The sequence below is a fragment of the Dactylosporangium sp. CS-047395 genome (genome assembly GCF_050942185.1).
Lineage (GTDB): Bacteria > Actinomycetota > Actinomycetes > Mycobacteriales > Micromonosporaceae > Dactylosporangium.
This window is the reverse complement of sequence record NZ_CP192015.1, coordinates 1,424,862-1,480,918: the sequence shown is the minus strand read 5'-3', so window position 1 is coordinate 1,480,918 and position 56,057 is coordinate 1,424,862. Positions and strand designations below refer to the sequence as shown.

The 56,057-nt window shown below is 71.9% G+C and carries 57 protein-coding genes (2 of these 57 cut by a window edge); 21 read left to right on the top strand and 36 right to left on the bottom strand.

Annotated features, from left to right (window positions below; all coding sequences use genetic code 11):
• The 7 genes from ACQP00_RS06885 to ACQP00_RS06855 form a co-directional block, all read right to left on the bottom strand.
• Positions 1-150 carry the start of an Asp23/Gls24 family envelope stress response protein gene (locus ACQP00_RS06885; protein WP_433215981.1) on the bottom strand. 525 nt of this gene lie to the left of the window's left edge, so the window shows 150 of its 675 coding nt (coding positions 1-150); the start codon lies at positions 148-150; its stop codon lies off the left edge, out of view.
• A gap of 157 nt (positions 151-307) precedes the next feature.
• Complete coding sequence (locus tag ACQP00_RS06880) at positions 308-961, bottom strand: ATP-binding cassette domain-containing protein (RefSeq protein ID WP_433215978.1); 654 nt, start codon at positions 959-961, stop codon at positions 308-310.
• Complete coding sequence (locus ACQP00_RS06875; protein WP_433215975.1) at positions 958-1,812, bottom strand: ABC transporter ATP-binding protein; 855 nt, start codon at positions 1,810-1,812, stop codon at positions 958-960. Before ACQP00_RS06875 ends, ACQP00_RS06880 begins: the two co-directional genes overlap by 4 nt.
• On the bottom strand, positions 1,809-2,102 hold the full coding sequence (locus ACQP00_RS06870) for a hypothetical protein (RefSeq protein ID WP_433215972.1): 294 nt from the start codon (positions 2,100-2,102) through the stop codon (positions 1,809-1,811). Before ACQP00_RS06870 ends, ACQP00_RS06875 begins: the two co-directional genes overlap by 4 nt.
• The gene (locus tag ACQP00_RS06865; protein ID WP_433215969.1) at positions 2,099-5,143 is read right to left on the bottom strand and encodes an FtsX-like permease family protein; all 3,045 of its coding nucleotides are present in this window, start codon (positions 5,141-5,143) and stop codon (positions 2,099-2,101) included. The genes ACQP00_RS06870 and ACQP00_RS06865 overlap by 4 nt, the downstream gene beginning before the upstream one ends.
• A 45-nt stretch (positions 5,144-5,188) precedes the next feature.
• Positions 5,189-6,151, bottom strand: a complete 963-nt coding sequence (meaB, locus tag ACQP00_RS06860; RefSeq protein ID WP_433215966.1) for a methylmalonyl Co-A mutase-associated GTPase MeaB — start codon at positions 6,149-6,151, stop codon at positions 5,189-5,191.
• A gap of 38 nt (positions 6,152-6,189) precedes the next feature.
• Entirely contained in the window at positions 6,190-7,377 is a 1,188-nt protein-coding gene (locus ACQP00_RS06855) for an acetyl-CoA C-acetyltransferase (protein WP_433215963.1), read from the bottom strand.
• Positions 7,378-7,451: 74 nt separating this feature from the next.
• On the opposite strand from ACQP00_RS06855, the gene mce reads away from it, so the two are divergent.
• From mce to ACQP00_RS06825, 6 genes are all read left to right on the top strand, one after another.
• Positions 7,452-7,919, top strand: coding sequence for a methylmalonyl-CoA epimerase (gene mce, locus ACQP00_RS06850; RefSeq protein WP_433215960.1), 468 nt, complete (start codon positions 7,452-7,454; stop codon positions 7,917-7,919).
• A gap of 125 nt (positions 7,920-8,044) precedes the next feature.
• The gene (gene ccrA, locus ACQP00_RS06845) at positions 8,045-9,394 is read left to right on the top strand and encodes a crotonyl-CoA carboxylase/reductase (RefSeq protein ID WP_433215957.1); all 1,350 of its coding nucleotides are present in this window, start codon (positions 8,045-8,047) and stop codon (positions 9,392-9,394) included.
• A gap of 186 nt (positions 9,395-9,580) precedes the next feature.
• Positions 9,581-10,822: a cell division protein DivIVA gene (locus tag ACQP00_RS06840; protein WP_433215954.1), complete on the top strand. Its 1,242-nt coding sequence runs from the start codon at positions 9,581-9,583 to the stop codon at positions 10,820-10,822.
• A gap of 128 nt (positions 10,823-10,950) precedes the next feature.
• Complete coding sequence (locus ACQP00_RS06835) at positions 10,951-12,753, top strand: hypothetical protein (protein ID WP_433215951.1); 1,803 nt, start codon at positions 10,951-10,953, stop codon at positions 12,751-12,753.
• Positions 12,754-12,866: 113 nt separating this feature from the next.
• Positions 12,867-14,060, top strand: a complete 1,194-nt coding sequence (locus tag ACQP00_RS06830) for a methyltransferase domain-containing protein (protein WP_433215948.1) — start codon at positions 12,867-12,869, stop codon at positions 14,058-14,060.
• 10 nt (positions 14,061-14,070) lie between these two features.
• Positions 14,071-14,910: a glycosyltransferase gene (locus ACQP00_RS06825; RefSeq protein ID WP_433215945.1), complete on the top strand. Its 840-nt coding sequence runs from the start codon at positions 14,071-14,073 to the stop codon at positions 14,908-14,910.
• A gap of 350 nt (positions 14,911-15,260) precedes the next feature.
• Here ACQP00_RS06825 and ACQP00_RS06820 read toward each other — a convergent pair whose 3' ends face one another.
• Positions 15,261-16,751 (bottom strand): sugar transferase, encoded by a 1,491-nt coding sequence (locus ACQP00_RS06820; protein WP_433215943.1) that lies wholly within the window; start codon positions 16,749-16,751, stop codon positions 15,261-15,263.
• 787 nt (positions 16,752-17,538) lie between these two features.
• Between ACQP00_RS06820 and ACQP00_RS06815 the strand changes: the two genes are divergently transcribed.
• On the top strand, positions 17,539-18,513 hold the full coding sequence (locus tag ACQP00_RS06815) for a glycosyltransferase family 2 protein (RefSeq protein WP_433215940.1): 975 nt from the start codon (positions 17,539-17,541) through the stop codon (positions 18,511-18,513).
• A 285-nt stretch (positions 18,514-18,798) separates the two neighbouring features.
• On the opposite strand, the gene ACQP00_RS06810 is transcribed toward ACQP00_RS06815, so the two are convergent.
• The 8 genes from ACQP00_RS06810 to ACQP00_RS06775 all read right to left on the bottom strand — a co-directional run bounded on the left by ACQP00_RS06810 (position 18,799) and on the right by ACQP00_RS06775 (position 26,136).
• Positions 18,799-19,065 (bottom strand): hypothetical protein, encoded by a 267-nt coding sequence (locus ACQP00_RS06810; RefSeq protein WP_433066310.1) that lies wholly within the window; start codon positions 19,063-19,065, stop codon positions 18,799-18,801.
• Between the two features lie 87 nt (positions 19,066-19,152).
• The gene (locus tag ACQP00_RS06805; RefSeq protein WP_433215938.1) at positions 19,153-21,021 is read right to left on the bottom strand and encodes a 3-hydroxyacyl-CoA dehydrogenase family protein; all 1,869 of its coding nucleotides are present in this window, start codon (positions 21,019-21,021) and stop codon (positions 19,153-19,155) included.
• A 440-nt stretch (positions 21,022-21,461) separates the two neighbouring features.
• Positions 21,462-22,682, bottom strand: coding sequence for an RNA polymerase sigma factor (locus ACQP00_RS06800; protein ID WP_433215935.1), 1,221 nt, complete (start codon positions 22,680-22,682; stop codon positions 21,462-21,464).
• Positions 22,679-23,011 carry a YciI family protein gene (locus ACQP00_RS06795; protein ID WP_433215932.1) on the bottom strand — a complete coding sequence of 111 codons (333 nt, stop codon included), beginning with the start codon at positions 23,009-23,011 and terminating at the stop codon, positions 22,679-22,681. The genes ACQP00_RS06800 and ACQP00_RS06795 overlap by 4 nt, the downstream gene beginning before the upstream one ends.
• A 226-nt stretch (positions 23,012-23,237) precedes the next feature.
• Positions 23,238-24,008: a maleylpyruvate isomerase family mycothiol-dependent enzyme gene (locus ACQP00_RS06790; RefSeq protein ID WP_433215929.1), complete on the bottom strand. Its 771-nt coding sequence runs from the start codon at positions 24,006-24,008 to the stop codon at positions 23,238-23,240.
• 137 nt (positions 24,009-24,145) lie between these two features.
• Positions 24,146-24,646, bottom strand: coding sequence for a DUF456 domain-containing protein (locus ACQP00_RS06785; RefSeq protein ID WP_433215926.1), 501 nt, complete (start codon positions 24,644-24,646; stop codon positions 24,146-24,148).
• Between the two features lie 40 nt (positions 24,647-24,686).
• Complete coding sequence (locus ACQP00_RS06780; protein WP_433215923.1) at positions 24,687-25,586, bottom strand: alpha/beta fold hydrolase; 900 nt, start codon at positions 25,584-25,586, stop codon at positions 24,687-24,689.
• Positions 25,587-25,731: 145 nt separating this feature from the next.
• On the bottom strand, positions 25,732-26,136 hold the full coding sequence (locus ACQP00_RS06775) for a DUF7144 family membrane protein (RefSeq protein ID WP_433215920.1): 405 nt from the start codon (positions 26,134-26,136) through the stop codon (positions 25,732-25,734).
• Between the two features lie 100 nt (positions 26,137-26,236).
• On the opposite strand from ACQP00_RS06775, the gene ACQP00_RS06770 reads away from it, so the two are divergent.
• From ACQP00_RS06770 to ACQP00_RS06760, 3 genes are all read left to right on the top strand, one after another.
• The gene (locus ACQP00_RS06770) at positions 26,237-26,593 is read left to right on the top strand and encodes a DoxX family protein (protein ID WP_433215917.1); all 357 of its coding nucleotides are present in this window, start codon (positions 26,237-26,239) and stop codon (positions 26,591-26,593) included.
• A 67-nt stretch (positions 26,594-26,660) separates the two neighbouring features.
• Complete coding sequence (locus tag ACQP00_RS06765; RefSeq protein WP_433215914.1) at positions 26,661-27,164, top strand: MarR family winged helix-turn-helix transcriptional regulator; 504 nt, start codon at positions 26,661-26,663, stop codon at positions 27,162-27,164.
• Between the two features lie 30 nt (positions 27,165-27,194).
• Positions 27,195-27,896: an SDR family NAD(P)-dependent oxidoreductase gene (locus ACQP00_RS06760; RefSeq protein WP_433215911.1), complete on the top strand. Its 702-nt coding sequence runs from the start codon at positions 27,195-27,197 to the stop codon at positions 27,894-27,896.
• Positions 27,897-27,904: 8 nt separating this feature from the next.
• On the opposite strand, the gene ACQP00_RS06755 is transcribed toward ACQP00_RS06760, so the two are convergent.
• Positions 27,905-28,729: an alpha/beta hydrolase gene (locus ACQP00_RS06755; protein WP_433215908.1), complete on the bottom strand. Its 825-nt coding sequence runs from the start codon at positions 28,727-28,729 to the stop codon at positions 27,905-27,907.
• A gap of 122 nt (positions 28,730-28,851) precedes the next feature.
• On the opposite strand from ACQP00_RS06755, the gene ACQP00_RS06750 reads away from it, so the two are divergent.
• Positions 28,852-30,357 carry an aldehyde dehydrogenase family protein gene (locus ACQP00_RS06750; RefSeq protein ID WP_433215905.1) on the top strand — a complete coding sequence of 502 codons (1,506 nt, stop codon included), beginning with the start codon at positions 28,852-28,854 and terminating at the stop codon, positions 30,355-30,357.
• 8 nt (positions 30,358-30,365) lie between these two features.
• Here ACQP00_RS06750 and ACQP00_RS06745 read toward each other — a convergent pair whose 3' ends face one another.
• Positions 30,366-30,998, bottom strand: coding sequence for a DUF4126 domain-containing protein (locus tag ACQP00_RS06745; RefSeq protein ID WP_433215902.1), 633 nt, complete (start codon positions 30,996-30,998; stop codon positions 30,366-30,368).
• A gap of 59 nt (positions 30,999-31,057) precedes the next feature.
• Here ACQP00_RS06745 and nucS point away from each other — a divergent pair, with 59 nt between their 5' ends.
• Positions 31,058-31,717, top strand: a complete 660-nt coding sequence (nucS, locus tag ACQP00_RS06740; protein WP_433057222.1) for an endonuclease NucS — start codon at positions 31,058-31,060, stop codon at positions 31,715-31,717.
• Here the strand turns inward: nucS and ACQP00_RS06735 are convergent.
• A complete protein-coding gene (locus tag ACQP00_RS06735; protein WP_433215899.1) occupies positions 31,714-33,687 on the bottom strand; it encodes a protein meaA in 1,974 nt (657 codons plus the stop codon). The genes nucS and ACQP00_RS06735 overlap by 4 nt on opposite strands.
• Before the next feature lie 62 nt (positions 33,688-33,749).
• Here ACQP00_RS06735 and ACQP00_RS06730 point away from each other — a divergent pair, with 62 nt between their 5' ends.
• From ACQP00_RS06730 to ACQP00_RS06715, 4 genes are read left to right on the top strand one after another with little or no spacing between them, the layout of a single operon-like run.
• Positions 33,750-34,598 carry an ABC transporter ATP-binding protein gene (locus ACQP00_RS06730; protein ID WP_433215896.1) on the top strand — a complete coding sequence of 283 codons (849 nt, stop codon included), beginning with the start codon at positions 33,750-33,752 and terminating at the stop codon, positions 34,596-34,598.
• Positions 34,595-35,380, top strand: coding sequence for an ABC transporter permease (locus ACQP00_RS06725; protein WP_433215893.1), 786 nt, complete (start codon positions 34,595-34,597; stop codon positions 35,378-35,380). The genes ACQP00_RS06730 and ACQP00_RS06725 overlap by 4 nt, the downstream gene beginning before the upstream one ends.
• A 43-nt stretch (positions 35,381-35,423) precedes the next feature.
• Positions 35,424-37,562, top strand: coding sequence for an ATP-binding protein (locus tag ACQP00_RS06720; protein WP_433215890.1), 2,139 nt, complete (start codon positions 35,424-35,426; stop codon positions 37,560-37,562).
• Between the two features lie 41 nt (positions 37,563-37,603).
• Complete coding sequence (locus ACQP00_RS06715; protein WP_433215887.1) at positions 37,604-37,903, top strand: hypothetical protein; 300 nt, start codon at positions 37,604-37,606, stop codon at positions 37,901-37,903.
• A 271-nt stretch (positions 37,904-38,174) separates the two neighbouring features.
• Here ACQP00_RS06715 and murA read toward each other — a convergent pair whose 3' ends face one another.
• Positions 38,175-39,458, bottom strand: coding sequence for a UDP-N-acetylglucosamine 1-carboxyvinyltransferase (murA, locus tag ACQP00_RS06710; RefSeq protein ID WP_433215884.1), 1,284 nt, complete (start codon positions 39,456-39,458; stop codon positions 38,175-38,177).
• Between the two features lie 28 nt (positions 39,459-39,486).
• Here murA and ACQP00_RS06705 point away from each other — a divergent pair, with 28 nt between their 5' ends.
• Positions 39,487-40,059, top strand: a complete 573-nt coding sequence (locus ACQP00_RS06705) for a cob(I)yrinic acid a,c-diamide adenosyltransferase (protein ID WP_433215881.1) — start codon at positions 39,487-39,489, stop codon at positions 40,057-40,059.
• A gap of 6 nt (positions 40,060-40,065) precedes the next feature.
• Here ACQP00_RS06705 and ACQP00_RS06700 read toward each other — a convergent pair whose 3' ends face one another.
• The 10 genes from ACQP00_RS06700 to ACQP00_RS06655 form a co-directional block, all read right to left on the bottom strand.
• Positions 40,066-40,521 carry a DUF2550 domain-containing protein gene (locus ACQP00_RS06700; protein WP_433215878.1) on the bottom strand — a complete coding sequence of 152 codons (456 nt, stop codon included), beginning with the start codon at positions 40,519-40,521 and terminating at the stop codon, positions 40,066-40,068.
• A gap of 16 nt (positions 40,522-40,537) precedes the next feature.
• On the bottom strand, positions 40,538-40,819 hold the full coding sequence (locus tag ACQP00_RS06695) for a F0F1 ATP synthase subunit epsilon (protein ID WP_433057202.1): 282 nt from the start codon (positions 40,817-40,819) through the stop codon (positions 40,538-40,540).
• 262 nt (positions 40,820-41,081) lie between these two features.
• Positions 41,082-42,515, bottom strand: coding sequence for a F0F1 ATP synthase subunit beta (gene atpD / locus ACQP00_RS06690; protein WP_433215875.1), 1,434 nt, complete (start codon positions 42,513-42,515; stop codon positions 41,082-41,084).
• Positions 42,515-43,441, bottom strand: coding sequence for a F0F1 ATP synthase subunit gamma (locus tag ACQP00_RS06685; protein WP_433215872.1), 927 nt, complete (start codon positions 43,439-43,441; stop codon positions 42,515-42,517). The genes atpD and ACQP00_RS06685 overlap by 1 nt, the downstream gene beginning before the upstream one ends.
• Before the next feature lie 3 nt (positions 43,442-43,444).
• The gene (atpA, locus tag ACQP00_RS06680; protein WP_433215869.1) at positions 43,445-45,082 is read right to left on the bottom strand and encodes a F0F1 ATP synthase subunit alpha; all 1,638 of its coding nucleotides are present in this window, start codon (positions 45,080-45,082) and stop codon (positions 43,445-43,447) included.
• Positions 45,083-45,120: 38 nt separating this feature from the next.
• Entirely contained in the window at positions 45,121-45,942 is an 822-nt protein-coding gene (locus ACQP00_RS06675; protein ID WP_433215866.1) for a F0F1 ATP synthase subunit delta, read from the bottom strand.
• Complete coding sequence (locus ACQP00_RS06670) at positions 45,939-46,487, bottom strand: F0F1 ATP synthase subunit B (RefSeq protein ID WP_433215864.1); 549 nt, start codon at positions 46,485-46,487, stop codon at positions 45,939-45,941. The genes ACQP00_RS06675 and ACQP00_RS06670 overlap by 4 nt, the downstream gene beginning before the upstream one ends.
• 30 nt (positions 46,488-46,517) lie before the next feature.
• Positions 46,518-46,745, bottom strand: a complete 228-nt coding sequence (gene atpE / locus ACQP00_RS06665; RefSeq protein WP_433057190.1) for an ATP synthase F0 subunit C — start codon at positions 46,743-46,745, stop codon at positions 46,518-46,520.
• A gap of 115 nt (positions 46,746-46,860) precedes the next feature.
• Positions 46,861-47,637, bottom strand: coding sequence for a F0F1 ATP synthase subunit A (atpB, locus tag ACQP00_RS06660; protein ID WP_433215861.1), 777 nt, complete (start codon positions 47,635-47,637; stop codon positions 46,861-46,863).
• 37 nt (positions 47,638-47,674) lie between these two features.
• A complete protein-coding gene (locus tag ACQP00_RS06655; protein WP_433057188.1) occupies positions 47,675-47,890 on the bottom strand; it encodes an AtpZ/AtpI family protein in 216 nt (71 codons plus the stop codon).
• 226 nt (positions 47,891-48,116) lie between these two features.
• Between ACQP00_RS06655 and ACQP00_RS06650 the strand changes: the two genes are divergently transcribed.
• The gene (locus ACQP00_RS06650; protein WP_433215858.1) at positions 48,117-48,560 is read left to right on the top strand and encodes a hypothetical protein; all 444 of its coding nucleotides are present in this window, start codon (positions 48,117-48,119) and stop codon (positions 48,558-48,560) included.
• Here the strand turns inward: ACQP00_RS06650 and ACQP00_RS06645 are convergent, their stop codons facing one another.
• Both ACQP00_RS06645 and glyA read right to left on the bottom strand, forming a co-directional pair.
• Positions 48,561-48,953 carry a hypothetical protein gene (locus tag ACQP00_RS06645; RefSeq protein WP_433215855.1) on the bottom strand — a complete coding sequence of 131 codons (393 nt, stop codon included), beginning with the start codon at positions 48,951-48,953 and terminating at the stop codon, positions 48,561-48,563. It lies immediately after the preceding gene.
• Positions 48,950-50,200 (bottom strand): serine hydroxymethyltransferase, encoded by a 1,251-nt coding sequence (gene glyA / locus ACQP00_RS06640; protein ID WP_433215852.1) that lies wholly within the window; start codon positions 50,198-50,200, stop codon positions 48,950-48,952. The genes ACQP00_RS06645 and glyA overlap by 4 nt, the downstream gene beginning before the upstream one ends.
• 43 nt (positions 50,201-50,243) lie before the next feature.
• On the opposite strand from glyA, the gene ACQP00_RS06635 reads away from it, so the two are divergent.
• Complete coding sequence (locus tag ACQP00_RS06635; RefSeq protein WP_433215849.1) at positions 50,244-51,731, top strand: SDR family oxidoreductase; 1,488 nt, start codon at positions 50,244-50,246, stop codon at positions 51,729-51,731.
• Here ACQP00_RS06635 and ACQP00_RS06630 read toward each other — a convergent pair.
• Positions 51,688-52,263, bottom strand: coding sequence for a phosphotyrosine protein phosphatase (locus tag ACQP00_RS06630; protein ID WP_433215846.1), 576 nt, complete (start codon positions 52,261-52,263; stop codon positions 51,688-51,690). The genes ACQP00_RS06635 and ACQP00_RS06630 overlap by 44 nt on opposite strands.
• Entirely contained in the window at positions 52,263-52,901 is a 639-nt protein-coding gene (locus tag ACQP00_RS06625) for an L-threonylcarbamoyladenylate synthase (protein WP_433215843.1), read from the bottom strand. Before ACQP00_RS06625 ends, ACQP00_RS06630 begins: the two co-directional genes overlap by 1 nt.
• A 160-nt stretch (positions 52,902-53,061) precedes the next feature.
• On the opposite strand from ACQP00_RS06625, the gene ACQP00_RS06620 reads away from it, so the two are divergent.
• The gene (locus ACQP00_RS06620) at positions 53,062-54,138 is read left to right on the top strand and encodes a GNAT family N-acetyltransferase (protein WP_433215840.1); all 1,077 of its coding nucleotides are present in this window, start codon (positions 53,062-53,064) and stop codon (positions 54,136-54,138) included.
• Positions 54,139-54,152: 14 nt separating this feature from the next.
• The gene (locus ACQP00_RS06615; RefSeq protein ID WP_433215838.1) at positions 54,153-55,151 is read left to right on the top strand and encodes a glycosyltransferase; all 999 of its coding nucleotides are present in this window, start codon (positions 54,153-54,155) and stop codon (positions 55,149-55,151) included.
• On the opposite strand, the gene ACQP00_RS06610 is transcribed toward ACQP00_RS06615, so the two are convergent.
• Both ACQP00_RS06610 and ACQP00_RS06605 read right to left on the bottom strand, forming a co-directional pair.
• Positions 55,135-55,818, bottom strand: coding sequence for a polysaccharide deacetylase family protein (locus tag ACQP00_RS06610; protein ID WP_433215835.1), 684 nt, complete (start codon positions 55,816-55,818; stop codon positions 55,135-55,137). The two genes, ACQP00_RS06615 and ACQP00_RS06610, sit on opposite strands and share 17 nt — an antisense overlap.
• Positions 55,811-56,057, bottom strand: the final stretch of a protein-coding gene (locus ACQP00_RS06605; protein WP_433215832.1) for a glycosyltransferase family 4 protein. Its footprint extends 869 nt past the window's final position; only the last 247 of its 1,116 coding nucleotides appear in the window; its start codon lies off the right edge, out of view; its stop codon occupies positions 55,811-55,813. The genes ACQP00_RS06610 and ACQP00_RS06605 overlap by 8 nt, the downstream gene beginning before the upstream one ends.

Sequence of the window (56,057 nt, the reverse complement as noted above, 5' to 3'; positions counted from 1 at the left end):
GTCGAAGCGCGACTGCTCCTGCACGGGCGCCCCGGCCTGGGCCGGCACGACCGCCCCCGACGCCGGCTCAACGGTCGACAGCGCGTCGCCGGTCATGTCGGGATCGTCAATGTCGGTCCGAGCGGGAAACCCCGCCGTGGTCTCGCTCATGTCGCTCTCCCCATCGTCCCCAGGTCTGAAAACGAGGCGAGCGTACTCGCGCTCCGCCACGCCGGGCAGGGGCCAGCTTCGTATTTGACTTCGGACAAACGAGAGCGCGGCCGGGCCATGGGGGCCCGGCCGCGCTGCGGTGCTTCGTCGCCGGACCTCAGCCGCGGACCAGCTGGGCCGCGCCGTCGGAGAGGTGCAGCTCCCGGTCGCAGGCCGCGGCCGCCTCCGGGTCGTGGGTGGCGAAGACGACCGCCGCGCCGCGACGCGCCTCCTCCTGCAGCAGCTCCATCACCTTCTGCCGGTTGGTGGCGTCCAGCTCGCTGGTGACCTCGTCGGCGAGCAGCACGTCGCCGTGCAGGGCGATGCCCCGCGCGATGGCCGTGCGCTGCTGCTGGCCGCCGGAGAGCTCCTCGACGAGCTGGTCGGCCTGGCCCGCGAGGCCGAGCCGCTCCAGCGACGAGACCGTCGCGCGCCGCGCGTCCGCGGGGGCCGAGCCGCCCGCGATCATGGCGACCTGGATGTTCTCCTGGGCGGTCAGGATCGCGGCGAGGCCGTTGTCCTGCGGGATCAGCACCACGCGCTCGGACACGGCGTGGTCGCGGTCGCGCAGTGGCGTCGCGTCGACGCTCACGACCCCCTCGGCCGGGCGGAGCAGCCCCGCCATCGCCCACAGCAGCGTCGTCTTGCCCGCGCCCGACGGCCCGGTCACGGCCAGGATCTGACCCGGCGAGACCACAACGGACACGTCGCGCAGGACCGGGTGGTCCCGCTCGTACGCGACCGTGACCCCCTCGACCGTCAGCGTCTTCACTGCACACCCTCCACGTTGGCTCGAGCGGGGACCAGCAGCACCGTGCCGTCGGGCTGGGGCTCGACGCCCACCAGCGTTCCCGGCGGCAGCATGCGCAGCACGTCCTGCGGCAGATGCACGGTACCGTCGCGACCCACGACCGCGTAGTCCTCTCCGCGCCGGCCTTCCGCCCCGACCCGGCCGTCGCGGATGGTGACCGTCCGGCCCATGCGGCGCCCAACGTCCGGGTCGTGGGTCACGACCACCACGGTCGTGCCCGCCCGGCGGACGGCGTCGAGGGCCGTGAGGACCTCGTCGCGCGCCCGGGTGTCGAGCTGGCTGGTCGGCTCGTCCGCGAGCAGCAGGCCCGGCCGTCCGGCCAGCCCCACGGCGAGCGCCAACCGCTGGCGCTCACCAGGAGAGAGTCGCTGCGGGCGCTGCCGGTTGCGTCCGCGTCCGGTCAGGCCGACCATCGTGAGCACCTCGCGCGGGTCGGGCAGCCCGCGACGCCGGTCGGCGGCCACCCCGCGCTGGGCGAAGCGGACGTTCTGCTCGGCCGTCAGGTACGGCAGCAGGTTCCGCGACGCCCCCTGCAACACGACCCCGACGTCGGCCGCGCGCATCGCCTGCAGCTCGGCCGGCGTGGCCCGCACCAGGTCGTGCTCGCCCACCGTGAGCCGCCCGGCCGACGGCGGCAGGAGCCCGGCCAGCAGCGACAGCAGCGTGGACTTGCCCGACCCCGAGGGGCCGAGCAGCGCCACCGACTCGCCGGCCGAAATGTCCAGATCCACCCCGGACAGCGCGACGACGTCGTAGCCCTCCAGCCGGTAGATGTAGACGAGCCCCCGGCACATGACCCCGAGCCCGCTCACCAGGCACCGCCCTCGACTCGCAGCAACGCCACGCCGCCCACCAACCACGGCACGGTCACAAAGCCAAACAGACGCGGCGCGGCCACACGACCTCGACCGAACAGACGCGGTCGCGCGGTCACAAGGCCAAACAGACGCGGCGCGGTCACAAGCCCGAACCGACGCGACGCGGCCGCACGACCACGATCGAACAGGCGCGGTCGCGCGGTCGCACGGCCACACAACCGCGGCGAGGTCGCGCGGCCGCGCGGGCGTGGCGCCGGCGCGGCGGTCACGAGCAGGCCGCTCACTGGGCACCGTCCTTGAGTCGCAGCGGAGTAGCGCGGCCGAGCAGGCGAAGCACCAGCGCGACAGTCACCAGCAGCCCCGCCACCGTCAGCCCGAGGGCGATCGGCAGCGCCCCCAACGCGGGCTCGTACGAGAACGACCCGGCCGGTTCGCCGACCGTCACCAGCGGCACCCCCGGCAGCATGACCAGCGCGCCGACCACGCCGGCGGCCAGGCCGACCACGAGGGGCAGGCCGAGCAGCGCGCGGTACTCCCGGAAGACCGCCCGCCGCAGCTGGCCCGAGCGCACCCCGGCGACCCGCAGCGCGGCGAGCTCGTAGAGGCGCGCGCGGACGCCGACGTAGGCGGTCAGCAGGACGACCCCGAGTGCGAGGACGATCGCCGCGGCCCCGGCCAGCAGGTACAGCCACAGCCCGAGCGCGGGCGCGCGGCGGGCCAGCCGGCCGGTGTAGCCGTCGATCGACTCGGTCGCGAGGACCTGCACGCCCTGGGCGCCGAGCCGGGCCGCGAGGTCCGCGGGGGCGCCGGCGCCGGCCCACACCTCGTAGCGCAGGTTGCCGTTGTCGGCCAGGCTCGACGTGCGCTCGGCCAGGCGCGTGGCGTAGTCGAGGTCGAACATCACCGCGCGGTGCCCGGCCCGCGGCAGGCTGTCGGTGCGGGCCGCGACGGTGAACGGCTGCGGCTGGTCGCTGAACCCGGGCAGGCTGAACGCGGCCGCGCGGGCGTCGTCGGTCGGCGCGCCCCCGGCGAGCACCGCGGGCAGCGTGTCCGGGGTGTCCACGTGCTCGACCACCGCGTCCGCGGGGTCGCTGCCGGAGACGTCGACGCCGAGCGCCGCGCCCGCGCGCACGGTCACCGTGCCGCCGGCCGTGGAGGGCCGGGCCTGCCAGCGTCCGGCGAGGTCGAAGCCGGGCGCGAGCGGGCCGCCGTCGGTGGTGAGCGAGCGTACGGCCACGGTGACCGCGAACGCCTCGCTGCCCCCGGCCGCGCGCCCGATCGCCAGGCCGATGAGCCGGCAGTCGCCGGTGCAGCCCGGGAGCGTCGCATGGTAGCTGCGGGTGCCCTTGGCCAGCGCGCCGAGCGTGACGGTGCGCGGCGGCTGCCCCGGGTTGGCCACGATCGCGGCCAGCCGCAGCGCGGGCCGGGCCGGCGGCGCGTCGGCGGTCACCTCGGCGGTGAGCTCCTTGCCCAGCCGCAGCGGCTCGGCCGCGGCCGGGTGCAGCCGCGCGGCCAGCCCGCCGACCTGCTCGCGGGTCTGCCCGCGCCACACGGCGACGTCGGCCAGCCGGTCGGCCTGCACGCCGAGCAGCTCGATGGGGGCGTTGTCGAAGCGCTGGCTGGCCCGGACCACGGCCATGGAGTGCTTGCCGGGGTCGGCCTTGGCCACCGCCACCTCCAGCGCGTCGGGGTGCGCGGCGTTGACCGTGTAGACCCGCTGGGCCCCGACGGCGTCCTCGGCGACGTCGCCACGCGCCCGCGCGGCCACGTCCCAGGCGGTCGCGGCGAAGGACAGCAGCGCGACGGCCACGGTGAGCACCACGACGAGCCGCTGCCCGCCCGGGCGCCGGGACAGCTGGGCCGCGGAGAGCAACGGCACGATCCGGCCGCGGCGGCGCGCGAGGCGCAACCGCGCGGCCGACCACAGCCCGAGCAGCCGGGCCGCGGCGATGCCGAGCACCAGGGCCAGCAGCGGCGGGGCGAGCAGGGCCAGCGGCGACGCGCGGTCGCCCACGGCGGCCACGAGGCTGGCCGCGGCGAGGGCGACGACGACGCCCTCGGCCAGCCCGGCCCGCCAGCCGCGGCGCTCGGGCACGCGGCGCAGCAGGGCCAGCACCGGGCGTCCGAGCGTGGCGCGGGCGGCGAGCAGCGCGGCGACGACGCTCGCGGCCAGGGCGATCCCGGCCGCGGCGAACACCGGCCAGCGCACCTCCGCGTCCACGCCCGGGGCCAGCAGCGCGTTCGCGGCCAGTTCGACAAGGCCCAGGCCGGCGACCAGGCCGACGGGCACGGCGGCCGCGGTGAGCAGCAGCACCTCCCCGAGGCCGAAGCGCGCCGCCCGGGACGCCGGATATCCACGCAGCTTGGCCAGCGCGATCTCCGGCCCGCGCTCCTCGGTCAGGCTCGCGACCAGCAGAAAGAGCACAAACCAACACAACAGCAGCAGCGGTACCGCGATGACGGGCGCCGTCCGCGCGATGGCCGTCTGGTCGGTGTCGATGTCGGCGAGCACCGCGGGCAGCGTGGTGGTGACCTCGAGCTCGCGGCCGCGCAGCTTGTCGCTCAGCGTGCGCAGGCTCTCCCGCAGGCCGGCCACGTCGTCCAGGCGGACCCGCTCGGCGCGCAGCGGGTACTCCAGCCGGGTCGACAACGTGGCCGAGGGCTCGGCGCGCAGGTCGTCCTCGGTCAGGCTGAACAGCGTGTCGGCGCGCTCCCCGTCGCCGTCGGAGCCGGCGCTGAAGTAGGCGGTGCGGCCCCAGTAGGCGGCGTCGGCGTCCTTCGGGGAGTACAAACCGGAGATCTTGAAGCTTTTGTCTTTGCCGGCACCCGGGGGTCCGAGGTGCACGCTGATCGAATCGCCCGGCTTGAGGTGGTGCGCGTCGGCGGTGCGCTTGCTGACCGCGACCTCGCCCGGGTTGTCCGGGCAGGCGCCGTCGATCGTGAGCTGCGCGCAGACGTCCTGGCGGTAGGCGAGCTTGGCGCCCGCCTCGGCGTAGGTGACCTCCGTGTCGATGGCCGCGACCGGGCGGTCGAGGCGCTGGTCGAGCCGGGTGTCCTGGTCGAGCGCGGCGTTCACGGCCAGCCGGATCTCGGCCAGGTCCAGGTACGCGGCGCTGTCTTTCGTGCCCTTCGCCCCGACGGTGAGCCCGGTCGCGTCGGTGGACGCGGCGGACAGGCCGTCGGTGAGGACGGACTGCTGCGCGGCTCGGCTGTACGCGGGCGTGAGGACGGCCGCCGTGGTCGCCGTGACGGCGAGGAGAAAGACCACGAACGACCGGCCCGCCCGGTACCTGATGCCGCGCAACATGACGGTCCAGGCCGTCACGTGTGCCCCCAAGTGCTGATCTAGCGGGTGGTTGACCCGCAGACACTAGCCGAGCTGGGCCAGGAGTGCGTCGGCCGCGGCGTAGGGGTCCGTGCGGCCCTCGGCCACGTCCCGGGCCAGGGTCCCGAGGGCGTCGCCGCGGCGCAGGTCCTTCATCCGCGCCCGCAGGGTGCCCAGCGCGATCGCCTCGACCTCGGCCTCCGCGCGGCGGACGCGGCGGGCGGCCAGCTCGCCGGAGTCGTGCAGGTACGCACGGTGCGCGTCGATCGCCTCGACCAGCTCGTCGATGCCCTCGCCACGCGCGGCCACGCAGCGCACGACGCGCGGGCGCCACTGACCGGGTGCCCGCTCGCCGAGGCCGATCATGCCCTGGATGTCGCGGTACGTCGCGTCCGCGCCGTCGCGGTCGGCCTTGTTCACCACGAACACGTCGGCGATCTCCAGCACGCCCGCCTTGGCCGCCTGCACCGAGTCGCCCATGCCGGGGGCCAGCAGCACCACGGTGGTGTCGGCCAGCCCGGCGATCTCCACCTCGGCCTGGCCGACGCCGACGGTCTCGACCACGACCGGGTCGCAGCCGGCCCCGTCGAGCACCCGCGCGGCCTGCGGCGTGGCCGCGGACAGCCCGCCGAGGTGGCCGCGGCTGGACATGGAGCGGATGTACACGCCGGCGTCGGTCGCGTGGTCCTGCATCCGCACGCGGTCGCCGAGGATGGCGCCGCCGGTGAACGGGCTGGACGGGTCGACCGCGAGCACGCCGACGCGGCGCCCGGCCTTGCGGAACGCCGCGACGAGCTCGTTGGTGGTGGTGGACTTGCCGACGCCGGGCGAGCCGGTCAGCCCGATGACCGCGGCCCGGCCGGTGTGCGGCGCGAGGGCCGCCGCGATCCGCGGCAGCGCCTCGTCACCGTCCTCGACCAGGCTGATCAGGCGCGCCACGGCCCGCGGGTCGCCCTCCCGGGCCGCACCGACGAGCACCGGCACGTCACGGGACCGGCGGAGGGTCACCGCTCTGACGCCCGCTTCGTCCTCGGAGCGGCCGGGGTTCACCGCTTGGGCACGCGCAGCAGGAGCGCGTCGCCCTGGCCGCCGCCGCCGCACAGGGCCGCCGCGCCCAGGCCGCCGCCGCGCCGGCGCAGCTCCAGTGCCAGCGTCAGGGCGAGCCGGGCGCCGCTCATGCCGATCGGGTGGCCGAGCGCGATCGCACCGCCGTTGACGTTCACGATGGCCGGGTCGATGCCCAGGTCGGCGGTGGACTGCACGCCGACCGCGGCGAAGGCCTCGTTGATCTCGACCAGGTCGAGGTCGGCGGTGCTCAGCCCGGCCTTGCCCAGCGCGTGCTTGATGGCGTTGGACGGCTGGCTGGTCAGCGAGTTGTCCGGGCCGGCCACGTTGCCGTGCGCGCCGATCTCGGCCAGCCACTCCAGGCCCAGCTCCTCGGCCTTGGCCTTGCTCATCACGACCACGGCGCAGGCCCCGTCCGAGATCGGCGAGGAGGTCGCGGCGGTGATGGTGCCGTCCTTGGTGAACGCCGGGCGCAGCTTGGCCAGGCTTTCCACGGTGGTCTCGGGCCGGATCTGCTCGTCGTCGGTCACCACCAGCGGATCACCCTTGCGCTGCGGGATCTCGACCGGGACGATCTCCTCCGCGAAATGCCCGTTCTTCTGCGCGGCGGCCGCCTTCTGGTGGCTCGCGGCGCCGAACGCGTCCTGGGCCTCGCGGCTGATGCCGAGCCGGGTCACGTGGCGCTCGGTCGACTCGCCCATCGACACCTGGTCGTACGCGTCGGTCAGCCCGTCCAGCGCCATGTGGTCCTTGATCGTCACGTCTCCGTACTTGTACCCCTGCCGCTGCCCCATGAGCAGGTGCGGGGCGTTGGTCATCGACTCCATGCCGCCGGCCACCACGATGTCGAACTCGCCGGCCCGGATGAGCTGGTCGGCCAGCGCGATGGCGTCCAGGCCGGACAGGCACACCTTGTTGATCGTCAGCGCCGGCACGCTCATCGGGATGCCGGCCCCGATCGCGGCCTGGCGGGCCGGGATCTGCCCGGCGCCGGCCTGCAGGACCTGACCCATGATCACGTACTGCACCTGCTCCGGCGCCACCCCGGAGCGCTCCAGCGCCGCCCGGATCGCGACCTCGCCCAGCTTGGTGGCCGGGAAGTCCTTGAGCGCGCCGAGCAGGCGCCCCATCGGCGTCCGCGCGCCGTTGACGATCACCGACTGAGTCATCGCAGCTGGCCTCCGTGGAAAGATTCACACCGCGTCGTCGCGACCTGAACGTTGGATCAGTTCAGACTATCGCCATGGAGACCTCGGCTCAGAAGTTGGATATATCACCCATCGGCATCCAGCGGATCGATCACGTCGGCATCGCCGTCGCCGACCTCGACGAGGCCATCGCGTTCTACGCCCGGGTCTTCGGCATGCGCTGCGTGCACGAGGAGACCAACGAGGAGCAGGGCGTGCGCGAGGCGATGCTCTCGGTCGGCCCGACCCCCGACGGCGGCTGCCTGCAGCTGCTCGCCCCGCTCTCGCCCGAGTCGACGATCGCCAAGTTCCTGGACCGCAGCGGGCCAGGCATGCAGCAGCTGGCCTACACGGTGACGGACGTCGATGCCGCGTGCGCGTCCTTGCGCGAGCGCGGGGTGCGGCTGCTGTACGACGAGCCACGGCGCGGTACCGCCGGATCCCGGATCAATTTCGTGCACCCGAAGGACGCCGGGGGCGTGCTCGTGGAGCTGGTCGAACCCGCTAGTGCAGTTTTTCACTAGCCCGTTCCCGACCAAGCTACCGGTCAGTAACCTCCGGCCTCAGGGATCGAGGTGTGTTGGCGGTCCCCATGGTCGCCGGCGCCTCCGCGCGGCGACCCTGTCCCCGGAGGTTAGGAGCGCCAGCGATGCAGCACATCCTCGACGCGATCATGCAGGCCGAAGGGGCCGCCGACCCCGCGGCCGAACTGCGGGCGATCGCCGGGCTGCCCGTGCCCGACAGCTACCGGGGCGTGGTGGTGCGCGCCGACGAGGCGGGCATGTTCGAGGGGCTGGAGGCGCGGGAGAAGGACCCCCGCAAGTCCCTGCACGTCCAGGAGGTGCCCACCCCCGAGGTCGGGCCCGGCGAGGCGCTCATCGCCGTGATGGGCAGCGCGGTCAACTACAACACCGTGTGGACGTCGATCTTCGAGCCGGTCTCGACCTTCGGGTTCCTTCGCCGGTACGGGAAGTTGAACGCCCTCGCCGCCCGCCACGACCTGCCCTATCACGTGGTCGGCTCCGACGCCGCGGGCGTGGTGCTCAAGGTCGGGCCCGGGGTGAGCAAGTGGCGCCCCGGTGACGAGGTCGTCGCGCACTGTCTCAGCGTCGAGCTCGAGGACGCCGACGGCCACGACGACACCATGCTCGACCCGCAGCAGCGGATCTGGGGCTTCGAGACCAACTACGGCGGCCTGGCCGAGCTCGCCCTGGTCAAGGCCAACCAGCTCATGCCCAAGCCGGCCCACCTGTCCTGGGAGGAGGCGGCCTGCCCGGGGCTGGTCAACTCGACCGCGTACCGCCAGCTCGTCTCCCACCACGGCGCGCAGATGAAGCAGGGCGACACGGTGCTCATCTGGGGGGCCTCGGGCGGGCTGGGCTCCTACGCGGTGCAGATGGCGCTCAACGGCGGCGCCACCCCGGTGTGCGTCGTGTCCAGCCCGCAGAAGGCGGAGCTGTGCCGGGCCATGGGCGCCGAGCTCGTGATCGACCGGTCCGGCTACCGGTTCTGGCGCGACGAGCACACCCAGGAGGTCGAGGAGTGGAAGCGGTTCGGGGCCGAGATCCGCGCGCTCACCGGCGGCGAGGACCCCGACATCGTCTTCGAGCACCCGGGCCGCGAGACGTTCGGCGTGAGCGTCTTCGTCGCGCGCCGCGGCGGCACGATCGTCACGTGCGCTTCGACCTCGGGGTACCTGCACCAGTACGACAACCGGTATCTCTGGATGCATCTCAAGCGCATCGTCGGCTCCCACTTCGCCAACTACCGCGAGGCGTGGGAGGCCAACCGTCTGATCGCGCGCGGACGCGTCCACCCGACCCTGTCGCGGGCGTACCCGCTGGAGCAGACCGGCCAGGCCGCGTACGACGTGCACCGCAACCTCCATCAGGGCAAGGTCGGCGTGCTGGCCCTCGCCCCGTCCGAGGGGCTGGGCGTGCGCGACCGGGAGATGCGCGCCCGGCACGAGGCGGCGATCAACCGGTTCCGGGATCGGTGATCTTTGTTTCGCCGCGTTCCGGTCCTTTCGGTCATCGCCGGTGCCCCGCATGGTCATCCGACACGCCCATAAAGCGTGACAAAAACGCGGCGTGTCCTGGCCTGCGAAAGTTGACCATGAGTGCCGTGCGGAAGTTACCCGTTCCACCCTTGCGAACTCCCCCGGGTGGTCTGCAAGTATGTGCCAATGCCCCAGCAGCAGTCCTCGGTTGATTTCTTCCAGAACGGCTCTGATCACGAAGAGCTGAGTGTCGTCCTGCGCGGTTACGACCGCCAGCAGGTCGACAGCAAGCTGCAGCGCCTCAACGCGCAGATGCAGCAGGCCAATCAGGCCCGCGAAGAGGCCGAGGGCCGACTCGCCGAGGCCCAGCGCCGGGTCCGTCAGGCCGAGCAGCGCCTCGGCACGATGGAGCAGAAGCTCAGCGACACCAACAAGCAGCTGGAAGAGAACAACCGGCCGACCCTGTCGGGGCTGGGCACGCGGGTCGAGCAGATCCTGCGGCTGGCCGAGGAGCAGGCGAACGACCACCGGGGCGAGGCGAAGCGCGAGTCCGAGGGCATCATCTCCGCGGCGCGGCTGGAGGCCCGCGAGATCACCGACAAGGCGCGGGCCGAGTCCGCCGCCATGAAGGCGACCGCGGAGCGCGAGGCGGGCAACCTGCGCACCGCCGCCGAGCGGGAGGCCGCCGAGGTCCGGGTGCAGGCCCGGCGCGAGGCCGACACGCTGCGGGCCGACGCCGAGCGCGAGACGAAGCAGCTGCGCACGGCCACCGCGCACGAGGTCGCCGAGCTCAAGGCGACCGTCGAGCGCGAGGTCGCGACGCTGCGGGCCACCGCCGAGCGGGAGATCACCCAGCTGCGCGCCAAGGCCGCCCGCGAGGCCGAGGAGAAGCGCGCCGAGGCGACCAAGCTGCTCACCGACGCCCGCGACAAGCGCGACAAGGACCTGCAGTCCCTCGCGCTGGAGATCGCCGAGCGACAGGAGAAGGCCGAGCGCGACGAGTCCGCGCGGCACGCCTCCGCCGTCGCCGCCACCCAGAAGCTGGTCACCGAGGCCGAGGGGCGCGCCCGGGCGGCCGAGGACCGGGCCAAGGAGATCGAGCAGCGCGCCGAGACCCGCCGCGTCGAGTCGGAGCGGGCCGCCGCCGAGACCGTCGACAAGGCCAAGAACCTCGCCGACAAGACCGTGAACGAGGCCCGCGCCGAGGCCCACCGGGTGCTCAGCGAGGCCCGGGGCGAGGCCGAGGACACCACGCAGCGCGCCCGCCGCGAGGTCGAGGACCTCACCCGCCAGAAGGATGCGGTTACGTCGCAGCTTGGGCAGATGCTCTCGGGCCTGGCCGGCATCATGCCGACGGTCGCGCCCGCGCAGGGCGGCGGCGACGCCAAGAAGGGCAAGTCGGGCGACGGCGAGAAGGTCACCGCCTAGCAGCATCAAGATCCGCGGCGTGTACGCCGAAGTTCTCGAAGTTCATTCACGGGGAGTTCGTTCGCACGTCCCGCCATGCGCAGTGTGTAATTGCGCGTGGCGGGACGTTGCGTGTGAGGATGGGTGTTATGTCAGATCGCGGTGACCTCTTCAACGCGGGCACTGGAGTGTCCTCGGAGCCCGACTTCGAGACGGCGATCCGGGGCTACCGGCGCGACCAGGTGGACAAGTACTGGACGCAGTCCGAGAACGAGATCGCCGCCCTGAAGCTGGAGAACGAGGAGGTCTGGGGTCAGGTCCAGGCCCTCGCGTCCCAGGTGCAGGACCTGCAGATGGAGATCGCGGAGCTGCGCCGCCTCGCGCCCGGCCGCGGCGAGGTCCTCTCCTTCCGCCACCTCGGCCCGCGCGTCGAGCAGATCCTCGGGCTCGCCGAGGACCAGGCCGCCGACATCCGCGCCAGCGCCGTGCAGGAGATCGCCGGCCTGCGCGCCGAGGCCGAGCGCCTGCTCGCCGAGGCCCGCGCCCGCGCCTCCAAGGCCAACGAGGACTTCGAGCTCGCCCTCGCCGCCCGCCGCTCCGAGGAGGAGCGCTCGGTCGCCAACCGCCGCTCCGCCCTGGACGCCGAGGCCCGCGCGATCGACGAGCGCACCGAGCACGCCCGCGGCGAGGCCGAGCGCACCGTCGCCGCCGCCCAGGCCGAGGCCCAGCGCGTCCACCAGGCCACCACCGCCCAGCTCGAGCAGTTCCGGGCCGAGGCCGAGGCGCACGCCCACCAGGTGCGCACCGCCGCCGAGCAGCACGCCGCCGCCGTCAAGACCGAGGCCGACCAGCACGCCCACACCGTGCGGGCCGCGGCCGAGCAGGAGACCGCGGGCGCCCAGTCGCACGCCGCCGCCCTCGTCGCCCAGGCCCAGGAGCAGGCGGCCACCGTCGCCGCCCAGGCCAAGCACGAGGCCGACACGCTCGCCGCGCAGGCTCAGCAGACCGCCGCCGCCGTGGCCGCCAAGGCCCAGGAGGCCGCGGAGGCCGTCGCCAAGCAGGCCCAGGAGCACGCGGCCACGGTCGCGAAGCAGGCCCAGGAGGCCGCCGCCGCCCTCGCCGCCCAGGCCGAGGCGGCCGCCGCCGAGGCCGCCGAGCAGGCCCGGCTCCGGCTGGAGGCCGACACCGCCACCGCCAAGCAGGCCGCCGACGTCGAGGTCGCCGGCCACCGCGAGACGCTGCAGCAGCAGCTGGCCGACCTGCGCGCCGCCCACGACGCCGAGCTCGCCGAGCAGCGCGCCGCCGCGGCCGCCGAGGTCGAGGCCCTGCGCGCCGGCGCCGCCTCCGAGGTCGAGGCCCTGCGCACCGGCGCCGCCTCCGAGGTCGAGGCGCTGCGCACCGCCGCGGCCGCCGAGGCCGACTCGCTGCGCGCGGACGCCGCGACGCACGCGGAGACCATCAAGGCCGAGGCCGCCACCGAGATCGCGGACGCCGAGAAGGCCACCGCGGCCGCGGCCAAGGCCGAGGAGGCCCGCGTCGCCGCCGAGGCCGCCCGCACCGCCGCCGAGGCCGAGGTGGCCGAGATCCGCGCGGCCGCCGACACCGAGGCCGAGACGTTCAAGGCCCGCATCGCCGCGCTGGAGTCCGAGGCCGACTCGCTGCGCGCGGCCGCCGCCGAGGCCGAGACCCTGCGCGCCACCGCCGCCGAGGCCGACTCGCTGCGCACCGCCGCGGCGGAGGCCGAGTCGCTGCGCGCCGCCGCGGCCGAGGCCGAGTCGCTGAAGGCCCGCATCGCCGCGCTCGAGGCCGAAGTGGTCGAGGCGAAGGCCGACGCGAAGCCGGGCGCCAACGGGAACAAGCCCAAGGCGACCGCGCCGAAGGCCGCCGCGGACCCGGAAGAGGCCCTCTCCACCAACGGCAAGGTCACCGTCGAGGCCAACGGCACGCGCTGATCCCCCCACGCGGAGCGCGCGGCGGGTGACGTTAGGCTGCTGGCCTGACAAACCAGTACGGCCCAGCAACTCTCCACCCGTCGACGATGGTTCGGGGGCCCTTTGCCATGCGCGTGACCACGGAACCGATCGCCCGCGTCTGCGACGCCTGTGACGAGGACAAGCTCGTCCCGTTCGCGGACCTCGGGGACATGCCGGTCCTGTCCGGAGTGCACTGGGAGGCGCACGGCGACGCGGTCGCCACGCCCGTCGGGCGGGTGTCGCTGGCCGCGTGCCCGCGCTGCGCGTACGTGCGCAACATCGCGTTCGAGCCGGAGCGGCTGGTCTACGACACGGCGATGGACACCAGCCGGCACTTCTCCCCCGCGTTCCAGCGCTTCACCTCCGACCTGGTCGAGAACCTCAACGAGCGCTACGACCTGCAGGGCAAGCTGGTCCTGGACATCGGGTGCGGGCAGGGCGAGTTCCTCAAGGAGCTGACCCGGGTCGGCGGCGCGCGCGGGGTCGGCTACGACGCGCGCTACGCCGGCGAGGAGGGCGAGCAGGGCGACACCACGTTCCACAGCGCGCACGCGCCGCGCGGGGGCGGGCTGCCGGAGTACGACTTCTTCACCCTCCGGCACTGGTTCGAGCACCTCGACGACCCGTTCGACTTCCTCGTCGACCTGCGCGAGCAGGCGGCCGGGCGCGAGGTGTTCGGGTACATCGAGATCCCCGACGCCGCCTACGAGCTCGGCAGCGCCGGCTGGCAGGTGGTGTACCCCCAGGTCTCCTACTTCGACGCCTACTCCCTGGCCAACATCGTGGGCCGGGCCGGCTGGACCGTCGAGTCGACCGGCACCCTCTTCTCCGGCATGTACCGCTACGTCGAGGTCTCGGCCAACCGCCCGCGCGCCGGCGGGCACGTCGCGCACACCGGCGAGCTCCCCTCGCTGCGGGCCCGCGACAAGCAGCTCGCGACCGTGGCCGGGTTCGCCGACCGGCACCACGCCGCGCGGGAGCACTGGCGGAGCACGATCGCGCGGCTGGACGCCGAGGGGGCCAAGCCGGTCCTGTGGGGCGCCGGATCGCGCGGCGTGCAGTTCCTCGCCCTGGCCGACCGCGAACTCGCGCTGGCCGCCGTGGTGGACCTCAACCCGCGCAAGTGGGGCCGCTTCCTGCCGGTGACCGGGCACCGGGTCGACCCGCCGTCGGCCCTCACCGCGCTGCAGCCCAAGGCGGTCATCATCACCAACCCGGCGTACCACGAGGAGATCGCCAAGGCCCTCGGCGAACTCGGCGTGGCCGCGGAGATCCTGCAGGCCTGAGGTGGGTGCCGTGGTCAGCATCGTCATCCCGGCGCACAACGAGGCGGCCGTCATCGGGGCCAACCTGCGCCGCCTGCTCGCCGGCACCGAACCCGGCGAGTTCGACGTCATCGTGGTGCCCAACGCCTGCCGCGACCGCACCGCGGAGGCCGCCGCCGAGGTGCCCGGGGTCCGGGTCATCGAGACGTCGGTCCCCGGCAAGGTGCCGGCCCTGCGCCTCGGCGACGAGGCCTGCAAGACCTTCCCGCGGGTGTACCTCGACGCCGACGTCGAGCTGACCGCCGGCTCGGTCCGGGCCCTGGTCGCCGCCTGCGCCCGCCCGGGCGTGCTGGCCGCCGCCCCGGTCCCCGAGCTCGACCTCGCCGGGGTCGGCCGCCTCGTGCGCCGGGTGCACCGCGTCCACGACCGGATGATCGCGCCCTCGCGCGCGCTGGCCGGGGTCGGCGTCTACGTGCTCACCGAGGCGGGCCACGCGCGCGTCTTCCCGATGCCCGACGTGATCGCCGACGACGGCTGGGTGCACACCACCTTCGCGCCGGACGAGCGGGCGGTGGTGGCCGAGGCGCGCTCCGTGGTCCGCCCGGCCCGCACCGTGCAGGCCCACCTGAACCGCCGGGTCCGCGTGCGCCGCGGCAACCGCGAGCTGGCCGCGCTCGACCGCGCCCACGCGGGTGGTCCGGGCCTGGGCTCGCTGGCCGGGCTGGTGCGCCGCCGCGAGGTCAGCCCGATCGACGCCGCCGCCTACCTGAGCGTCCTGGTCCTCGACCGCGCGGTCAGCCGCGTCCGCCGCGACAAAGCGGGCTGGGGCAGCGACCTCAGCACCCGGGCCGCGACGGCGCCGGCCGAATAGTCCCGCCGCGACGACGCGCGCTGCGAAAGCGACCAGAGCACCCGGGCCGCCGCAACGCCCGCCGAATAGTCCCGCCGCGACGACGCGCGCTGCGAAAGCGACCAGAGCACCCGGGCCGCCGCAACGCCCGCCGGACAATCCCGCCGCGACGACGCGCGCTGCGAAAGCGACCAGCGCACCCGGGCCGCCGCAACGCCCGCCGAATGGTCGTGCGGCGACTGAGCGCGCCGCAGGCCGTACAAGTGCGGCGATCGAGCGCGCTGCGGGCCGTACAACTGGGGCAGTAAAACGGCATGAAAAAGTCTCCGGTGGCGCCGGGAAGACCCACCGGAGACTCGGGAAAGCGAAGATCAGTAGGCGCCGGTGCCGCGGACGACGGCGTTCGCGGTGCGGGCCAGGATGCGCAGATCGAGCAGCGGCGACCAGTTGTCGACGTAGTTGAGGTCCAGACGCACCGACTCCTGCCACGACAGCTCCGAGCGCCCGCTGACCTGCCACAGCCCGGTCATCCCGGGCTTCACGAGCAGGCGGCGGCGGACGTCGTCGTCGTAGCCGGCGACCTCCGACATCAACGGCGGGCGCGGGCCGACCATCGACATCGTGCCGTTGATGACGTTGAGCAGCTGGGGCAGCTCGTCCAGCGAGGTGCGGCGCAGGATCGAGCCGACCTTGGTCACCCGCGGGTCCCGCTTCATCTTGAACAGCAGGCCCTCGCTGTGCTGGTTGAGGTGCTCGATGTTCTGCCGCAGCTTGTCCGCGTCCTTGACCATGGTGCGGAACTTGTAGCAGGTGAACTCCTTGCCGTTGATCCCGGCGCGCGGCTGGCGGAACAGGGCCGGCCCGGGGCTGGTGGCCCGGATCATGATCGCCATGACGATCATGAACGGCCCGGCCAGGATCAGCAGGATGGTCGCCAGCAGCCGGTCGAGCACGTTCTTCACCGCCCGCTGCGGCCCGGTGAGGACGGGCGCGCGCACGTGCAGCAACGGGCCGCCGCCGCTGGGCAGCACCGCCACCCGCTCGGGGGCGACCTCGGGCAGGGCCGGCGCGACAAGGAGCTCGATGTCGTTGTCGGAAAGTTCCCAAGCCAGACGCCGCATCTTGTACGGGTCCATCTCCAGCGGCAGCGCCACCAGCACCGCGGTGCAGCCGGCGCTGAGTGCGGTATCGGCGACGTCCTTGAGATCGCCGTACACGGGGATGGAATGTGCCGTGATCTTGCGGGCCTGGTCGAGGTCGGTGATGCACGCGCCGGCGACCCGCAGGCCGTAGGAGCGGTCCCGCTGCAGCGAGGTGAGCAGCGTGACGACCGAGTCGGCCGGGCCGATGACGAGGGTGCGCTGCCGGACGTACTCCCGCTGCACCGTGCGCAGGACCGCCAGCGTGGTGTAGCGACCGGCGATCGTGAGGGCGGTGGCGACCGGCACCGCGACGATGAGCGGCTTGAGCAGGTACAGCATGTCGAACAGCACGCAGACCGGCGCGAGGATCGCGGTCGCGACGACCGCGGCGCGCAGGCTCCGGTAGATCATGCCGGTGCGGTTCTCCAGGAACCACCGGTCGTACATCCGGTTGCCGGCCAGCAGCAACAGCCAGAACAGCCCGAAGGCCGTCACGGAATACGCGGGTGGCACGCCCTCGCCCGGTGCGACGAACGCTCCGCCCATCAGGTTCGCGGCCATGAACAGTACGACGGTCGTGATGGTGATCGTGACCGCCAGCGTGTCGCCGAGAAAGGCGACGAGCAGGTTGCGCCCGGTCGACCTGAGTCGGCGTCGCTGGACTCCTGGGAACGCCGCCATCACCGCGGTCTCGACCGTGGCCGAATCCGCCAGAACCATCCCAACCCCCTTTGCGTACCTACTCAGAGCCACTTCTCGAAGGTTGTGGTGGCGTTCGCCTTCGCCGCGACAGGCGGTACCCGGCCGAACCCCGGCGGTAAGGTACCGAGGAAGTCGCACAGCCGGTACCGTCGTGCCGCATTCCCGACGTGGCTGAAGGTGCTATTGACACCGCGGGTGCAGCGCCTTTGCCCATACCGTCCACCAATAAGGGAAAAAAGGACAAGCCGCCGACCGCTCGGGAAGCCGGTTGCGACGGACCTCGGACGGCATACTTCGGGACAATCACGCTGCGTCGCCTTAATTGGGCTCTATGCCGGACTTAAGGAACGACGTAACGACTACGGACGATATCGCGACCGCTCCTGAGCAGCACGAACGCATGATCAACGTGTCGCCAGGCATGATCACCGTCCGTTCAAGAGTCGTTACATCCCGAAAAACCGAGCCGAGCGTCACCGACGAGCTTTGCCCGCATCCTTGTTTACCTGTCGCGACCCGTTCCGGCCACCGCTGGCAATGGTGCAAGGAATGTTTTCAACGCATCGGCACAAATAGTCGGCAGGGCTTTCCGAGCCGCCGTTGGGAGAGTAGCAGCGACCTGCGACATGGCGGCAGGCGGACCCGAGCCGAGTTCATGTCCGGAATGATCGTTTTCGCTGCTCGCGACGCCCGTCCGTCGGGTTCTCACCCGACCTGTCGGCGGACATCCCCCGGTACTTTCGGCCCATTCACCCCCGCCGCCGGTACTATCCGGGAAGCTTCAGCCTCGCCGTGGGAGCCGCTCGTGAGCCAGCCAGGTCCGGTCGTCAGCATTGTCACCGTCGCGCACAACGCCCGCGAGGTTCTGCTCAAGGGCCTCGCCGCGCTGCAGCACGGCACCGAGGTCCCGGCCGAGATGATCGTCGTGGACAACGCGTCGACCGACAACACCGCCGCCGCCGTCCGGCACGCCTTCCGCGCCGTGACGCTGATCCGCCGCGACGAGGCGCTGCCCGCCACCGCCGCGCTCAACCTGGGCGCGGCGAACGCGCGGGCGCCGTGGCTGCTGTTCCTGGACCCGGGCCTGGCGCCGGTCGGGGACACGGTGCGCACGCTGGTCGAGCACGCGGGCTCGCATCCGGCCGACCGGCTCTTCACCGGCCGCACCCTGCGCGGCCACGCCGACGACGGCCGGACCGTGGAGGGCCCGCCCTCGCTGCTGGGCACCGCCTGCCTCGCGGCCGGCCTGCCGTTCGACCCCGAACGACTCCCCCGCCTGGACCGCGCGATCGGCGGCGCCGTGCCCGCCCTGACCCCGCGCATGCTGCTCATCGAGCGGGAGCTGTGGGAGCGCCTGGACGGCTTCGACGAGCGCATGCCCACGGCCGACCTGTCCCTGCGCGCCCAGGCCCTCGGCGCCCGCCCCGTCCTCGTCCCCGACGCGCAGATGCTCGCCATCCCGCCCGACCGCCCGGCCGGCCGGCACGCGGCCCCGGAGCCCGACCGTCGGCCGGCCCGCCTGGTGAGCACGGCCCTCCTGCGCGAGCGCATGGCGTTCGCCCACCGCCACTTCGCACCGGGCCGCGTCCGGGCGGCCGCGCTGCTGCTCTCCGCGGCCGCGCTGGTGCGCTCGGGCTTCGGCGAGCCATGGCTGTCAATCTGGCGCCGGCGCGACGAGTGGCTGGCGACGCCTGAGCCGCTGCCGTTCGTACCGTTGCCGCGCCGTGCCCTCGTCCAACGAGAACTCGTGAGCCGCCGCCAGGACCTGCCCCAGCCCTAACGCGGCCCACTGCACGTCATCGCCGCGCGCGGGTTGCCTTCAGCCGCAATGCGAGAGACGCCGCACGTTCGCAACACGGGGCGCTGAACGGTGGCACCACGCGCGCGTTGCCTTCAGCCGCAACTCGGGAGACGCCACACGCTCGCAGCGTGGGGCGCTGAACGCCGGCAACGCGGGTGCGCTGCTCGTTGGCAACGCGGGTGCGCTGCTTGTTGACAACGCGGGTGGGCTGCTTATTGGCAACGCGGGTGGGCTGCTCGTTGGCGCCGTGCGCGAGGGCGGCCGTCAGCCGTAGCGCGGGGCGCTGCGGCTGCGCTGGACGTTCGGGCCGCGCCGGTCGCGGGCCCGCCAGCAGCCGGTGTGCCAGTGCCGGCGGTCGGTCAGGTCGCCGCGCTCGTCGGCCGGCCAGGCCACGAGGTGCGGGACGCCGGGGCCGATCTCCTGGTCGCAGCCGGGGCAGCGGTACGCCTTGGTGGCCGCGCCCGCGGGGATGTTGCGCACCTGCCACTCGCCGTCGCTCCACTGCTGCACGCTGCCGACGCCCCGCTTGATCCGGTCGAGATCGAGCGGTGGCGGGTCTTCGTCGCGCTTGGGGTGGTTGCGCCGGGGGGACACGCTGTCCAGCCTATCCGGCCGGTTTCAACGCTTCGAGTAGTCGCGGAAACCCCGGCCCACCTTGCGGCCCAGGTAGCCGGCGGTCACGAGGTGCTCCAGCAGCGGCGCGGGCGCGAAGCCGGGTTCCCGCAGCTCCAGGTACAACTCTCGCTGGATGGCCAGCGCGACGTCCAGCCCGATCACGTCGAGCAGCTCGAACGGGCCCATCGGGTAGCCGCAGCCCAGCTTCATCGCGTGGTCGATGTCGTCCGCCGTCGAGTAGGAGGCCTCGACCATCTTGACGGCGTCGTTGAGGTACGGGAACAACAGCGCGTTGACCACGAACCCGGAACGGTCGGCGCACACCACCGGGTGCTTCTGCAGCGCCCGGCACAGCGCGGTCGCGGTGGCCACCGTCGCCTCCGACGTGCGGATCGTGCGTACCACCTCGACCAGCCCCATCACCGGGGCCGGGTTGAAGAAGTGCAGCCCGACCACGTCGGCCGGGCGCTCGGTCGCGACCGCGAGCTCGATGACCGGCAGGCTCGACGTGGTGGTCGCGAGCACGACGCCGGGCTTGCAGATCTCGTCGAGCGAGGCGAACAGCGCCTTCTTGACCGACAGCTCCTCGACGACCGCCTCGACGACCAGGTCGACGTCGGCCAGGTGCTCGACCGTGGCGGACCAGGTGACCCGGCCCAGCGCGGCGTCCCGGCCGGCCTCGTCGAGCTTGCCGCGGACCACGGCCTTGTTCAGCGACGTCTTGAGCGCCTCACACGTGCGGCCCGACTGCTCGGCGCCGCGGGTCACTGAGACGACCTCGAACCCAGCGCGGGCAAGGACCTCGATGATCCCGGTGGCCATCGTGCCGGAACCGATCACGCCGACCTTCACGATCGAGCGCACGTCGAGCCCGAGACCGGCCGCGCCCGCATCGAGCTCACGAGCGACCGCGCCCGCGCCGAGCCCGGAAGCGACCCCGCGCGCGTCGAGCCCGGAAGCGGCCGCGCTGACCGGGGTGGCCTCGTCGGGCACAACGACCGGTGAGCCCGGCTTCTCGTACGTGTAGAAACCCCGCCCCGACTTCCGCCCGAGCAGCCCCGCGGTGACCATCTGCTTGATCAGCGGCACCGGCGCGTGCCGGCGGTCGCGGCCGCCGCGGCGGTACATCGTGTCGAGGATCTCGTAGGCGGTGTCGATGCCGATCAGGTCCATCAGCGCGAGCGGCCCCATCGGCAGCCCGCAGCCCAGCTTCATCGCGGCGTCGAGGTCCTCCCGGCTCGCGTACCTGGCTTCCAGGAGCGAGACGGCCTGGTTGAGGTACCCGAACAACAGGGCGTTGGCAATGAACCCGGCCCGGTCGCCGATGGTCACGTCGACCTTGCCCAGCCGCTTGCACAGCGCCTCGATGTCGGTGACCACCTCCTCGTCGGTGACGACGGTCCGCACGATCTCGACCAGCTTCATGACCGGCGCCGGGTTGAAGAAATGCATCCCGACGACCTGGTTGGGCCGGCTCGTGGCGACCGAGATCTCGGTCACCGAGAGGCTGGACGTGTTCGTGGCCAGGATCGCGTCGCGCTTGCAGACCCGGTCGAGCTCGCCGAAGATCGTCTGCTTCAGTTCCAGCTTCTCCGGTACGGCCTCAATCACCAGATCCACCGCCCGCAACGCGTCCAGCCCGACGGCGAACGTCACCCGCTCCAGCAGCGCGGCCCGCTCGTCCGCGGAGAGCTTGCCCTTGCGCACGGCCCGATCGACACTGCCGTTGAGCGTCTCCCGGCCCCGCTCGAGCGCGGCGTCGCCGACCTCGACGGCCAGGACGTCGATCCCGTTGCGGGCGAACACCTCGACGATGCCGGCGCCCATCGTCCCGAGCCCCACCACCCCAACGGATGCAATCGAGCGCGCCATGTCGCCGGCCTCCCTAACGCTCCCTCAAGTTACCGGCGAGTCTGCCATGCCCACACCCATCGATCCCCCAACGTGTGGCGAATCCCCCTGTCCTTCATAAACCGGCGGAGAACAAGCGCCAGCACGCAGTGGCCTCAGCCCGGACCCGAACCGTCGCGCCGCCGCACCAGGTAAGCCGTCCCCGCCGAGAAGCGACCTCAGCCAACTGGTCGCGGCGCCGCACCAGGTCGGCCCCGCCGAGATGCGGCCTCAGCCCGGACCGAGCCGATCGCGGCGCCGCACCAGGCACGCCGTCGCAACACGAGAAGCGGCCTCAGCCCCGACCCAGCCGATCGCGGCGCCGTACCAGGCACGCCGTCGCAGCACGAGAAGCGGCCTCAGCCCCGACCCAGCCGATCGCAGCGCCCGCACCAGATACGCCGGCCCGCCGAGAAACGGCCTCAGCCCCGACCCAGCTGATCGCGGCGCCGCACCAGGTAAGCCGTCTCCGCGGAGTTGCCGTCGAGCGCGATGGCCCGCTCGTACGCCGCCCGAGCATCCCCACTGCGCCCGACCCGCCGCAGCAGGTCGGCCCGCGTGGCGTGGAACGCGCGGTACCCGTCCAGCGGCAGCCCCTCGAGCTGCGCCAGCGCCACCTCCGGCCCGTCCACCTCGGCGACCGCGATGGCCCGGTTCAGCCGCACGATCGGCGACGGATCGACCCGCGCCAGCTGGTCGTAGAGCGCCACCACCTGCCACCAGTCGGTGTCGCGGATGTCCCGGGCGTCGGTGTGCACGGCGTTGATCGCGGCCAGGATCTGATAGCGCCCGGGCGCCTCCCCGGCCGCCAGCCGCGCCCGCACCAGCGCGTGCCCCTCGGCGATCAGCGCCCGGTCCCACGCCCCGCGATCCTGCTCGTCGAGCGGCACCAGCTCGCCGCCCGCCGACACGCGGGCCGCCCGCCGCGCCTCGATCAGCAGCATCAGCGCCAGCAGCCCCGCGACCTCCCCGTCGTCCGGCAGCAGCACCTTGACCAGCCGCGCCAGCCGGATGGCCTCGCCGGTCAACTCGCCGCGAACGGTCTCCCCGCCCGGCTCCGAGCCCAGGTACCCCTCGTTGAAGATCAGGAACAGCACGGTCAGCACACCGGCGACGCGGCCGGGCAGGTCCTCGCGATCCGGCACCCGGTACGGGATGTGGGCCGCCTTGATCTTCTCTTTGGCCCGCGTGATCCGCCGGCTCATCGCGGTCTCCTGGACGAGAAACGCCCGGGCGATCTCGGCCACCGTGAGCCCGCCGACCATCCGCAGCGTCAGCGCGACCCGCGCCTCCAGGTTGAGCGCCGGGTGGCAGCAGGTGAACACGAGCCGCAGCCGGTCGTCGTCGATCACCCCCAGCGGCTCGGGCGTGTCGGCCAGCATGAGCGCCTCCCGCTGCTTCTCGTCCCGCCGTACCTCACGCCGGAGCCGATCGATCGCCTTGCGGTGCGCCGTGGTGGTGAGCCAGGCCCCCGGCTTCGGCGGCACCCCGTCCACCGGCCACCGCTCCACGGCGGCGGCGAACGCCTCGGCCGCCATCTCCTCGGCGATGTCGAGATCCCCGATCCGCCGCGCCAGCGTCGCGACCACCTGGGCCCACTGCTCCCGGTGGGCCCGCTCGATCGCCGCGTGCACGTCGCTCACAGGACGGGCCGCAGCTCGACCTTCCGGTTGCAGGCCTTCGACCCCATGGTCGCCAGCCGCAACGCCACGTCCAGGTCCTCGGCCTCGATCACCCAGAACCCGATCACGTACTCCTTCGACTCCAGGTACGGCCCGTCGGTGATCACCGGCTCGCCCTGCCCCCGCGCGTCCACGACGGTCGCGTTGCTGGGCGCGCTGAGCCCGTTCGCGAACACCCAGTGCCCCTTGGCCTGCAGCTCCTGCTCGTTGAACAGATCGATCGCGGCCTCCTCCTCAGGGTTGGCCAGATCGACCCCGTCACTGAGCACATTCATCAGGTACTGCGCCATCGAACCCATCTCCGTTCGGTCGTCCTGCCGTCCGTCACCCCACCTACGAACGACCCTCCCCCGATCCGACAGCCACCACCGAACATTTCCGCAAAACCCCGACCCCGACGGCCCGAACCCTGCTGCGCGGTCTCCCTGCCCATCCCCGACGGCCCGGACTCTCCTGCGCGGTCTTCCTACCTGCCCCCGGCCCCCCGGCCCCCCCGGCCCCCGGCCTTCGACCACCTCACGTCCAGCGGATCGTCGCCCGCTCGCGCCAGAGCGTCAGCACCGACTCGTCCCCGCCCACATCCAGATCGGCAGTGCTCCGCCGGTTCCACAGCGCCAGATACAGCGAACTCGCCGGCCCCCGCAACGTGCAGTCCGCGTCCGCAGCAGCCCCCCGCGTGATAGCCGCGCCCGACGGGGTCATCGTGACGGTCCACGCCCGCGGCCCATCCGACGCCGCCCCGTCCAAGGCATGCACCGACAGCGTGCACGACTTCTCGCTCCGCAGCCGCCGCCCTCGCGACCCGTAGAACCCCATCAACAGCTCATCGATCCCGTCCAGCCCCAGATCGGCCTCGACCCCGGCGATGTCGCCCACGGCGCCCTGCAGATCGGCCCGGTGGATCGTCGTCTCGTGCGCCTGCCGCCGGGCCCAGAACGCGAGCGGCGTCTCGGCCGGCAGGAAGTGCCAGCACGCGGTGTCCGCCGGCGCCGCCCGCAGCAGGTCGACCAAGGCCCCGTGCCCCGCCTGGAACCACTCGAGCAGCGCGCCGTCCGCCGGGAAGGGCCCGACCGCGTCCGCCTCCTCGTCGTCGGTCAGGATCGCGGTCCGGCAGTCGCGCACATAGGTCGCGGCCCACCGATGCACATACCCGACGTGCTGCACGAGTTCCCGGACGCTCCACTCGGGGCAGGTCGGAACCGGGGCGTCGAAGCCGGCCTTCTCCGCGGCATCGACGAGATCCAGCCCACCGCGCTCCAATGCGTCGATATGCCGACCGATCTCCATGCCGACACAGTGCCACACAGGTACGACATTTTTCCGCGACGCGTCACCCTACGAGGACACCCGCGACCCAGAAGGCCGCGAAGATCAGCGTCACCCTACGAGGACACCCGCGACCCAGAAGGCCGCGAAGATCAGCGTCACCCTACGAGGACACCCGCGACCCAGATGGCCGCGATGATCAGCGCCGTCGCCAGCTCGATCAGCATCGACAGCCCCGCCGCCTTGAGCGCGTGCTTGGTCGACTGCCACGCGCGGGAGCGGTCGCTCTGCCGGGCCAGCTCCACCAGGAAGATGGCCAGCACGAAGCCGATCACCAGGCCGACCACCGGGATCAGGAAGAACCCGATGATGCCGCCCACGCCGCCGAGGAACAGCGTCAGGTTCGACACCCCGGCGCGCTTGAGGTTGCGGCCCGGCACGAGGTACTTCGCGACGAAGCCCAGCGCCAGCACCACCGTCGCCGCGACGCCGACGGTCCAGCCGGTCGCACCGTGGCCCCCGAACACCGACCACGCGGCCACGCCCGCCCAGCACAGCAGCAGGCCCGGGACCATCGGCACGAGCACGCCGATGATCCCGACCACCACGCAGATCGGGGCGATGAGGGAGACCAGGCCGCCGCTGTCAGTCACATCCACAGAAGACACTGTGCGGCACGCGGCGCCCGGCCGCACTCCCTCAGGAGCCGACGACCTCCCGCAGCACGGCGGCGAACTCCTCCGGCCGCTCGACGTGCGGGCTGTGGCCCACGCCGGTCCAGACGATCTCCTTGTACGGCCCGTACCGCTCGAACACCGCCCGCGTCTGCCCCACCATCGGCTGCGGCGGGCACTCCTCCTCGCCCGGCCAGCCGGGGACGGCCCCCAGCTTGCCCAGCAGCGCGAGGTCGAACATCGAGGCGTCGGAGACGATCGCGTCCTGGTCGCCGCGGATCCACGTGATCGGCGGCTTCACCGGCACGTCCACGATGCCGGACAGGTTCAGCCACCTGGGCGACATGGTGTTCAGCACGCCCTTGGTGCCGGGACCCATGCCGGGCCAGTTCTCGCTGACGGTACCGTCGCCGGGGTATTGCTCCTCGCTCACCGCCGTGGACAGCATCGAGGTGAGCAGCAGCTCCTCGTCCGCGCCGAAGTCGAACCCGGGCGCGGCGTAGAAGGCGTGCAGGACGTTGCGCGGGCTGGCCTGCTCCTCGATGCCGCGGTCGCCGGCGGCCAGCAGCCGCACGAAGTCCGGATTGACCGATCCGCCGCCGGTGCCGGCGAAGTCGGGCGAGGTCGGCGCGCCGTCGAGGTCGCGGGTGCCGCCGAAGCCGAACGGCGAGACCGGCGCCTCCAGCACCAGCGCCCCGATCCGCTCGGGATGGTCCAGCAGCAGCTGCATGGCCACGCCGCCGCCCATCGAGTGGGCGACCACGGTGACCGGCCCGGACGCGTCGGACAGCTCGGCGAGCAGCGGCGCGATGTCGTCGGCGAAGTCGCGCAGGCCCCGGGTCGCGTCGATGCCGAGGGCGGGACTCTGGCCGTACCCCCGCAGGTCGGGCAGCACCAGCCGCCAGTGCGGCGGCAGGTGGCGCACGAGGGGTTCCCAGTATGTCGAATCGGAACAATTGCCGTGAATGAGCAGGACGATAGGGCCGTCCGCCGGCCCTTGGGTGGTGACGTGCATCACCGCATGGTCGCACCGGATGGGGGCCGGTCACATGTGGCCGGCTCACACACTGCTAGCGCAGCACGGCCTCGTCGCGGCCATACCGCGTCAGGGCCCAGATCACCGCGACGTCGGCGGCGATGATCAGCATCGACCACAGCGGGTAGTACGGCAGGAACAGGAAGTTGGCGATCGCGCTCAGCGACGCCAGCACGATGCCGAGCACCCGCCCCCAGAGCTGCCCGGCGAGCACGGCCCCGCCGCCGGCCGCGACCAGCACGCCGAGCGCGAGGTGGATCCAGCCCCAGGCCACGACGTTGAAGCCGAAGATGTAGCTGTCGGCCAGGATGTAGAAGGTCCGCTCGAAGAGTGCCGTGAGCCCGACGACGACCTGGAAGATGCCGACGACGATCATCATGCTGCCGGCGAACACCGCGAACCCGGTGACCCAGCGGGACTGCCGTTCCAACGTCTCCATGGGCACACGGTGGGCGCCGCGCGGATGAGCCCCCATCACCCGACGGCGGCGATGATCGAGCCACGGCGAGACACTTGACGCTTCAAGTAAAGTCCCCGGCATGAATATTTTTCTGTGGGTCCTGCAGATCCTGCTCGGCGTCGCCTTCATCGGCGCGGGCGCGATGAAGGCCACCCAGCCCGTCGACAAACTGGCCAAGAACATGACCTGGGTCAGCCGGTACAGCCAGAACACCGTCAGATTCATCGGCGTCATGGAGATCCTGGGCGGCCTCGGGCTGATCCTGCCCTGGGCGACCGGGATCGCGACCATCCTGACCCCGCTGGCCGCCGTCGGCCTGGCGCTGATCATGCTGCTGGCGATCGTCGACCACGCCCGCGCCAAGGAGTACCCGATGATCGGCTTCAACGTGCTCCTGGGCGCCATCGCCGTGGTGATCGCGATCGGGCGCTTCTGACGCGTATCGGACGCGTCGTTGGCCTCCCCGTGCAAGATCCGGGCACCATTGAAGGAACATGGAACCCATGACCGAAGAGGCACGATGGCTGGACGACACCGAGCGCCGCGCTTGGATGTCGCTGCTGGCCATCGTGCTCGTCGGATTCCCCGAGCTGGAACGCACGTTCCGGCCGCACGGCATGGTCCACGTCGAGTACGGCCTGCTCGCCGCGCTCAGCGACGCCGGCGACGGCCTGCGCCTGTCCGACCTCGCGGGGCAGATGAACATGTCGGCCAGCCGGCTGAGCCACCGGATGCGCAAGCTCGTCGACCTCGGGTACGTCGAGATCTCCGGCGACGCCTGCGACGGGCGGGTCAGCATCGCCCGGGTCACCGAGGCCGGCCGCGAGTTCGCCCGCACCGTCGCGCCCGCGCACCTCGCCGACGTCCGCCGGCTCATCTTCGACCACCTCGACGAGGCCCAGACCCGGGCATTGGCCGAGGCCCTGGGCGCGGTCGCGGAGAAGCTCGGCGACTCGTGCCCGGGCGCTCCGAAGGGTCCGCCGGTACCCGGCGCACGGGCCATATAAATGACCACGCGAGGGGAATAGAGTGACCGCATGCGTGCCGTCGTGATCACCGGGGTGTCCCGCGGCCTGGGCGCCGCTCTCTTCGACGTCTCCACCGCGCGCGGCGATCGGATCCTGGCGGTCGGCCGGCACTTCAACCAGCAGCAGCAGCAGCTCCGCGACGACCGGCCCACCGACGTCACGTTGTTCTCGACGGACATCGCCGACGCGCACTGGCTGCCCGACTACGACACCCTGCGCGCGTTCCTGCGCGACGCCGACGAGGTGGTGCTGATCCACAACGCCGCCGTCGTCGAGCCCATCGGCGCCGTCGGGAAGCTCAGCACCGAGGCGATCACCAACGCGATCGCGGTGAACCTGACCGCGCCGCTCGTGCTCACCAACACGTTCCTGCGGGCCGCGCCGTCCGACGCGCGGGTGCGCGTGCTGTTCATCTCCTCGGGCGCGGCGCACCGCATCATCGACGGCTGGGCGCTGTACTGCACCACCAAGGCGGCCGGCGAGACGTTCTTCGACGTCGTGGCCTCACAGGTCAAGGACGACGAGCGGATCAGCGTGGCGAACGTCGACCCCGGCCAGATGGACACCGGCATGCAGGAGAACATCCGCCGCGCGGCCGCGTCCGGCGCGTACTTCCCCGGCCAGCAGCGCTGGGTCGACGCCCCGGCGGAGGGCCGGCTCGCCGACCCCATCGCCGTGGCCGAGCGCATCCTGAAGGAGCACGCCTCCTAGGGCGGTCCTCAGCCGGCGAGCACTTCCCGCAGCTTCGCGGCGAACGGGGCCGCGTCGCCGAAGCCGCCGTGCCCGCCGGGGAACTCGACCACCGTGGTCTCCAGACGGGCGGCGAGCTCGCGGCCGGCCCGGTTCGCCGGCTCACCCGCGCTCGCCGCGCCCACCGCCGGCACGATCCGCACCGGGCTGGAGCGCAGGCCGTCGAGGTCCGGGACATACGCGCCGACGGGCGGGATCTCGTACGCCACGAAGATCTCCAGGTTCGCCTGCATCCGCTGCGCGAAGTCGGGCGCCGGCTCGGACTGCGGCGCGCCGTCGTCGCCGTGCATGTCCATCCCGGCGCCGAAGACGCCCATCGCCGCGCCCGCGCCGCCGTCCCGGTAGGCCTCGCCGACCTGGGCCAGCAGCGCGCGGAAGCGCTCGAAGTCGGGCAGCAGCTCGAACACCGGCGGTTCGTGCGCGATCACGGTGCGGACCATGCCCGGGTAGCGCGCCGCGAGCTCCAGCGCGATCACCGCGCCCGAGCTGTTGCCGAACACGTCGGCCGGCTCCCCCTCGGTGACCCCGACCGCGCCGAGGATGCGGTACGCGTCGTCCGCCTGCTCCTCCAGGATGATCTCGGCCGGCGGCCCGTCGAGCACGCTGCGGGAGTTGCCGCGGCGGTCGTAGGTGACGACGGTGTGCTCGGCGGCGAGCTCGTCGGCCAGGACCGCGAACCCCTCGGCGTCGTAGATGCCGCCGCAGATGAGCAGCAGCACCGGGCCGCTGCCGCGCACCTCGTAGTACAGGGTCGCGCCGGGCACCTTGAGCTGGTCGGTCTTCACGGGTTCCATGTGTGCGTTCCCTCCTGCGGTTGTGGTACCCAACGGTCGGAGCACCGCACCGGGTTCTCGACATGCGACGACGGGCCGTTCCGGGCCTACTCGTGAGTAATTTCCGGGTTTACACTCGCGCCATGACCGCCACGCGAACGCCCGGCGTCCCCGCCATCGACGAGGGCTCGCTGATCTCGACCAACCCCGCGACGGGCGAGGAGGTCGGCCGCTTCCCGGTCGCCTCCGCTGATTCTCTCACCGAGGCCGTGGCCAGGGCGCGTGACGCGGCCGCGTGGTGGGCGGGTCTCGGGTTCTCCGGGCGCAAGCAGCGCCTGCTGGCGTTCCGCAGCGTGCTCACCAACCGCCTGGAGGAACTGGCCGCGCTCATGAACCGCGAGGGCGGCAAGCCCCGCGCGGACGCGCTGGTCGAGGCGATCGCGGCGATCGACCACATCGCCTGGGCGGCACAGCACGCGCGCAAGGTGCTGGGCCGGCGCCGCACGGGCAGCTCCATCCTGCTCAAGGAGCACACCTCGTACCTCGAGTACCTCCCGTTCGGCGTCGTCGGCGTCATCGGGCCGTGGAACTACCCGATCCTCACGCCGATGGGCTCGATCGCCTACGCGCTGGCGGCGGGCAATGCGGTGGTGTTCAAGCCCAGCGAGTACACCCCGGCGGTCGGGCAGTGGTTCGTGGACCGCTTCAACGAGGTCGTCCCCGAGCACCCCGTCCTGCAGATCGTGCACGGCCTCGGCGACGTGGGGGCCGCGCTCTGCCGCAGCGGCGTCGACAAGATCGCCTTCACCGGCTCGACCGCGACCGGCAAGAAGGTCATGGCCGCGGCGGCCGAGTCGCTCACGCCCGTACTCCTGGAGTGCGGCGGCAAGGACGCGATGATCGTCGCCGCCGACGCCGACCTCGACTCGGCCGCCGAGTCCTGCGTCTGGGGCGGGCTGACCAACGCCGGGCAGACCTGCGTCGGGATCGAGCGGGTGTACGTCGCCGAGCCCGTCTACGACGACTTCCTCAACCGCGTCGTGGCGCGGGCGGCGAAGCTGCACGTCGGGGCCGAGCCGACCGCGGACATCGGCCCGATCACCATGCCGTCGCAGATCGACATCATCCGCCGGCACATCGAGGACGCCCTGACCCGCGGCGGCCGCGCGGTCCTCGGCGGCGCGGAGGCGGTCCAGCCGCCGTTCGTCAACCCGACGATCCTGGTCGACGTGCCCGAGGACGCGGCGGCGGTGCAGGAGGAGACGTTCGGCCCGACGCTGACCGTCACCCGCGTGCGCGACGCCGCGGAGGGCGTGCGGCTGGCCAACAACACCGGCTACGGCCTCGGCGGGGCGATCTTCTCCAAGTCGCAGGGTCTGGCCCTGGCCCGCCAGGTGCGCTCCGGCATGACCTCGATCAACTCGGCCCTGACCTTCGCCGGGATGCCGACGCTACCCTTCGGCGGCGTCGGCAACTCCGGCTTCGGGCGCATCCACGGCGCCGACGGCCTGCGGGAGTTCACCCGCCCGAAGGCCATCGTCAAGCGCCGGGGCCCGACGGTGCTGGCCGCGATGACCTTCGACCGCACCGACAAGACCCTGGCCCAGATCGTCCGCGTCGTGAAGCTGGTGCACGGCCGCAGCAAGTAGCCCGGCGGCTACGGCTGCGGTCGCCACCCCTGTGCGGCCGCCCATTTCGCGGCGGCCTTCTCCTCCTTGCGCTTCTTGCGGCGCCGCAGCAGCCAGCCGAAGCTGAGGAAGAGCACCAGCATGAAGAGCAGCACCACGATCGGCAGCACGATCGCGATCACCGACAGGAACGCGCTGAAGAAGTCCTCGATGGTGCTCACGATCGGGGCGCCGAACCCGACCGTGGTGGCGTTGACGACCGGGCGGGTCGCGGCCTTCATCCCGTGCACGCCCAGCGAGATGGCGCCGCCGACCACTATCGGTACCCATTGATGGCTTGTGAAAAAGGACCCCGGATCGGTCACCGTGACCGTCTCCGAGCTCGACGCCGCGCCGAAGGCCAGGCCACCCGCGGTGGGGCGGATGAAGGTCTGGATGACGTCGTTGACGTGGTCGAGCATCGGGATCTTGTCGGCCACGAACTCGATGGCCAGCAGGACCGCGACGATCGTGAGCGTCCACCCGTTCTCCATCCACGCCCAGTTCGACGGCAGCGTGATGAGATCCGTGTAGCGCGCCAGCAGGCCGATCGCCATCAGCGGGATGTAGGCGTTGAGCCCGGCCGATGTGGCGAGGCCGAGACCCGTCAATGACTCCAACACCCCTGAAGCATGACATTGCGATGCCAGTCCCACCCGCTGAGCGGGTTAGGCTGTCCGCCGTGCGTCTCGTCATCGCCAAGTGCTCGGTCGACTACATCGGCCGGCTCACGGCCCATCTCCCGCCCGCGACCCGCCTGCTGCTGATCAAGGCCGACGGCTCGATCTCGATCCACGCCGACGACCGGGCGTACAAGCCGCTGAACTGGATGAGCCCGCCCTGCCGGCTGGAGGAGTCCGAGGGCCTCTGGCGCGTGGTCAACAAGGGCGGCGAGGAGCTGCGGATCACGATCGAGGAGATCCTGCACGACAGCTCGCACGAGCTCGGCGTCGACCCGGGCCTGGTCAAGGACGGCGTCGAGGCGCACCTGCAGGAGCTGCTGGCCGCCGCCCCGCAGACCCTGGGCGCCGGGTTCACGCTGGTCCGCCGGGAGTACATGACCGCGATCGGCCCCGTCGACCTGCTCTGCCGCAACGGCGAGGGAGCGACCGTCGCCGTCGAGATCAAGCGCCGCGGCGAGATCGACGGGGTGGAGCAGCTGACCCGCTACCTCGAACTGCTCGGCCGCGACCCGCTGCTCGCCCCGGTGACCGGCATCTTCGCCGCCCAGGAGATCAAGCCCCAGGCCCGCGTCCTGGCCGAGGACCGCGGCATCCGCTGCGTCGTCCTGGACTACAACGCCCTCCGTGGCGTGGTCAAGGACGAGCTGACGCTGTTCTAAAGGCGATGAGCCTCTCGTACCACGGTGACCAGTTCGTCGACGACGTTGGTGATGGCGAAGTCCTTCGGCGTGAACACCCGCGCGACGCCCGACGAGCGCAGCGCCTCCGCGTCGTCGGGCGGAATGATCCCGCCCACCACCACTGGCAGATCCACGAGCCCCGCCGATCGCAACCCGGCCAGCACCGACGCCACCGCCGCCAGGTGGGACCCCGACAGCACGGACAACCCCACGAGGTCGACGTCCTCCTCCACCGCGGCCGCCACGATCTGCGCGGGGGTGAGGCGGATTCCCTGGTACACGACCTCGAAGCCGGCGTCGCGCGCCCGCACGGCGATCTGCTCCGCCCCGTTGGAGTGTCCGTCGAGGCCGGGCTTGCCCACGAGCATCCGCAGCCGCCCGGTCCCGAGCTCGGCCGCCGTCGCCCGCACCCGCGCGCGCACCGCGTCCATGTCCCCGGCCGGCGCGGAGATCGTGGCGGTCAGGCCGGTCGGCGCCCGATACTCCCCGAACACCTCACGCAGCGCCCCGGCCCACTCCCCCGTGGTCACGCCGGCGGCCACACAGGCCAGCGTCGCGTCCATCAGGTTGTCCGAACGGGACGCGGCCGCGCGCAGCGAATGCAGTGCAGCGCTCACGTCGCCCCGCTCCGCGCGCCACCGCGCGACGGAGTCCACCGCGGCCTGCTCCACCGCGGCGTCGATCTGCTCGATGGAAAAGGCGTTCAGCGGCGAGGGCTCGGTCGCGGTGAAGCGGTTGACGCCCACCACCACGTCGTCCCCGCGCTCCATCCGCGCGCGGCGTTCGGCCAGCGAGGCGACCAGCGCGCTCTTGAGGTAGCCGGACTCGACGGCCGCGACCACGCCGCCCATCTCCAGCACCCGCTCCAGCTCGGCCGAAGCGCCCGCCACGATGCCGCCGACCAGCGCGTCCATCACGTGCGAGCCCTCGAACAGGTCGGGATATTCCAGCAGGTCCGACTCGAACGCCAGCACCTGTTGCATCCGCAGCGACCACTGCTGATCCCACGGCCGCGGCAGACCGAGTGCCTCATTCCAAGCCGGCAGTTGTACGGCACGTGCCCGCGCCGACCGTGAGAGCGTCACGCCCAGCATCTCCAGGACGATCCGCTGGACGTTGTTCTCCGGCTGGGCCTCGGTCAGGCCGAGCGAGTTGACCTGCACGCCGTAGCGGAACCGGCGCGCGGACGCGTCCCGCACGCCGTAGCGCTCCAGCGTCAGCCGGTCCCACATCGCGGTGAAGGCCCGCATCTTCGCCGTCTCCTCGACGAAGCGCACGGACGCGTTGACGAAGAACGAGATCCGGGCCACCACGTCGGCGAAGCGCTCGGGCGCGACCTGGCCCGAGTCGCGCACCGCGTCGAGCACGGCGATCGCGGTGGCCAGGGCGAAGGCGACCTCCTGCACGGGCGTCGCGCCGGCCTCCTGCAGGTGGTACGAGCAGATGTTCACCGGATTCCACCGCGGGCAGTGCGCGACCGTCCACGCGATCGTGTCCGTCGTCAGGCGCAGCGAGGGCCCGGGCGGGAAGATGTGCGTCCCGCGCGACAGGTACTCCTTGACGATGTCGTTCTGCGTCGTCCCCGCCAGCCTGGCGAGATCGACGCCGTGCTCGCGGGCGCACGTGACGTACAGCGCGAGGAGCCACATCGCGGTCGCGTTGATGGTCATCGAGGTGTTGGCGCGCCCGAGATCGATGCCGTCGAACAGCGCGCGCATGTCGCCCAGGTGCGCGACCGGCACCCCGACCCGGCCGACCTCGCCCCGCGCGAGCTCGGCGTCGGGGTCGTAGCCGGTCTGCGTGGGCAGGTCGAACGCCACGGAAAGGCCGGTCTGGCCCTTGTCCAGGTTGCGCCGGAAGAGCGCGTTGGAGGCGGCCGCCGAGGAGTGGCCGGCATAGGTGCGCATCACCCACGGTCGATCGCGTTCGGGAAGCCGCTCGATGCCCATGGGGGCACCCTACTGAACGGTAACTAGGAGGTCTCCATGAAAGATGTCACCCACCTATAGTGATGCCCGTGGCGGATGCGATCACGGTGCGCGGCCTGCGCAAGGCCTATGGCAAGGCGGTCGCCGTCGACGGTGTCGACCTCGACGTGCGCGACGGCGAGGTGTTCGCGCTGCTGGGCCCGAACGGCGCCGGCAAGACGACGACGGTCGAGATCCTCGAGGGCTTCCGGAAGCGCACGTCGGGCGAGGTCTCGGTGCTCGGCATCGACCCCCAGCACGGCGACGCGGCGTGGCGCTCGCGGGTCGGCGTGGTGCTGCAGAGCACCGGCGAATTCGACGACCTGACCGCGCGCGAGGTGGTCCACCACTTCGCCAACTACTACCCGTCCGCCGCCGACCCCGACGAGATCATCACGCGGGTCGGCCTGGCCGAAAAGCAAGGCGCCCGCACTCGGACCCTCAGTGGCGGTCAGAAGCGCCGGCTCGACGTCGCCCTGGGCATCGTCGGCCGCCCCGAGCTGCTGTTCCTGGACGAGCCGACGACCGGGTTCGACCCCGAGGCCCGCCGCGAGTTCTGGGGCCTGATCCGCGACCTCGCGGGCGCCGGCACGACGATCCTGCTCACCACCCACTACCTGGACGAGGCCGAGGCGCTGGCCGACCGCGTGGGCGTCCTCGCGGGCGGCAAGCTCATCGCCGTCGACACGCCCGGCAGCCTCGGCGGCCGCGGCGAGGGCGGGGCCACCGTCGCCTGGCAGAGCCCGGACGGCCCGCGCAGCGAGCGCACCGAGACCCCGACGGCGACGGTCGCGCGCCTGGCCGAGCAGTTCGGCGGCGAGGTGCCGGGCCTGACCGTCACCAGACCCAGCCTCGAGGATGTGTACCTGCGGATGATCGGGGCCGGCGAATGAACACCCTGCGGCTGGGCTTCCTGCGCGGCGGCCTGGAGATCAAGCAGTTCCTGCGCAGCCGGGAGTCGGTGGTCTTCACCCTCGCCTTCCCGTTGATCCTGCTGTGCGTGTTCGGCGCGGTCTTCGGCGGCGAGATCGCACCCGGCGTGACGTTCACGCAATACTTCGCGGCCGGCATGATCGCCGCCGGCCTGCTCTCGACCGGCTTCCAGAGCCTGGCCATCCAGATCCCGATCGAGCGCGAGAAGGGCATCCTGAAGCGGCTGCGCGGCACGCCCATGCCCCGCGCGGCGTACTTCATCGGCAAGGTGGTCATGGTCCTGGCCATCGGCCTGGTCGAGACGATCCTGCTGGTGACGGTCGCGACGCTGTTCTTCAACGTCGAGCTGCCGGCCACCGGCGCGAAGTGGCTCACCTTCGTCTGGGTCGCGCTGCTGGGCATCACCGCGTGCACGCTGTGCGGAATCGCGTTCTCGTCGCTGGCCCGCTCGGGGCGCAGCGGGCCGGCCGTGGTCACCCCGGTCGCGATCGTCCTGCAGTTCATCTCCGGGGTCTTCTTCCAGTACACGGAGCTGCCCGACTGGATGCGCGGGATCGCCTCGGTGTTCCCGCTCAAGTGGATGACGCAGGGCATGCGCTCGGTGTTCCTGCCCGACTCGTTCGCCGTCCAGGAGCCCTCGGGGTCCTGGCAGCACGGGACGATCGCGCTGGTCCTGGCCGCCTGGATCGTCGTGGCCGGGGTGCTGTGCCTGCTGACCTTCCGCTGGACCGAGCGCGACTGACCGTTTTACTCAAAGCGGTTCCGGCCCTGCCGATCAGCGTTGGGTGACGGGTCGGCTCGGCAAGGCGGTCCGCCAGGTCGGCTGGGCCGGTGCGCTGGCGATCGTGCTCGTGCTCGCCCTCGGCCTCGGCGCGTCGTGGCAGGCCGCCCACGCCATTCACCAGGGCCAGCGGGAGCGCGCGCAGGCGGTGCTGAACCGCGCGGCCGACCTGTCCGACGCATCGGTCGGCTCGGAGATCCACCGGTACCTCGACGCGCTGCGCACCGTCGCGGCCGCCGTCGGCTCGCACAACGAGCTGACCTATGACGACTTCGCCGCGACCACCGCCCCGCTGCGCCAGGCCGGGCTCGTCGGCGGAACCTCGCTGGTCTTCCTGGTCGCGGCCGACGACGCCCAGGTCCCCTCCGTCCAGGACTACTGGCGCAAACGCGGCGTGCCCGACCTGGAGCTCAAGCCGCAGGGCAACGGCCGCGAGCATCTGTTCACCATCTTCACCCGCCCGCTGGACGACACTCCCACGTTGCCGGCCGGCACCGACCTGTCCCAGGCCGCCGAGCCGACCACCGCACTGTGGGAGTCGCGGCGGTCCGGCGACACCGCGGTGTCCGACACCTACGTGCTGCTGCGCGACCGCGGGCTGCCCGCCGCCGAGCAGCAGCTGTCGTTCCTGCTCGCCTCGCCCGCATACGGCGACCCGACCCCGGACGGCCGCCGCGAGTTCAAGGGCTGGGTCGTGCTCGGCCTGCGCGGCCAGGACTTCATCGGCCGCGTGCTCAACCGCGCGACCCAGGGCCAGGCCGACGCCGAGCTCTGGGCGCGCAACGGCGGCGGCGAGGAGAGCCGCGTCGCCCGGCTGCACCAGGCCGGGCAGCACCCCGACCTCCGCCGCGAGACGCCCGTGCCGATCGCCAACCGGGAATGGCAGCTCGTCGTCTCGGTCGACTCGGCCCGGATGGGCGGTTCGGCCCAGGCCCTGCCGCTGCTCGTCGGGATCGGCGGCACCCTGCTCACCCTGCTCGTCTGCGCGATGCTGTGGGCGCTGGCGGGCGCGCGGGGGCGGGCCGAGGCGCGCGTGGTGACCGCCACCGCCGGTCTGCGCGCCGCCCAGCGCGTCGCCGACAACCAGGTCGCGCTGCTCAACGGCATCCTGGAGCGGATCAGCGACGGCGTCGGGGTGGTCGACGAGACCGGCGAGTTCCTGGTCCACAACCCGGCCGCGCAGGCGATGCTCGGCGACGCGTCCGACCAGTCGGGCATCTTCCGCCCCGACGGCACCACCCCGTTCCCGACCGACGAGCAGCCGATCGTGCGCGCCCTCGCGGGGGTGGCCACCGACAACGTCGAGATGCTGATCCGCGACCCGGAGCGGCCCGAGGGCGTCCTGCTGTCGGTGAGTGGCCGCCCGCTGGACGTGGACGGCCAGCGGGCCGCGATCGCGGTCTTCCACGACATCACCGAGGCGCGGGAGCGCGAGGCCGACCTGGCCGCGTTCGCCGGCATCGTCGCGCACGACCTCAAGAACCCGCTCACCGTCATCGGCGCCCACGCGGAGATGGGCCGCGACGCGCTGCCGGACCACCCCGAGCACGCCGCCGAGAGCCTGGACCGGGTCAGCGCGGGCGTCGTGCGGATGCGCCGCCTGATCGACGACCTGCTCGCGTACGTGACCGCGCGCGACGCCGCCCTCAAGACGACCGAGGTCGACCTGGCCCTCCTCGTCACCGACGTGGTCGCCGAGCGCGTCGGCCACCTGCGGGTCAAGCCCGACCTGTACGTCGGCACGCTCCCGCGCGTCGTCGCCGACCCGGCCATGCTGCGCCACGTCCTGGACAACCTCGTCGGCAACGCGCTGAAGTACGTCCACCCCGGCCGCACCCCGAAGATCGACATCAGCGCCCAACCCGCCGCGCCCGGCTGGATCCGCGTCGAGGTGGCCGACCGCGGCATCGGCATCCCCGACGCCGACAAGCCCCACGTCTTCGAGTCCTTCCACCGCGCCCACGCCGGCCAGTCCTACGGCGGCACGGGCCTCGGCCTGGCCATCTGCCGCCGCATCGTGGACCGCCACGGCGGCACCATCACCGTCACCGACAACCCCGGCGGCGGCAGCCGCTTCAGCTTCACCATCCCGGCCGCCCTGCCCCTCGTCCCCGCCGCCGTGGACGTCCACGAGTACGCCTAGAAGCCCTCCACCACGTGATCAACTGATGACAGAATGTGTGGGTGCCCCTCATGTACCTCGCGGGGTGGGCCGCCTCGGCCGGCGTGCTGGCCGCCCTGCTGCTCATCATCCGCCTGCTGAAGTACGGCAGCCAGGCCCGTCCCGCCCCCGCCCCGCGGCCCGACTACGGCCTCCTGCGCACGGTCTCGATGGTCGGCGACCTGTCCTTCGCCCGCGACGTACGCGACCGCCTCCGCCACAACGGCGTCCGCGCCACCCTGGCCACCGGCCCGGACGGCATGGTCCGCATCCTGGTCTTCGCCGACGAACTCGACCGCGCCCGCCGCCTCATCAGCTCCTGACCCGCTACGCTCCGCGCGTGCCCCACCCGCGGTCGTCTCCGACCTCGACGGCACGCCATCCACCACGAGGCCGCCGCAGCGGAGGCGCTCGACCGCTCGTTGCCCGCCCACGACCCGCCGCGCGGAAGCGGGCCCAGCGGAAAAGGCGCGAGCTCGAAACCGCGCGACGGGCCTCGCGGCCGAACGCGGGCTCGGCGCCTGGGACGACGCAGCCGCCGACCGCTGGTTCGCCGGCTATCTCGGGCGCTCCCCCACCGTTCTGCAGAACGACCTAGAAATCGAACTGATCCGGCGGGGCGACCGAGCGCTCCACCTGCACGCCCAGGTTGCGCAGGTCGGATTCGAAGCTCGGGTACCCCCGGTCGATGTGATGCACGTGCCGGATCTCGGTGATGCCGTCCGCGCACAGCCCAGCGATCGCGAGGCCCGCGCCCGCGCGGATGTCGGTCGCGGTCACCGGGGCGCCGGAGAGGCGGTCCTTGCCGCGCACGACCGCGTGGTGGCCGTCGGTGCGGATGTCGGCGCCCAGGCGGGACATCTCGTTGATGAACATGAAGCGGCCGTCGAAGATGTTCTCGGTCACCAGGGACGAGCCCTCCGAGACCGCGGCCAGGCCGACCGCCATCGGCAGCAGGTCGGTCGCGAAGCCGGGGAAGGGCAGGGTGACCACGTCGACGGCCTTCGGGCGGGTCGGCATGACCACGCGGAAGGAGTCGGGGGCGGTGGTCACGTCGCCGCCGGCGGTCACCACCTTGTCCAGGGCGATCTCCAGGAACGCCGGGTCGATGCCGTGCACCGTCACGTCGCCGCGGGTCATGGCGGCGGCGAAGGCCCAGGTGCCGGCGACGATGCGGTCGCCGACGGTACGGTGCTCGACCGGCCGCAGCTCGGGCACGCCCTGCACGACGAGGCGGGAGGAGCCGGCGCCCTGGATGTCGGCGCCCATGTCGGTCAGCATGCGGCAGATGTCGACGATCTCCGGCTCGCGGGCCGCGTTGTCGATCTCGGTGCGGCCGTTGGCCAGGACGGCGGCCATGAGCAGGTTCTCGGTGGCGCCGACGCTGGGGAAGTCGAGCCAGATCGTGGCGCCGTGCAGCTTGGGCGCGGTGGCGATGACGAAGCCGTGCTCGCCGGAGATGTCGGCGCCCATCCGGCGCAGGCCCTCGACGTGCATGTCCAGGCCGCGGGAGCCGATGGCGTCGCCGCCGGGGTGGGCGACGCGCACGTGGCCGCGGCGGGCCAGCAGCGGGCCGAGCACGCAGATCGAGGCGCGCAGCCGGCGCACCAGGTCGTAGTCGGCCTCGGTGCCGAGCTCGTCGGGCACGTCGATCACGACCCGGTCCTCGTCCTGCTCGACGTCGCAGCCGAGCCGGCGCAGGACCTCGGCCATGATGGCGATGTCGGTGATGCGCGGCACGTTCGTCAGCACGCTGCGGCCGGTCGCCAGCAGCGCGGCCGCCATGAGTTTGAGTGCCGAGTTCTTCGCCCCGACCACGGATACGTCACCGGACAGCCGAGCGCCGCCCACAACACGGATCACGTCCACGTCCGTCATCGTAGGGGGATTCCGTACCGTGAAAACCATGGCCATTCACCTCACGCGGATCTACACGAAGACCGGCGACACCGGCACGACTGGATTGGGCGACTTCTCGCGGGTCTCGAAGACGGATCCGCGCCTGGTCGCATACGCCGACGTCGACGAGGCCAACGCGGCCATCGGGGTCGCGCTGGCGCTCGGTGCGCTGGACGAGCGGCTCGCGACGGTGCTGCGGACGGTACAAAATGATCTGTTCGATGTCGGTGCGGATCTGTGCAATCCGGTGGTCGCGGACCCGCCGCACCCGCCGCTGCGGGTCACCCCCGAGCAGGTCGAGCGGCTCGAGCGGTGGTGTGACGAGTTCAATGAGGAGCTGCCGAAGCTGGACTCGTTCATCCTGCCGGGCGGGACCCCGGGCGCCGCGCTGCTGCACGTGGCCCGGACGGTGACCCGGCGGGCGGAGCGCAGCGGGTGGGCGCTGTGGGAGGCCGACGAGGCCCGGACCAACGAGGTCGCGCTGCAGTACCTCAACCGCCTGTCCGATTTGTTGTTCATTTTGTGCCGCACGGCCAACCCGGGCGGCGACGTGAAATGGGTGCCGGGCGGGCAGCGGTAGCAGGGCTCAACTGGCCTTGTAGCGGTAGGGGCGCGTCTCCGGGGTGGGATCCCCCGGCGGCGACGCCTCGACCCAGGACAGGAAGCCGGTCAGCGCCCGCTCGGCCATCGCGATCTCGACGGGCGCCTGGCGGCTCACGCAGCGCACGATCACCCAGTCCGGCGCGAGGACCAGCAGCTCGGCCGCGTCCGGCGCGCGGCGGCGCTCGACGACGAGCCCACGCCGGGAGATCACGCGGCGCGGGCCCGGCCAGTAGCTGAAGATGCGGTACCAGCGCAGCTCGTCACCCGCGAACCGGGCGAGGCCGGCGGACCAGCCGCGGCCGGGGACCATCGTGCTGAGGCGCACCCCGAGCTCGATGGTGCCACCCTGCCGGGCGATCACGAGCCGGCGCAGGAACAGCAGCGCCAGGGCGGCGAGCAGGAGCAGGACCGCGATACCGATGTACTCGACGATCCTCACCCGCGCCGCCCGGTCGTCAGTGGGCTGCGGAGGAGGAGGCGGGGGTGCAGCTCTCGGCGAGGACCGTCACGCCGGTGCCGGTGACGGAGATGAACCCGCCGGCCACGTCGTAGGCGAGCTCCCGGCCGCCCTGCTTGATGCGCACCTGGCCCTCCTCGGCGAGCTGACCGAGGAGCTGCTCGTGGCCGTACAGCACTCCGAGCTCACCCTCGGTGGTGCGCGCGATGACCATGTCCGCGTCGCCGGACCACACTTTCTCCTCGACGGCTACGAGCTCGACGTGCAGCTGCCTCGCCACGCTAGTTACTCCTCGTGTGCGCGATTCGGTTTGGTGGAGTCTAGTCAATCATCGGCCGCGTCGAGCAGTGGGCCTCACCACGTTGGCACACCTGGTGAACGGCCCGAATACGGCTCGCGTGCGACCTCGGCCCGATCACTTCAGAGCGTGACGCACGTCACCGCCTGCTGAAGCGAGTTTGCCGAAATTTTCAAGTGTTCGTCATGAAAAGAAGGGCGCGTCACCCTGAGCGACGCGCCCTCCCGAAGTACCGACGAGAACGTCAGTCCTTCATCAGCTCGTGGGCCTTCTTCTCGAGGTCCTCGAGGCCGCCGCACATGAAGAACGCCTGCTCGGGGAAGTGGTCGTACTCACCCTCGGAGATCTTCTTGAACGACTCGATGGTCTCCTTGAGCGGGACCGTCGAGCCCGGGACGCCGGTGAACTGCTCGGCGGCGTAGGTGTTCTGCGACAGGAACCGCTCGATGCGCCGGGCCCGGTTGACCGTGACCTTGTCCTCTTCGGACAGCTCGTCCATGCCGAGGATGGCGATGATGTCCTGCAGGTCCTTGTACTTCTGCAGGATCCGCTGCACCTCGCGGGCGACCGTGTAGTGCTCGACGCCGACGAACTCCGGCGCGAGGATGCGCGAGGAGGACGCCAGCGGGTCGACGGCCGGGTAGATGCCCTTGTCCGAGATCGACCGCTCGAGGTTGGTCGTCGCGTCCAGGTGGGCGAACGTGGTGGCCGGCGCCGGGTCGGTGTAGTCGTCGGCGGGCACGTAGATCGCCTGGAGCGAGGTGATGGCCTTGCCCCGGACGGAGGTGATGCGCTCCTGCAGGAGGCCCATCTCGTCGGCCAGGGTCGGCTGGTAACCCACGGCGCTCGGCATACGGCCGAGCAGGGTCGACACCTCGGAACCGGCCTGGGTGAACCGGAAGATGTTGTCGATGAAGAGCAGCACCTCCTGGTTCTGGACGTCACGGAAGTACTCCGCCATGGTCAGCGCCGAAAGGGCGACCCGCAGCCGGGTGCCCGGCGGCTCGTCCATCTGGCCGAAGACCAGCGCGGTCTTGTCCAGAACGCCACCCTCGTCCATCTCCAGGATGAGGTCGTTGCCCTCGCGGGTGCGCTCACCCACGCCGGCGAACACCGACGTACCACCGAAGTTGCGGGCGACACGGGTGATCATCTCCTGGATGAGCACCGTCTTGCCCACGCCGGCGCCGCCGAACAGGCCGATCTTGCCACCGCGCACGTACGGCGCGAGCAGGTCGAGCACCTTGATGCCGGTCTCCAGCATCTCGGTCTTCGGCTCGAGCTCGGCGAACTTCGGGGCCGGGCGGTGGATCTCCCAGCGGTCCTTGATCTCCAGCGTCGACTCGTCGGCGTTGAGGACCTGGCCGAGGGCGTTGAACACGTGGCCCTTGGTCACGTCGCCGACCGGCACCGAGATGCCGGCGCCGGTGTCGCGCACCTCGGTGCCCCGGATGAGGCCGTCGGTGGGCTGCATGGAGATCGCGCGCACCATGTTGTCGCCGAGGTGCTGCGCGACCTCGAGCGTCAGCGTCTTGGTGCCCTCGGAGAGGGTCACGTCGACGTGGAGCGCGTTGTAGATGTCGGGCATCGCGTCACGCGGGAATTCGGCGTCGACGACCGGGCCGATGACCCGGACCACGCGGCCGACCGCGGTCTTGGTGTCTGTGGGTGCAGTCATCACACGTCTCTTCCCGCCGCCGCCAGCGCGTTGGCGCCGCCGACGATCTCGCTGATTTCCTGGGTGATTGCCGCCTGCCGCGCGGAGTTCATCTCGCGGGTGTACCGCTTGAGCAGGTCGTCGGCGTTGTCGGAGGCGCTCTTCATGGCGCGCCGGCGGGCGGCCGACTCACTGGCCGCCGACTCCAGCAGCGCCGCGAAGATCCGCGTGTTGATGTACTTCGGCAGCAGCGCCTCGAGCAGCTGCTCCGCGTCCGGCTCGAACTCGTACGCCGGCAGCGGGCCGCTGACCTCGGTCTCCTCGACCTCCATGGGCGCGACGATGCGCGCCACCGGGGTCTGGGTCATCAGCGAGCGGAACTCCGTGTGGACCATGAACAGCTCGTCGATGCCGAGGACGCCGTCGGGGCCGGGGCCGTCGACCGAGTCGTCGGCGCCGTTGACGAACGCCTGGATGAGCGTCTCGCCGATGTCGGCCGCGTTCTCGTAGCGCGGCTGCTCGGAGAAGCCCGTCCAGCTGCCCGCGATCTCACGGCCGCGGAACCGGTAGTACGCGACGCCCTTGCGGCCGGCGACGTACAGCGCGACCTGCTTGCCGTCCTGGCGCAGCCGAGCGATCAGCTGCTCCGCGGTGCGCAGGGCGTTGGCGTTGTACCCGCCGCAGAGGCCACGGTCGCTGGTCACGATCAGCACGCCGGAGCGGCGCACCCGGGCCCGCGGCACCAGCAGCGGGTGATCGACGTTGGTGTTGCTCGCCAGCGCCGTCAGCACGTCCGTGATCGCCTGGGCATAGGGCAGGGAGGCGGCGACCCGCTCCTGCGCCTTGCCGATGCGGCTCGTGGCGACCAGCTCCTGCGCCTTCGTGATCTTCTTGGTCGACTTGACCGTGCGGATCCGACGGCGCAGTGCCTGTACCTGACCGGCCATGCGTCAGCCCGACTTCCGGACCTGGCGGGTCACGGTCTCGCGCTTCTGCTCCCCCTCGAGGGCCTTGGCCGGTGCGTCGTTGACCGACACCTCGTCGCCCTTGCCCGAGAAGACCTGCTTGAAGTTGTCGATCGCCTTGGTCAGGCCCTCGATCGTCGACTGCTCGAGCTTCTTGCTCGAAGCGATCGCGTCCAGCAGCTCCTTGTGGCTGGAGTGCAGGTGCTGCAGGAACTCGGTCTCGAAGCGGCGGATGTCGCCCACGGCGATCGAGTCCAGCTGGCCGGTGGTGCCGGCCCACACGGAGACGATCTCCTCCTCGACCGAGAACGGCGAGTACTGCGGCTGCTTGAGCAGCTCGACCAGGCGGGCACCCTTGTCCAGCTGGGCGCGGGAGGCCTTGTCCAGGTCCGAGGCGAACGCGGAGAACGCCTCGAGCTCGCGGTACTGCGCCAGGTCCAGCCGCAGCCGGCCGGCGACGTCCTTCATGCCCTTGACCTGGGCCGAGCCACCCACCCGGGAGACCGACGTGCCGACGTTGATGGCCGGCCGCACACCCTGGTTGAACAGGTCGGACTCGAGGAAGACCTGGCCGTCGGTGATGGAGATGACGTTGGTCGGGATGTAGGCCGAGATGTCGTTGGCCTTGGTCTCGATGATCGGCAGGCCGGTCATCGAGCCGCCGCCGAGCTCCTCGGACAGCTTCGCGCAGCGCTCGAGCAGCCGCGAGTGCAGGTAGAAGACGTCACCGGGGTACGCCTCGCGGCCCGGCGGGCGGCGCAGCAGCAGCGACACGGCGCGGTAGGCCTCGGCCTGCTTGGTGAGGTCGTCGAACACGATCAGGACGTGCTTGCCGCCGTACATCCAGTGCTGCCCGATGGACGAGCCGGTGTAGGGGGCGAGGTACTTGAAGCCGGCCGGGTCGTCCGCCGGGGAGGCCACGATGGTGGTGTACTCCATCGCGCCCTGCTCTTCGAGGGTGCCCTTGATCGCGGCGATGGTGGTCGCCTTCTGCCCGATCGCGACGTAGATGCAGCGCACCTGCCGCTTCGGGTCGCCCGACTTCCAGTTGTCGCGCTGGTTGATGATCGTGTCGAGCGCGACCGTGGTCTTACCGGTCTTGCGGTCGCCGATGATCAGCTGGCGCTGGCCGCGGCCGATGGCGGTCATGGCGTCGATCGCCTTGATGCCGGTCTGCAGCGGCTCCTTGACGGGCTGGCGGGCCATCACGTTCGGGGCCTGCAGCTCGAGCTCGCGGAAGCCCTCGTTCGGGATCTCGCCGCGGTCGTCGATGGGCTGGCCCAGCGGGTTGACCACGCGGCCCAGGAAGGCGTCGCCGACCGGGACCGAGAGCACTCGGCCGGTCCGCTTGACCTGCTGGCCCTCCTCGATGCCCTCGAACTTGCCGAGGACGACGACGCCGATCTCGCGGACGTCGAGGTTGAGCGAGACGCCGAGCGTGCCGTCCTCGAACTCGAGCAGTTCGTTGGCCATCGTCGAGGGGAGGCCCTCGACCTGGGCGATACCGTCGCCGGCGTAGGAAACGACGCCGACCTCCTCGCGGGAGACCTTTGCGTCGACGGACGACACGTAGCGCTCGAGTGCGCCCCGAATGTCGTCCGAGGAGATGGTCAGCTCGGCCATCCTCAACCTTCTATCTGGAGTATCAAGCTTCGGGGTAATTACTTCGAGAGCGCCGTCTTCGCCTCGGCGAGACGCCGGGCGACCGTGCCGTCGTACAGGTCGGAACCGACCTTGACCCGCACGCCTCCGATGATGCGCGGATCGACGTCCACCTTGATGGAGACATTCCGACCGTACAGCTCGGCCAGACGGTCGGCGAGCCGCTGCTCCTCGGCGCCGGTCAGCGCGACGGCGGTGGTGACGTAGGCCACCGACCGGTCCCGCTTCGCGGCGGCCAGCTCGACCAGGCGGGTCAGCGAGCTGTCGTAGCCGCGGCCGCCGAAGCCGGCGACCGCCAGCCGGGCCAGGCTCAGCGTGGCCGGCTTGGCCTTGCCCTCGAGCAGGCTCGCGACCAGGTCCGTGCGGGCCGCGGCCGGGGCGGTGGAGTCGCCCAGCGCACCCGCGAGGCGGACGTCGCCGGAGACGATCTGGCTGAAGCGGAAGAGCTCGTCCTCCACGTCGGCCAGGTCCCCGCCGCGGTCGGCCGCGGAGAGCAGGGCCTCGACGCCGAGCTGCTCGACGCCGTCGAGCAGCGCGCCCGGCCCGGACCAGCGCCCGGTGACCAGCGTGGCGAGCAGCTCGACGGTCTGGCCGCCGACCTTGCCCGACAGCAGCGAGGTGATCAGCTCGGCCCGGTCGGTGCCCTGGCGGGCCGGGTCGGCCAGCGCCCGGCGCAGCCGCGGCTCGCGCCGCAGCAGGTCCGCGACGGCGAGGATCTCGTCGGCGACCGTCGAGATCGCGGTGACGTCAGCGCTCGCCGAGAACTCGGCGAGCTTGTCGGCCGCGGCCCCGTAGGCCTCCTTGTTGATGTTTTCCATCAACGCCGCCCGGCGGCACCGGCCGCGTCGCCGTCGCCGATCTCCTCGAGGAACCGCTCCACCGTGCCACGGCGGCGGGCCTCCTCCTCGAGGGACTCGCCGACGATGCGACCGGCCAGGTCGACCGCGAGCGAGCCGATCTCGGCGCGCAGCTGGCGGACGATGGTCTGCCGCTCGGTCTGCAGGGCCTCGCGGCCCGCCGCGATGATGCGGTCGCTCTCCTCGCGGGCCTTGGCGAGGATGTCCTCGCGGATGCCCGTCGCGTCGGCGCGCGCCTCGTCGCGGATGCGGGCCGCCTCGGTGCGGGCCTCGGCCAGCTGCTCCTTGTACTGCTGGAGCAGCTGGTTCGCCTCGGCCTGCGCCTCCTCGGCGCGCTTGATGCCGCCCTCGATCGCGTCGACCCGGGCGCGGAAGGTCTCCTCCATGCGCGGGAAGACGAACTTCATGAGCACGAAGCAGAGGATGCCGAAGGCGATGAGGCCGACGACGATCTCCTGCCAGATCGGGATGATCGGGTTGTGCTCGCCTTCTGCTGCGTAAATCAGCATGGGAAACCTCCCGGCTAGATCGAAGGGAGGTTACTTGCCGAACACGAAGCCGAAGGCGATACCCAGCAGGGCCAGCGCCTCGACCACGGCGAAGCCGAGGAACATGTAGGTACGGGTCAGACCGGCCGACTCGGGCTGACGCGCGGTCGACTGGATGTACGACGCGAAGACGATGCCGACGCCGATGCCAGGGCCGATCGCGGCGAGGCCGTAACCGACCGCGGCCATCGAACCGGTGATCTCTGCCAGAGCAGCCATTTGTGAATCCTCCTGGGATCTCGCGTGACTTCTTTCACGCGGGACAACTGAAAAAGGTGGAGCAACAACGCTTTCGAAGACCGAAGCGGGGGTTGAAACGAAGTGTCGGGGCGACTCAGTGCTCGTCGGCCAGGGTGCCGGCGAGGTAGTTCGCCGTCAGCAGCGTGAAGACGTAGGCCTGCAGGGCGGCGATCAGCAGCTCGAAGAACGTGAGCAGGATCGTCATCACCCAGGAGACCAGCGAGATCGGCTTGAGGAACAGGCTGTCCGCGTTGAGCAGTGCGAAGCCGCCGAGCGTGAACACCAGCAGCAGCATGTGCCCGGCGAACATGTTGGCGAAGAGTCGCAGCGCCAGCGTGAGCGGCTGCAGGATGAACGTCTGCAGGGCCTCGATCGGCAGCAGCAGGGGCTGCATGAACCACGGGGCCGGCAGGACCGTCGCGTGCTTGAGGTAGCCGACGAAGCCGTGCTTCTTGAAGCCCTGGTACAGGTACAGGAAGTAGGTGCACAGCGCCAGCATCAGCGGGAAGGCGATGTGGGCCATCGGCGAGACCTGGATGAACGGCACGATCGAGAAGACGTTGCCGACCAGGATGAACAGGAACAGGCTGGCCAGGTAGGGCGCGAACTTGAGGCCGTGGTGGCCGATGACGTCCTTGGCCACGCCCTCGCGCACGAACCCGTAGATGCTCTCGGCGAGCCACTGGCCCTTCGTCGGCACGATCTTCGGGCTGCGGTAGGCGATCAGGAAGAAGACGATCACGATCGCGGCCGCCAGCCACAGGAACAGGCTGAACTTGGTAAGCCACTCCGGACCGCCGAACAGCGCGGGCGGGTAGATGTCGTCCACGCTGGGCGGGAAGGGCACCTCCGCCAGAACCTGAGCGCTCACCACGTTCCTCTCGATGTATATGTATGCACCGGGGGCCTCAGGCGCCCAGCTTCTTGACTACCAGGTAGATACCGAGGGCCGCGCCCATCACGCATCCTGCTCCGGTTGCGTATCCGTCCCAGCCGAGCCAACGGTCGACGAGCCAGCCGACGAATCCCCATACGGCGATGCCCGAGATGAGGTATCCGACGGCGGCCCAACCCGTGTTGGCGCCTTCCGAACCGGACTGCTTGGGTGTCTGGTTACTCGCCATGACGCGAGGACCATATCAGCCTGCCGGGAGCACCCGTGCATCGACCCCCGCGTGCTTCTCGCGCGGGGGTTCGCTCATCGGGCCGGGGCCATCAACCGGCGGACGTCAACGCTACTACTCATAGCCGTCGCGGAGGGTCATCTACACGACTGACGCGTGAGTGAATGTTGCGCACGGTCACCCCCTGAGGGTTAGCTGAGAGCTCAGCATAACCTTCGGTGCTCGGGTGGTGACCTTGCGCAACGCCGTCATCGCATTCTTCCTGATCCTCGCGGCCGTCGTGGTGACGAAGACCGGCCGCGACCAGACACCCCGTCCCGTCGGCGGGATCACGGGGACGCTGTGCTCCATATCACCACAGCGCGTGACGCTGCGTGATGGAAACCTCGTCGCCGGCGCGCAGTACCACTGCGACTCACCCGGCCCGGATCGCCTGGCGCTGACCGTCCGGCTGCAGCGCAGTACCGATGCGGGATGGAAAACGGTCGCTGAGCAGACCTTTGCCGCGAGCAAGGGCGAGACGTTGCGCTCCGTGCCCGCGGACCGGCGGACCCGTCAGGTCGCCGCGGCCTGCCAGCCGGGCACATATCGAACAGCGGCGGAATGGTCGGTGAACGGCGGCCGAACCGGCGCGGCGCTCGGGGCCGAGCGCCGCAATCCCTGCCGCTGACTACTGGATCTCGACGTAGGGGATCTTGGCCCGCCACACCCACACCGCGTGCGCGGTCATCCAGGCGATGACGGCCACGATCACCGCGACGCCCATCCAGGGCAGCCCGGCCCACTCCGTGTTCAGGGCGGCCCACATGGCCAGGCCGATGAACGTGAACTTGATGACGTAGGTCGCCATCGCCACCGGCAGCAGCAGGTGCCGCGCCTTCAGGTCGGTCCAGGCGATGACCAGGCTGGAGACCACGTAGCTCACGGTGACCAGCGCGACCCCGGCCGCGTCGCCGGCCACGCCCGTCCAGCCGTCCCGCCACAGCGCGATCGGCACGGTCACGACCAGCACGATCGCCATGGCGAGGAGCTGGGCGGGGAGGTGGTTCAGCCGCTTCATCATCGAGACGAAGGATACGCGGGGAACGCCGCGGTGAGCTCCCGCACCTGATCCCCCACCGCCTTGCCGCGCACCGCGGCCGAGATGAGCGCCGCGATCTCCAGCATCTCCGGCTCCTTCATGCCCTGCGTGGTGACCGACGGGGTGCCGACCCGGATGCCGGAGGCGGTCATCGGCTTCTCCGGGTCGAAGGGGATGGCGTTCTTGTTCAGCGTGATGCCGCTGGCGTCGCAGCGCTCCTCCGCGTCCCGGCCGGTGATCTGCAGCCCGCGCAGGTCGACGAGGGCCAGGTGGGTGTCGGTGCCGCCGGAGACCGGGCGCATCCCCTCCCCTTCCAGCCCGGCGGCCAGCGCCCGCGCGTTGGCCACCACCTGGCGGGCGTAGTCGGCGTACGCGGGCTGGGCCGCCTCCTTGAGCGCGACCGCCTTGGCCGCGACGGCGTGCATGAGCGGGCCGCCCTGGGTGAACGGGAACACCGCCTTGTCGATGCGCTGGGCCAGCCGCTCCCGGCACAGGATCATGCCGCCGCGGGGGCCGCGCAGCACCTTGTGCGTGGTCGCGCAGACCACGTCGGCGAAGGGCACCGGCGACGGGATGGCCCCGCCCGCGACCAGGCCGATGAAGTGGGCCGCGTCGACCATCAGGTAGGCCCCGACCTCGTCGGCGATCTCGCGGAAGCGGGCGAAGTCGATCAGCCGGGGGTACGCGGTGGCGCCGCAGATGATCAGCTTCGGCCGGTGGGCCAGCGCGAGGTCGCGGACCTCGTCGTAGTCGATGAGCTCGTCCTCCTTGCGCACCGGGTAGCCCACCGTGTCGAACCACTTGCCGGAGAAGTTGACCTTGCTGCCGTGGGTCAGGTGCCCGCCGTGCGGCAGTTCCATGGCGAGCACGGTGTCGCCGGGCATCAGCAGCGCGGCGTACGCGGCCAGGTTCGCGCTCGCCCCGCTGTGCGGCTGCAGGTTGGCGTGCTCGGCGCCGAAGAGGGCCCGGGCCCGCTCGATGCCGAGGGTCTCGGCCCGGTCGATCTCGGCGCAGCCGCCGTAGTAGCGCCGGCCCGGGTAGCCCTCGGCGTACTTGTTGGTGAGCGTCGAGCCGAGCACCGCGAGCACGGCCGGCGAGGTGAGGTTCTCGCTTGCGATCAACTGGAGCCCGCCGCGCAGGCGCGCGAGCTCGTCGAGGACGACGTCGGCGATCTCGGGATCGGTGCCCCGCAGCGCGTCGAAGTCGGGCCCCCAGTAGGTGTCGCCCATGAAATGAGTCTAGGGGCCGATTGCGCAGGGTAAGCATGAAGTCATGCGATGTCTGGTGACCGGCGCGACCGGATACGTCGGCGGCCGCCTGGTGCCGCGCCTGCTGGCGGCCGGGCACGAGGTGCGCTGCCTGACCCGCGACGCGCGGCGGCTGCGCGACGTGCCCTGGGCCGCCCGGGTCGACGTCGCGGAGGGTGACGTCGCGGAGGACGCCGGCCTGGCCGCCGCGATGGAGGGCGTCGAGGTGGCCTACTACCTGGTGCACGCCCTGGGTCAGGAGTCCTTCGAGGACGTCGACCGGCTCAGCGCGCTCAACTTCGCCATCGCGTGCGAGCGGGCCGGGGTGGAGCGGATCGTGTACCTCGGCGGGCCCGTGCCTTCCGGAAAGGCCTCCGCGCACCTGCGCTCCCGCGGCGAGGTCGGCGACATCTTCCTGCGCTGCGCGGTCCCGGCCACGGTCCTGCGGGCCGCGGTCATCATCGGTTCGGGGTCGGCGTCGTTCGAGATGCTGCGGTACCTCACCGAGCGCCTGCCCGCCATGGTCACGCCGAAGTGGGTCCGCAACCGGGTCCAGCCGATCGCCATCCGCGACGTGCTGCGCTATCTCGTCGCCGCCGCCACCGTCTTCCCGCCGCCGGTCAACCGGGCCTTCGACATCGGCGGGCCGGACGTGCTCACCTATGCCGAGCTGATGCAGCGGTACGCCCGCATCGCCCACCTCCGCCGCCGGCTCCTCGTCCCGGTGCGCGCCCTGTCCCCGCGCCTGTCGTCGTACTGGGTCGGCCTGGTCACCCCGGTGCCCAACCGGATCGCCCGGCCCCTCGTGGACAGCCTGATCCACGAGGCGGTCTGCACCGAGCACGACATCGCGCGGTACGTCCCCGACCCGCACGACGGGCTGACCGGCTTCGACACCGCCGTCACGCTCGCCCTGCGCCGCGTCCGCGCCGCCGACGTGGAGACCCGCTGGTCGGGCGCGACGCCGCTGGGCGCCCCGAGCGACCCGCTCCCGAGCGACCCGGCCTGGTCCGGCGGCAGCGCCTACCGCGACGAGCGGGCGCACTACACCCCGGCCACCCCGGAGCAGCTCTGGCGGGTCATCGAGTCGATCGGCGGGGAGCGCGGCTGGTACTCCTCCCGCCTGGCCTGGGCCCTGCGCGGCGGCATCGACCGGCTCTTCGGCGGGGCCGGGCAGCGCCGGGGGCGGCGGGACCAGCACCGGCTGTACGCCGGGGAGGCCGTCGACTTCTGGCGGGTCGAGGAGATCGTCCCGGGCGAGCTGCTGCGGCTGCGGGCGGAGATGAAACTGCCCGGGCGCGCGTGGCTGGAGCTGCGGGCCGCGGCCGACGAGGCCGGGCGCACCGTCTACGAGCAGGTCCTCGTGTTCGTCCCGCGCGGCCTGGCCGGGCACGCCTACTGGCGCTCGGTCGCGCCCCTCCACGGCCTGGTCTTCGGCCGGATGGCCCGCAACATCGCCCGCGCAGCCGTCAGGGAGCCGGAAACAAGGCCCGCGCGAGCGGCCGCGTCGTAGCGTGGATCTCGTCGGCGACCCGGCTGAAGTACGCGTCCGCGCGGCCCCACGGGTCGTCCAGCTCGTCCGCGGGCCGGGCCGGCTGCCCCGCCCGGGCCCGGTCGGCCGCCTCGACCAGGGCCACCCCGCGCTCGTACGCGCCGGCCAGCCCGTCCGGCAGCCGCACGTCGCGGATCAGCCGCCCGAACTCGCCGAAGACGAACGTGCGCGCGGCCGCGTCCGGGCGCAGCGCCACCACGAAGTCGACCTGCTCGATCGTCGCGGTCAGCACCAGGTCGGACCCGTCGACGTGCTCGCCCAGCAGCTTGCGCGCCTTGAACCCGTCGACCGTGCCGCCCCGGGCCAGCACCTGCCGGGCCGCCTGGGCGTCCATCGGCTCGCCCGCGTGCCAGCCGCCGGTGCCGGCGCCGTGCACGTACAGCTGGCCGGCGTCGCCCCCGAGCGCGAGCGCGTCGGCCACGAGCAGCCGCTCGGCCATCGGCGACCGGCAGATGTTGCCCATGCAGACGCACAGGACGCTGAACGGCGCCATCAGGCCTCGAGGGCGATGAGGTCGGGGACGACCTCGCGCAGCTTCTCCAGCGGGATGGCGCCCGCGCGCAGCACCCGGTGCTCGCCGCCGACGACCGAGATGATCGTGCTGGCCACCGGCTCGGGGCAGGGGCCGCCCTCCAGGTACACGCTGACCGAGTAGCCGAGCTGGTCGCGGGCCTCGGCGGCGGTCTCGGCCGGCGGCTGCCCGTGCTTGTTGGCCGAGGAGACGGCCATCGGGCCGGTCTCGCGCAGCACCTCCAGCGCGATGGGGTGCAGGGGCATCCGGACCGCGACGGTACCGTCGTTGCTGCCCAGGTCCCACTGCAGGCTCGGCGCGTGCTCGACCACGATGGTCAGCGCGCCCGGCCAGAACGCGTCGACCAGGTCGCGGGCGGCCTGGGGCAGGCCGAACACCAGCCCGTCGAGCGTGTGCCGGGACCCGACCAGCACCGGCACCGGCGTCGTGCGGCCCTTGGCGTTGTTGAGCGCGGTGACCGACCACGTCTTGAACGCGTCGGCACCGATGCCGTAGACGGTGTCGGTCGGCATGACGACGAGGTCCCCGCGGCCGACGGCCTCGATCGCGGCGGCAATCCCACGCTCGCGCTCGGCGAGCACGCTGCAGTCGTAGAGCATCACGAGACGCTAGTCTGCCACCCGTCCAATGACGGCGAACGGTGGCCGTCCGGTGCGCATAGCCGACACCTGAGACGGTTTCGGCATCGCGCGCCGGACCGGCAGGATGAACGCGCCCCGGACGACGCGCCGCGCGAAGCGATGTTGGGAGAAGACACTGGTGAAGATCTCGGTGGTCCGAGCGCCTGAGCTCGGCCCGGCGGAACTCGACCGATGGCGCGGCCTGCAGCAGGCCGAACCGGCCCTGAACAGCCCGTTCCTCTCCCCCGAGTTCACGCTCGCGGTCGCCCGGGTGCGGCCCGCCGCGCGGGTCGCGGTGCTGGAGGACGGCCAGGAGATCGTCGGCTTCTTCCCCTACGAGGTGCGCCGGCGGGTCATCGGGGTGCCGATCGGCTACGGCATCTCCGACTGCCAGGGCCTGGTGCACGCCAAGGGCCTGGACTGGGATCCGATCGCCCTGCTGCGCGCGTGCGGCCTGCCCGTCTGGGAGTTCGACCACCTGATGGGCGACCAGGCGCCGTTCGCCCCGTATCACACGGAAACGACCGGTTCGCCGATCATGGACCTGGCCGGCGGGTACGAGGACTACCTGGCCGACCGGATGAAGGCCGGCGACGTGGTCCGCCAGGCCAACCGCAAGCAGCGGGGCATGGTGCGCGACCTCGGCGAGGAGCGCTTCGTCTGGCAGGACGAGAGCCCGGCCGCGTTCGACGCGCTGCGGGAGTGGAAGTCGGCGCAGTACAAGCGGACGCAGCAGTACGACCGGTTCAACACCCCGTGGATCCGCGACGTCATCGACGACCTGATGACCTCGGACGCGCCGGGCTGCCGGGCCGTCGTCTCCACCATCTACGCGGGCGACCGGCCGGTCGCGGCCCACCTCGGGCTGCGCAGCGAGTCGGTGCTCGCCTACTGGTTCCCCTCCTACGACACCGACCTGCACAAGTACTCGGCCGGCATCCTGCTCTGCCTGCGCATGGCCGAGGCCGGGGCCAAGGACGGGATCGGCCACATCGACCTGGGCAAGTCGCACGCGCAGTACAAGGAGCGGCTGCGCAACAACGAGCTTCCGGTGGCCGCGGGCCGGGTCGGCCGGTCCTGGTCGGTGACCTCGGCGCGCAAGGCGCAGGAGGCGCTGACCCGCTCCGTGAAGTCCGGCAAGGTCGGCGACGCCCTGCGCAGCGGCCGCACCGGCAAGGTCCTGCGCATGGTGAAGTCCCGGCTGGCCGGTCGATGAGGCAGGGAGACGAAGTGACCAGCGAGGAAGTGACCAACGACGCATGCGTCGCGGTCGTGGTGGTGACGTACAACAGCGAGCGGCTGCTGCCGGACCTGCTGGCGTCGCTCGGGCCCGGGCTGGACGGCGTCGCGTGGCATCTGACGGTCGCTGACAATGCGAGCGCCGACGGTACCGTCGAAGCCCTCAAAACCCTCGCGCCCGAGGCCACCATCGTGCAGATGAACCGGAACGCGGGCTACGCGGCGGGCATCAACGCGGCGGTGGCGGCGGCCCGTCCGCACACCGCCATCCTGGTGCTCAACCCGGACGTGCGGCTGGCGAAGGGCTGCATCGGCACGCTGCTGGAGACCCTGCGCACGCCCGGCACCGGGCTGGCCGTGCCGCGCCTGGAGAACGGCGACGGCACGCTCATCCCGACCCTGCGCCGCGAGCCGTCGGTCCCGCGCATCCTCGGCGACGCGGTCATGGGCGCCCGCCGGGCCGGCCGGATCCCGGTGCTCGGCGAGGTCGTCACCGACGACCGGCAGTACGAGCGGGAGAACGTCGCCGACTGGGCCGAGGGGTCCACGCTGCTCATCAGCGCCGAGTGCTGGCAGCGCTGCGCGCCCTGGGACGAGTCGTACTTCCTCTACTCCGAGGAGACCGACTTCGCCCTGCGCGCCCGCGACGCCGGCTTCGCCACCCGCTACAACCCGGCGGCCCGGGCGGTGCACCTGGAGGGCGACTCGCGGGTCTCGCCGCGGCTGTGGGCACTGCTCACGACGAACCGCGTCCGGCTGTACCGGCGGCGGCACTCGGCCGTGAGCGCGGGCGCCTACTGGACCGTGCTGCTGATACGCGAGGCGAGCCGCGCGGTGACGGGCAAGCCGCAGAGCCGCCTGGCCACCCGGGCCCTGCTGAGCCCGGCGCGGCTGCGGGAGACGCCGGGGCCCTGGACGGTACACCCGGCGGCTTCGAAACCCGCTCCGGGCGAGCAACCGCCGGCCCCGGTGGTCATCGAAGGCGCTTGACCGTCCCGGCCAGCGCGTTGCGGGTCCGTCGGGCCGGCGTGCGGCTGGCCGCGATCTGGGCCCGGAACGACTCGACGGTGTCGCCGTTGCGGATGCTGAACCGGGGCTGCAGCCAGCGGCCCTGGCGGGCGTACCGGCGGTCGCTGGTGAACACCTCGGTGTAGCCGAGCCGGCGCAGCTCCGTGAGGCACGCGCGGTCGTACTGGCCGAGCGGGCAGGCGGCCCGGTCGACCGGCGCCCCGACCACCTCGGCGAGCCGCTCGCGGGCGTGCACGAACTCGTCCCGGCGGGCGGCCTCGGCAAGCCCGCGCCACGGGTGGTGGTGCATGCCGTGGGTACCGATGCCCATGCCCTTGTCCCGCAGCTCGCGCACCGCGTCGGCGTCCAGGCTGCCGGCCGAGCGCAGCCGCCCGGCCAGCACGAAGAAATCGGCGGTCAGCCCGCGCTCCAGCAGCGCCGGCAGGCCGATCGTGAGGTCCGACGTGTTGCTGTCGTCGAAGCTGAGCCGCAGCGCCGGCAGGGCGCCCGCCGCCTCGGCCGCCACCAGGTCGTCCAGGACGCGCAGGAACGTGTCCTCGTCGACCCAGTAGACGTCCTCGCCCGGCTCCAGCTCCCGTTCCGGCTTGCCGATCCCGTGGAACAGGACGTTCAGGACTTCCTCAGCCATTCGTGCCCACGCTCCGGCGCAGCCGCTTGGCCAGCAGCCGGTGCCACACCGCGACATACGCGCGGCTCTGGTGCTCCCAGGACAGCTCGTCGGCGAAGCGGGCCAGCCCGACCTCGCGCATCTTCTGCCGCCCGGCCGGGTCGTCGAGCAGCCCGTTGATGGCCGTCGCGTACTCGTGCGCGGTGCCGTGCTCGACGTACTCCGCGGCCTCGCCCGCGCTGCGCCGCGTCTCGATGAGG

Coding starts and splice junctions, on each gene's coding strand:
- atpE (WP_433057190.1), bottom strand. CDS start 46,745: ATGGCTGCTCTGGCAGAGATCACCGGTTCGATGGCCGCGGTCGGTTAC.
- ACQP00_RS06835 (WP_433215951.1), top strand. CDS start 10,951: ATGTCAGATCGCGGTGACCTCTTCAACGCGGGCACTGGAGTGTCCTCG.
- ACQP00_RS06770 (WP_433215917.1), top strand. CDS start 26,237: ATGAATATTTTTCTGTGGGTCCTGCAGATCCTGCTCGGCGTCGCCTTC.
- ACQP00_RS06655 (WP_433057188.1), bottom strand. CDS start 47,890: ATGGCGAGTAACCAGACACCCAAGCAGTCCGGTTCGGAAGGCGCCAAC.
- ACQP00_RS06730 (WP_433215896.1), top strand. CDS start 33,750: ATGCCCGTGGCGGATGCGATCACGGTGCGCGGCCTGCGCAAGGCCTAT.
- ACQP00_RS06760 (WP_433215911.1), top strand. CDS start 27,195: ATGCGTGCCGTCGTGATCACCGGGGTGTCCCGCGGCCTGGGCGCCGCT.
- murA (WP_433215884.1), bottom strand. CDS start 39,458: ATGACGGACGTGGACGTGATCCGTGTTGTGGGCGGCGCTCGGCTGTCC.
- ccrA (WP_433215957.1), top strand. CDS start 8,045: ATGCAGCACATCCTCGACGCGATCATGCAGGCCGAAGGGGCCGCCGAC.
- ACQP00_RS06630 (WP_433215846.1), bottom strand. CDS start 52,263: ATGGCGCCGTTCAGCGTCCTGTGCGTCTGCATGGGCAACATCTGCCGG.
- ACQP00_RS06685 (WP_433215872.1), bottom strand. CDS start 43,441: ATGGCCGGTCAGGTACAGGCACTGCGCCGTCGGATCCGCACGGTCAAG.
- ACQP00_RS06625 (WP_433215843.1), bottom strand. CDS start 52,901: ATGCTCTACGACTGCAGCGTGCTCGCCGAGCGCGAGCGTGGGATTGCC.
- ACQP00_RS06645 (WP_433215855.1), bottom strand. CDS start 48,953: ATGATGAAGCGGCTGAACCACCTCCCCGCCCAGCTCCTCGCCATGGCG.
- ACQP00_RS06840 (WP_433215954.1), top strand. CDS start 9,581: ATGCCCCAGCAGCAGTCCTCGGTTGATTTCTTCCAGAACGGCTCTGAT.
- ACQP00_RS06805 (WP_433215938.1), bottom strand. CDS start 21,021: ATGGCGCGCTCGATTGCATCCGTTGGGGTGGTGGGGCTCGGGACGATG.
- ACQP00_RS06735 (WP_433215899.1), bottom strand. CDS start 33,687: ATGGGCATCGAGCGGCTTCCCGAACGCGATCGACCGTGGGTGATGCGC.
- ACQP00_RS06705 (WP_433215881.1), top strand. CDS start 39,487: ATGGCCATTCACCTCACGCGGATCTACACGAAGACCGGCGACACCGGC.
- atpD (WP_433215875.1), bottom strand. CDS start 42,515: ATGACTGCACCCACAGACACCAAGACCGCGGTCGGCCGCGTGGTCCGG.
- glyA (WP_433215852.1), bottom strand. CDS start 50,200: ATGGGCGACACCTACTGGGGGCCCGACTTCGACGCGCTGCGGGGCACC.
- ACQP00_RS06855 (WP_433215963.1), bottom strand. CDS start 7,377: ATGACTCAGTCGGTGATCGTCAACGGCGCGCGGACGCCGATGGGGCGC.
- ACQP00_RS06775 (WP_433215920.1), bottom strand. CDS start 26,136: ATGGAGACGTTGGAACGGCAGTCCCGCTGGGTCACCGGGTTCGCGGTG.
- ACQP00_RS06610 (WP_433215835.1), bottom strand. CDS start 55,818: ATGGCTGAGGAAGTCCTGAACGTCCTGTTCCACGGGATCGGCAAGCCG.
- ACQP00_RS06795 (WP_433215932.1), bottom strand. CDS start 23,011: ATGGCGCAGTACCTGATGAATGTGCTCAGTGACGGGGTCGATCTGGCC.
- ACQP00_RS06790 (WP_433215929.1), bottom strand. CDS start 24,008: ATGGAGATCGGTCGGCATATCGACGCATTGGAGCGCGGTGGGCTGGAT.
- ACQP00_RS06820 (WP_433215943.1), bottom strand. CDS start 16,751: ATGGTTCTGGCGGATTCGGCCACGGTCGAGACCGCGGTGATGGCGGCG.
- mce (WP_433215960.1), top strand. CDS start 7,452: ATGGAGACCTCGGCTCAGAAGTTGGATATATCACCCATCGGCATCCAG.
- ACQP00_RS06765 (WP_433215914.1), top strand. CDS start 26,661: ATGACCGAAGAGGCACGATGGCTGGACGACACCGAGCGCCGCGCTTGG.
- ACQP00_RS06670 (WP_433215864.1), bottom strand. CDS start 46,487: ATGCTGATTTACGCAGCAGAAGGCGAGCACAACCCGATCATCCCGATC.
- ACQP00_RS06750 (WP_433215905.1), top strand. CDS start 28,852: ATGACCGCCACGCGAACGCCCGGCGTCCCCGCCATCGACGAGGGCTCG.
- ACQP00_RS06755 (WP_433215908.1), bottom strand. CDS start 28,729: ATGGAACCCGTGAAGACCGACCAGCTCAAGGTGCCCGGCGCGACCCTG.
- ACQP00_RS06725 (WP_433215893.1), top strand. CDS start 34,595: ATGAACACCCTGCGGCTGGGCTTCCTGCGCGGCGGCCTGGAGATCAAG.
- atpA (WP_433215869.1), bottom strand. CDS start 45,082: ATGGCCGAGCTGACCATCTCCTCGGACGACATTCGGGGCGCACTCGAG.
- ACQP00_RS06635 (WP_433215849.1), top strand. CDS start 50,244: ATGCGATGTCTGGTGACCGGCGCGACCGGATACGTCGGCGGCCGCCTG.